The 55054-nt window shown below is 62.5% G+C and carries 35 protein-coding genes, 6 pseudogenes and 1 other annotated feature (1 of these 42 only partly in view); of the genes and pseudogenes, 16 read left to right on the forward strand and 25 right to left on the reverse strand.

Annotated features, from left to right (window positions below; translation table 11 throughout):
* Nucleotides 1-746, forward strand: partial view of a phytanoyl-CoA dioxygenase family protein gene (locus DK261_RS23705; protein WP_110176565.1) — the 3' portion only. Its footprint begins 121 nt before the window's first position; only the last 746 of its 867 coding nucleotides appear in the window; the start codon falls outside the window, past its left edge; its stop codon occupies nt 744-746.
* Between the two features lie 91 nt (nt 747-837).
* On the opposite strand, the gene DK261_RS23710 is transcribed toward DK261_RS23705, so the two are convergent.
* Both DK261_RS23710 and DK261_RS23715 read right to left on the reverse strand, forming a co-directional pair.
* Complete coding sequence (locus tag DK261_RS23710) at nt 838-1332, reverse strand: erythromycin esterase family protein (protein ID WP_110176567.1); 495 nt, start codon at nt 1330-1332, stop codon at nt 838-840.
* Nucleotides 1333-1471: 139 nt separating this feature from the next.
* A complete protein-coding gene (locus DK261_RS23715; protein ID WP_110176569.1) occupies nt 1472-1885 on the reverse strand; it encodes a CBS domain-containing protein in 414 nt (137 codons plus the stop codon).
* Nucleotides 1886-2260: 375 nt separating this feature from the next.
* On the opposite strand from DK261_RS23715, the gene DK261_RS23720 reads away from it, so the two are divergent.
* Nucleotides 2261-3010 (forward strand): SDR family NAD(P)-dependent oxidoreductase, encoded by a 750-nt coding sequence (locus DK261_RS23720; protein ID WP_110176571.1) that lies wholly within the window; start codon nt 2261-2263, stop codon nt 3008-3010.
* A gap of 44 nt (nt 3011-3054) precedes the next feature.
* On the opposite strand, the gene DK261_RS23725 is transcribed toward DK261_RS23720, so the two are convergent.
* Nucleotides 3055-3996 (reverse strand): AraC family transcriptional regulator, encoded by a 942-nt coding sequence (locus DK261_RS23725; RefSeq protein ID WP_016705225.1) that lies wholly within the window; start codon nt 3994-3996, stop codon nt 3055-3057.
* Between the two features lie 108 nt (nt 3997-4104).
* Nucleotides 4105-4998, reverse strand: coding sequence for a LysR family transcriptional regulator (locus DK261_RS23730; protein WP_110176573.1), 894 nt, complete (start codon nt 4996-4998; stop codon nt 4105-4107).
* Nucleotides 4999-5148: 150 nt separating this feature from the next.
* On the opposite strand from DK261_RS23730, the gene DK261_RS23735 reads away from it, so the two are divergent.
* Together DK261_RS23735 and DK261_RS23740 are read left to right on the forward strand one after the other, a co-directional pair.
* A complete protein-coding gene (locus DK261_RS23735; protein ID WP_110176576.1) occupies nt 5149-5922 on the forward strand; it encodes an SDR family NAD(P)-dependent oxidoreductase in 774 nt (257 codons plus the stop codon).
* 45 nt (nt 5923-5967) lie between these two features.
* Complete coding sequence (locus tag DK261_RS23740) at nt 5968-7275, forward strand: MFS transporter (protein ID WP_110176578.1); 1308 nt, start codon at nt 5968-5970, stop codon at nt 7273-7275.
* 53 nt (nt 7276-7328) lie between these two features.
* Here DK261_RS23740 and DK261_RS23745 read toward each other — a convergent pair whose 3' ends face one another.
* From DK261_RS23745 to DK261_RS23805, 13 genes are all read right to left on the reverse strand, one after another.
* Nucleotides 7329-8546 (reverse strand): MFS transporter, encoded by a 1218-nt coding sequence (locus DK261_RS23745; RefSeq protein WP_110176580.1) that lies wholly within the window; start codon nt 8544-8546, stop codon nt 7329-7331.
* A 176-nt stretch (nt 8547-8722) separates the two neighbouring features.
* Complete coding sequence (locus DK261_RS23750) at nt 8723-9436, reverse strand: SGNH/GDSL hydrolase family protein (protein ID WP_009049097.1); 714 nt, start codon at nt 9434-9436, stop codon at nt 8723-8725.
* A gap of 100 nt (nt 9437-9536) precedes the next feature.
* Nucleotides 9537-12029, reverse strand: coding sequence for a TonB-dependent siderophore receptor (locus DK261_RS23755; RefSeq protein ID WP_110176582.1), 2493 nt, complete (start codon nt 12027-12029; stop codon nt 9537-9539).
* Nucleotides 12030-12062: 33 nt separating this feature from the next.
* A complete protein-coding gene (locus tag DK261_RS23760) occupies nt 12063-12566 on the reverse strand; it encodes a RidA family protein (RefSeq protein WP_110176584.1) in 504 nt (167 codons plus the stop codon).
* 37 nt (nt 12567-12603) lie between these two features.
* Nucleotides 12604-14178, reverse strand: coding sequence for an FAD-dependent oxidoreductase (locus tag DK261_RS23765; RefSeq protein WP_110176586.1), 1575 nt, complete (start codon nt 14176-14178; stop codon nt 12604-12606).
* A 34-nt stretch (nt 14179-14212) separates the two neighbouring features.
* Nucleotides 14213-16360: a TonB-dependent receptor gene (locus DK261_RS23770; protein WP_110176588.1), complete on the reverse strand. Its 2148-nt coding sequence runs from the start codon at nt 16358-16360 to the stop codon at nt 14213-14215.
* A gap of 423 nt (nt 16361-16783) precedes the next feature.
* Complete coding sequence (locus DK261_RS23775) at nt 16784-17743, reverse strand: D-isomer specific 2-hydroxyacid dehydrogenase family protein (RefSeq protein ID WP_110176590.1); 960 nt, start codon at nt 17741-17743, stop codon at nt 16784-16786.
* Nucleotides 17740-18927, reverse strand: a complete 1188-nt coding sequence (locus DK261_RS23780; RefSeq protein WP_110176592.1) for an acyl-CoA dehydrogenase family protein — start codon at nt 18925-18927, stop codon at nt 17740-17742. The genes DK261_RS23775 and DK261_RS23780 overlap by 4 nt, the downstream gene beginning before the upstream one ends.
* Nucleotides 18928-18963: 36 nt before the next feature.
* Nucleotides 18964-19974 (reverse strand): ABC transporter substrate-binding protein, encoded by a 1011-nt coding sequence (locus tag DK261_RS23785; protein WP_110176595.1) that lies wholly within the window; start codon nt 19972-19974, stop codon nt 18964-18966.
* Nucleotides 19971-21323 carry an LLM class flavin-dependent oxidoreductase gene (locus DK261_RS23790; protein WP_110176597.1) on the reverse strand — a complete coding sequence of 451 codons (1353 nt, stop codon included), beginning with the start codon at nt 21321-21323 and terminating at the stop codon, nt 19971-19973. Before DK261_RS23790 ends, DK261_RS23785 begins: the two co-directional genes overlap by 4 nt.
* A 27-nt stretch (nt 21324-21350) precedes the next feature.
* On the reverse strand, nt 21351-22322 hold the full coding sequence (locus DK261_RS23795) for an ABC transporter substrate-binding protein (RefSeq protein WP_110176599.1): 972 nt from the start codon (nt 22320-22322) through the stop codon (nt 21351-21353).
* A 133-nt stretch (nt 22323-22455) separates the two neighbouring features.
* Nucleotides 22456-24039, reverse strand: a complete 1584-nt coding sequence (locus tag DK261_RS23800; protein ID WP_110176601.1) for a rhodanese-related sulfurtransferase — start codon at nt 24037-24039, stop codon at nt 22456-22458.
* The gene (locus tag DK261_RS23805) at nt 24036-24644 is read right to left on the reverse strand and encodes a cysteine dioxygenase (protein ID WP_041983742.1); all 609 of its coding nucleotides are present in this window, start codon (nt 24642-24644) and stop codon (nt 24036-24038) included. The genes DK261_RS23800 and DK261_RS23805 overlap by 4 nt, the downstream gene beginning before the upstream one ends.
* Nucleotides 24645-24871: 227 nt before the next feature.
* Here DK261_RS23805 and DK261_RS23810 point away from each other — a divergent pair, with 227 nt between their 5' ends.
* Both DK261_RS23810 and DK261_RS23815 read left to right on the forward strand, forming a co-directional pair.
* Nucleotides 24872-25777, forward strand: coding sequence for a LysR family transcriptional regulator (locus tag DK261_RS23810; RefSeq protein ID WP_009049085.1), 906 nt, complete (start codon nt 24872-24874; stop codon nt 25775-25777).
* A gap of 141 nt (nt 25778-25918) precedes the next feature.
* Nucleotides 25919-26713: a class II aldolase/adducin family protein gene (locus DK261_RS23815; RefSeq protein WP_009049084.1), complete on the forward strand. Its 795-nt coding sequence runs from the start codon at nt 25919-25921 to the stop codon at nt 26711-26713.
* 543 nt (nt 26714-27256) lie between these two features.
* On the opposite strand, the gene DK261_RS23820 is transcribed toward DK261_RS23815, so the two are convergent.
* Nucleotides 27257-28345, reverse strand: coding sequence for an LLM class flavin-dependent oxidoreductase (locus DK261_RS23820; RefSeq protein WP_038632532.1), 1089 nt, complete (start codon nt 28343-28345; stop codon nt 27257-27259).
* A 394-nt stretch (nt 28346-28739) separates the two neighbouring features.
* On the opposite strand from DK261_RS23820, the gene DK261_RS23825 reads away from it, so the two are divergent.
* The 3 genes from DK261_RS23825 (at nt 28740) to DK261_RS23835 (ending at nt 30953) form a co-directional block, all read left to right on the forward strand.
* Entirely contained in the window at nt 28740-29624 is an 885-nt protein-coding gene (locus DK261_RS23825) for an ABC transporter permease (RefSeq protein ID WP_009049082.1), read from the forward strand.
* A 1-nt stretch (nt 29625) separates the two neighbouring features.
* Nucleotides 29626-30423, forward strand: a complete 798-nt coding sequence (locus DK261_RS23830; RefSeq protein WP_110176603.1) for an ABC transporter ATP-binding protein — start codon at nt 29626-29628, stop codon at nt 30421-30423.
* A 317-nt stretch (nt 30424-30740) separates the two neighbouring features.
* A complete protein-coding gene (locus DK261_RS23835; RefSeq protein ID WP_016705245.1) occupies nt 30741-30953 on the forward strand; it encodes a hypothetical protein in 213 nt (70 codons plus the stop codon).
* 147 nt (nt 30954-31100) lie between these two features.
* On the opposite strand, the gene DK261_RS23840 is transcribed toward DK261_RS23835, so the two are convergent.
* The 4 genes from DK261_RS23840 to DK261_RS23855 all read right to left on the reverse strand — a co-directional run bounded on the left by DK261_RS23840 (nt 31101) and on the right by DK261_RS23855 (nt 39087).
* Complete coding sequence (locus DK261_RS23840) at nt 31101-32510, reverse strand: TolC family protein (RefSeq protein WP_110176605.1); 1410 nt, start codon at nt 32508-32510, stop codon at nt 31101-31103.
* Nucleotides 32510-34651 (reverse strand): peptidase domain-containing ABC transporter, encoded by a 2142-nt coding sequence (locus tag DK261_RS23845; RefSeq protein ID WP_110176607.1) that lies wholly within the window; start codon nt 34649-34651, stop codon nt 32510-32512. Before DK261_RS23845 ends, DK261_RS23840 begins: the two co-directional genes overlap by 1 nt.
* A gap of 12 nt (nt 34652-34663) precedes the next feature.
* The gene (locus DK261_RS23850) at nt 34664-35920 is read right to left on the reverse strand and encodes an HlyD family secretion protein (RefSeq protein ID WP_110176609.1); all 1257 of its coding nucleotides are present in this window, start codon (nt 35918-35920) and stop codon (nt 34664-34666) included.
* Nucleotides 35921-36468: 548 nt separating this feature from the next.
* Complete coding sequence (locus DK261_RS23855; protein ID WP_110176611.1) at nt 36469-39087, reverse strand: hypothetical protein; 2619 nt, start codon at nt 39085-39087, stop codon at nt 36469-36471.
* A 344-nt stretch (nt 39088-39431) separates the two neighbouring features.
* On the opposite strand from DK261_RS23855, the gene DK261_RS23860 reads away from it, so the two are divergent.
* The gene (locus DK261_RS23860; protein WP_009049076.1) at nt 39432-41939 is read left to right on the forward strand and encodes a hypothetical protein; all 2508 of its coding nucleotides are present in this window, start codon (nt 39432-39434) and stop codon (nt 41937-41939) included.
* A gap of 10 nt (nt 41940-41949) precedes the next feature.
* Entirely contained in the window at nt 41950-43908 is a 1959-nt protein-coding gene (locus DK261_RS23865) for a GMC family oxidoreductase (RefSeq protein ID WP_110176613.1), read from the forward strand.
* 48 nt (nt 43909-43956) lie between these two features.
* Here the strand turns inward: DK261_RS23865 and DK261_RS23870 are convergent.
* Nucleotides 43957-45030 (reverse strand): annotated as a pseudogene (locus DK261_RS23870) (phospholipase D-like domain-containing protein); the annotation flags it as partial.
* A gap of 45 nt (nt 45031-45075) precedes the next feature.
* On the opposite strand from DK261_RS23870, the pseudogene DK261_RS23875 reads away from it, so the two are divergent.
* A pseudogene (locus tag DK261_RS23875) lies at nt 45076-45318 on the forward strand (transposase); the annotation flags it as partial.
* A gap of 222 nt (nt 45319-45540) precedes the next feature.
* Nucleotides 45541-46618: pseudogene (locus DK261_RS33655) on the forward strand (IS3 family transposase).
* A 224-nt stretch (nt 46619-46842) separates the two neighbouring features.
* On the opposite strand, the gene DK261_RS23885 reads toward DK261_RS33655, so the two are convergent.
* On the reverse strand, nt 46843-47169 hold the full coding sequence (locus DK261_RS23885) for a hypothetical protein (RefSeq protein WP_041990282.1): 327 nt from the start codon (nt 47167-47169) through the stop codon (nt 46843-46845).
* Between the two features lie 412 nt (nt 47170-47581).
* Here DK261_RS23885 and DK261_RS23890 point away from each other — a divergent pair.
* The 3 genes and pseudogenes from DK261_RS23890 to DK261_RS23905 all read left to right on the forward strand — a co-directional run.
* Nucleotides 47582-48768: pseudogene (locus DK261_RS23890) on the forward strand (IS3 family transposase).
* Nucleotides 47860-47976, forward strand: a sequence feature (AL1L pseudoknot). It overlaps the preceding pseudogene by 117 nt.
* Nucleotides 48769-50010: 1242 nt before the next feature.
* Nucleotides 50011-53055, forward strand: a complete 3045-nt coding sequence (locus DK261_RS23895) for an autotransporter domain-containing protein (RefSeq protein WP_080768832.1) — start codon at nt 50011-50013, stop codon at nt 53053-53055.
* 1215 nt (nt 53056-54270) lie between these two features.
* Nucleotides 54271-54381, forward strand: a pseudogene (locus DK261_RS23905) (transposase); the annotation flags it as partial.
* 8 nt (nt 54382-54389) lie between these two features.
* On the opposite strand, the pseudogene istA reads toward DK261_RS23905, so the two are convergent.
* A pseudogene (istA, locus tag DK261_RS23910) lies at nt 54390-55054 on the reverse strand (IS21 family transposase); the annotation flags it as partial.

The raw sequence follows: 55054 nt of genomic DNA on the forward strand, positions 1-55054 counted from the left end.
TCCAACTGCGACGCGACGGCTTCGTGGTGCTCGAACGACTGTTCGATGACCAGCAGGTTAGCCGCATGCGCGAGGACCTGCTCGGCCGTTTTGCCCATACCGGGCGCAACTCGTTCGAGGGCGCGCGTACCCAGCGGTTGTATGCGGTGATTGCGAAAACCCGGGTCTGCGATGCGCTGGTGGAGCATCCGCTGATCCTCGGCCTGCTGGACCGGCTCCTCGCGCCCAACTACCTGCTGTCGCAGCTGCAGGCGATCAATATCCTGCCGGGCGAGTGTGCCCAGCACCTGCATTACGACGATGCCTTTTACCCCATGGCGCGCCCACGGCCGCCCTATGGCGCGGCGACGATCATGGCCCTCGACGACTTCACCGGCGACAACGGCGCCACCGTGGTGATTCCCGGCAGCCATCTCTGGGACGGGCGCCTGCCCACCGCCGCCGAACAGGCCGCCGTGCTGCCGGTGGTCATGCCCAAGGGCTCGGTGGTGTTGTTCCTCGGCACCCTCTGGCATGGCGGCGGCGCCAACACCACCGACGCGCCACGCCTGGCGCTGACGGCGCAGTACTGCGAACCCTGGGCGCGCCAGCAGGAGAACTTCATCCTGTCGACCCCGCGCCACGTCGCCCGGCAGTGCAGTGAACATATCCAGCGCATGCTGGGGTACTCGATCCACGCGCCGTTCATGGGCATGGTCAATGGCATGCACCCCAAGCGCATGCTCGAAGAGCCCCAGGAGCGCTGAGCACAAACCAGGCGGGCGGCGAGGGGGCGGCACTGATGGCGGGCGCGGCGCCCCCCTCCACGATCAGTGGACCTCGCCGCTGCTGACGAGCTCAGTTGCCGTCCGCGACCTTCCTTTCTATCTCGGCGATTTTCCTGGCGATGTCCTCGGCTTCCTGCTCGTTGCCTTTCGCAGGGTCTGGCGTGTCGTCATCGAGGTCATGGCGCTGCTCCTCCTCGTCGCGAGGATCCGCTGGCTCGGGGTGTTCTTCGCAGAAAGCCTCATGGCCGCGCTCGACGGAATGCCATACAGGGTCGTCCTGCCAGGGCGTCAGGCAGCCATAACGCCGGCGCGCTTCACGCGCCAGCTGCGGGGCGGTGCTATCGAGGTAGGCCAGTACTTCGCCGATGGAATTGCGCAAGCTATAGACATCGAGCCCGCGAAACTCGATGCGCTGGTCCGCGGGCAGGGTCCGGTTGTAGCGGTGCAGCCAACGGGTGAAGTCGCACACCTCGACGTTGCGCCACATCCAGCTCGGAAAGCGGCTGAATGCCTGGCTGCCACGACGGTGTGCACGATCAGGCTGGCGCAGGCTCATCCAGGCCATAAGAGGTTTGAACGCGGATTTTTCCGGTCTGTACCGCGCAGAGGACGAATGCGCGGGAAAACCCGGGGCCGACGGCTGCCAGCCCACCGGGTAAATACTGGCCGCGGCCGCTCGGCCACAGCCGTCTGGGGCCAGGATATCAATGGGCCTTGGCCACGCCCTGGAGCACGGTGCTGTTGGCATCGCGATCGTGGGCCTTGACGATATTGCCCAGGGACACCACGCCCACCAGGCGTTTCTGCCGATTGACCACCGGCAGGCGCCGCAGCTGGATATCGGCCATGTTGCGGGCCACTTCGTCGACCTCCTGGTCGTCGAAGCAATAACGGATGTCGTTGCTCATCACGCTGCTGATCGGCATATCGCAGCTTTGGCCCTTGGCCACGGCACGAATGACGATGTCACGGTCGGTGATCATGCCGACCAGCCGGTCCTCGTTGTTCACCAGGATGGCGCCGCTGTCGATGCTGGCCATCATGTTGGCGACTTCCCGCAGCGTCTGCTCGGGACGTGCGGTCTGTACGTTACGGGTCATGACTTCAGAGATCTTCATCAGGGTTCTCCTCGAAGGGCCGGGCCTTGCGGCCAGGCATGAAAGGCAAGGGCAGACGCCCTTGCGCGCAGGGTCCGGCAATGCTGTCGCTCGAATGTCGCTCGCAATGGCAGCAAGCATTAATTGGGAGTGTCGATTTTTTTAAAAAGTTGAAATTTGTTCGACGGCGCACGACGAGTGGCTAGCCGCTTATGAGCGGGCCATCGAAGAAGCGCTGGGGCAAAGGGTCGCCACACCTCTGGACGATGGCGAAGCTATTTTGGAGGACCAGCTATTACCCGTCCGGGGCGTGGCTCATAAGCTGGGTTCGTTGATCAGAGGCCGATTGTTCAAGGCCTGGTCAGCGTTTCTGAACCTGGAAGAGAAGCCTACGAAATGAAAAGACTGCACAAGAAAATCGCCCTGGTCACCGGCTCGTCCAAGGGCATCGGCGCGGCCATTGCCAAGCAACTGGCCAAGGACGGCGCCACGGTGATCGTCAACTACAGCCGCGGTCGCGAGGAGGCCGACCGGGTGGTCGAAGAGATCCTGCAGGCGGGCGGCCGCGCCCATGCCGTCCAGGCGGATGTTGGCAATGCCCTGGAAGTGAAGGCGCTGTTCAAGGCCATCGTCCATGAGCATGGCCATCTCGATATCCTGGTGAACAACGCCGGCGTCTACTCCACCGCGGCCCTGGCCGAGATCGAAGAACAGGAGTTCCACCGCCAGTTCAACCTCAATGTCCTGGGCCTGATCCAGTACACCCGCGAAGCGGTCGGCGTGTTCAACCCCGAGGGCGGCAGCATCGTCAATATCAGCTCCAGCGTCACCTCGTTCACCCCGGCCAACTCGACGGTCTACACCGCCTCCAAAGGCGCGGTGGACGCCATCACCCGGACCCTGGCCAACGAACTGGGGCCGAAGAACATTCGCGTCAACTCGGTCAACCCGGGGTTGGTGGTCACTGAGGGCGTGCATGCCAGCGGCTTCTTCGAAGACGCCTTCCGGCAGAAGATCGAAGCCATCACGCCCCTGGGACGTATCGGCAAACCCGAGGACATCGCCCCCGCGGTGGCGTTCCTCGCGTCCAGCGACGCTGGGTGGATCACCGGCGAGATCCTGGTGATCGGTGGCGGTCTGCACTAAACCTTGAAGGCAGCCTTGAAGGCGGCCTTGAAGGCGGCCTCGACCTAAGCCTCGACGGCGGCCGCCTGCTCGCGCTGGTACTGGCGTGGCGAGTGCGACATGACTCGCTTGAAGGCGGTGCTGAAGGCGCTCTCCGATTCATAGCCCAGGGAAAAGGCGATGGACGCCACCGAGTCGCCGGAGTTTCTCAGGCGATCGCCGGCCAGCAGCATGCGCCAGTGGGTCAGGTATTCCATTGGCGCGGCGCCGACTATCTGCTTGAAGCGCAGGGCAAAGGCCGAGCGCGACATGGCCGCCAGCCGCGCCAGTTCCTCGACTGTCCAGCGTCGCGCCGGGTTGGCGTGCAGGGCGCTCAGGGCGACGCTGAGGTTGCGGTCCGCCAGGCCGAAGAACCAGCCCATGCCCTCGCTGGCCAGGCTGTCAGGTTCCAGGGCCGCCAGGTGAGCCCGCAGCACCTCGACCAGCATGATGTGCGCCAGGTGCTCGTTCATCAGCGAGCGGCCGGGGCGCTGTTGTTGCAGCTCGGCGGTAAAGCGTTCCAGCGCCCAGCGCAGGATCGACGCCTGGGGCGAGTTGCCCTGCACATGCACCAGCGAGGGCAGGGCGCTGAGCAGGAACTGGGTGGGGACGCCGCTGAAATCGAAGCGCCCGCCGACCAGTTGCACATCGTCGCCGCCGTAATCGAGGGTGATTTCGTCCGGGGCCGGGGTTTGAAACAGCCCTTCGGAATCCATGGCCGGCAGCCCCAGGTCGCTGGACAAGGTAAAGGGCACACCGCGAGTCATCAGGAAGCAGTCGCCTTGCTGGAGGCGTTGCGGCGTCGGCTCGCCACTGACCTTCACCCAGCAACTGCCCTTGACCACGGCCGTGAACTTGATGCCGGCCCGGCTGGGAAAGTCGAAGGCCCAATCGCCGCCCAACTTCAAGGCCGCCGAATGGTAGTTACGGATTCTCAACAGCGAAAGGACACCGGAAAGCGGATCCATGAGGCACCTTTTTGGACGATTGGCAAAATTAAACCGACTTTAGCATGCCGATAGTCCTGGAATGGGGCTGCCAGGAGGAAATCCTCGATCCTGGGTTGTCGCTGATCGTCATTGCCCGTGGCCCTCAAGGAACACGTCGCTGATCACCCCGAACACGGTGCTCTTCAGGGCATTGTCCAGTTCCACCCAGGCCAGGCCGGTGGTCGCCTGGTAGTCCCCGAGTTCCAGGGGGCGGGCGACCACGTTGGCGGGTAACGCGCGCCCGGCGTGGGCGGGCAGCAAGCCAATGCCGAGCCCGGCGGACACCAGGGCGAGCATGGTGGTGAACTCGCCCAGTTCCGCGGCGACTTCCAGTTGCGCGCCCTGGCGGTTCAGCTCTTGCATCAGTTGATCGTGAAAGCCCGGGGCGTAGCGCCTGGCCAGGATCAACACCGGCAGTCGCGCCAGCGCCGCCGGTTGCAGGGTTGCGCTCGAGGCCAACGGATGATCGTCGGGGAGCGCAACCATGAAACTCTCCCGCAGCACCTCCCGGGTCTGGATGCCGGGAATGGTCGCCGGCAGGCGCATCAGGCCGAAATCCAGCTGGCCGTTTTTCAGCGCCGCGGCCTGGTCCGGTCCCGGCATGTCCTTGAGTTCCAGCTCGATGCGCGGGAAACGCTCATGCAGGGCGCGGATCAGCGCCGGCAGGAACTCCGGCAGTACCGAAGACACGAAGCCCAGGCGCACCCGGCCGATCTCCCCACGTCCCGAAGCCCTGGCCACGTCCATCGCATGGGCCGCCTGGTGCAGGGTCGCGCGGGCCTCGGGCAGGAAGATCGCTCCGACGTCGGTCAGCGCCACGGCGTGGCGGTTGCGCTCGAACAGGCGCACGCCCAATTCCTCCTCCAGCAGCTTGATCTGCATGCTCAAGGCCGGCTGGACGATAGCCAGCCGTTGCGCCGCGCGGCCGAAATGCAGTTCCTGGGCCAGGGTTACGAACGAGCGCAGGTGTTTGATTTCCATCGACCGACTCCAGGGTTGAAAACGCTTCGAGATGGTAATCACAAAGATTGATTACCAGATCAGCAATGACGATTGGACAGTGCCCGCCAGCTGCGCTGAAGTGCCCGCAAGGCCCATTCAAAAATCAGCGGCCGTCTCGCGGAGGAAAGCATGTCATTCAATCCCGGTAGTTTCCAGCTGGATGGGAGAAGGGCCCTGATCACCGGTTCAGGCAAGGGCATTGGCCTGGAGCTGGCTCGGGGCCTGGGCGCCGCCGGCGCCAAGGTGGTGATCAACGATCGTAATAGGGACAAGGCACAGGTCGTTGCCCGGCAGTTGCGCGACGAGGGCATCAGCGCGGAGATCGCGGTGTTCGACGTCACCGATCGCGCCGGGCTGTTCGAGGTCATCGACACCTTCGAGACGCGGGTCGGTGCTATCGACATCCTGGTGAACAACGCCGGCATCCAGCGCCGCGCACCGCTGGAGGATTTCGCCGCCGACGACTGGCATGCCCTGATGCGGGTCAACCTGGACGGGGTGTTCCATGTGTCCCAGGCCGTGGCGCGGCACATGATCGGCCGGCGCCGCGGCAAGATCATCAACATCTGCTCGGTGCAGAGCCAGCTGGCCCGGCCGAGCATCGCCCCCTACGCGGCGTCCAAGGGCGCGGTGAAGATGCTTACCCAAGGCATGTGCGCCGAATGGGCGCGCCATGGCATCCAGGCCAACGGCCTGGCCCCGGGCTATTTCGCGACCGAAATGAACCGGGCGCTGATCGACGATCAGGCGTTTTCCCAATGGCTGTGCAAACGCACGCCGGCGGGGCGCTGGGGGCGGGTCGAGGAGCTGTGCGGCAGCGCGGTGTTCCTCGCCTCGGCGGCCTCGGACTTCATCAATGGCCAGACAATCTTTGTCGACGGAGGACTGACCAGCGTCGTTTGAGCCCAGTACCCGGACCTGAAAAACAACAACAAACAGGAGACACCCATGAGCCATCTCGAAGAACCGGCACTGCCGCCGCATACCCGCGACCCGGCGAGACATCCGTCAACGACCGCCACGGCCTTCGCGCCCAAGCGCTGGCTGTACCTGATCCCGCTGATCTTCGTCACCTACAGCCTGGCGTATCTGGACCGGGCCAACTATGGCTTCGCCAGCGCGGCGGGCATCGAGCAGGACCTGGGCATCAGCAAGAGCACCTCATCACTGATCGGCGCCTTGTTCTTCCTTGGCTACTTTTTCTTCCAGGTGCCCGGCGCCATCTACGCGCAACGCTACAGCGTGCGCAAACTGGTGTTCTGCAGCCTGATCCTGTGGGGCTTGTGTGCGATGGCCACCGGCCTGGTGACCAATATCCCGATGCTGATGGTGATCAGGGTGTCGCTGGGCATAGTCGAGGCTGCGGTGATGCCGGCGATGCTGATCTTCATCAGCAACTGGTTCACCCGCCAGGAGCGCTCGCGGGCCAATACCTTCCTGGTGCTGGGCAATCCGATCACGGTGCTGTGGATGTCGGTGGTCTCGGGCTACCTGATTCATGCCTGGGGCTGGCGCGAGATGTTTGTCATCGAAGGCGCGCCGGCGGTGTTGTGGGCGTTTGTCTGGTGGCGCCTGGCACGGGACAAGCCCGAGCAGGTCGACTGGCTGAGCCGGCAGGAAAAAAACCGCTTGGCCGCCACCCTTGCCGAGGAACAGCAGGGCCTCAAGGCGGTGCGCAACTATCGCCAGGCCTTCACCAGCCCGGTGGTGATCCAGCTCTGTGCCGTGCATGCCTTATGGAGCATCGGCGTCTACGGTTTCATCATGTGGCTGCCGACCATCATCAAGCAGGCGGCTGCCACGGATATCGTCACGGTCGGCTGGCTGAGCGCGGTGCCTTATGTGGCTGCCGTCGCCGCCATGCTCGTGGTGTCCTGGGTATCGGACCGCTCCGGGCGGCGCCAATCGCTGGTCTGGCCACTGCTCGGGTTGGGCGCGCTGGCGTTCTTCTGCTCGTACTTGCTGGGGCCTTCGCACTTCTGGCTGTCGTTCGCCTTGCTGACCGTCGCCGGCGCCGCGCTCTACGCGCCCTATGGAGCGTTTTTCGCGCTGATCCCGGAAGTGCTTCCGGCCAATGTGTTCGGCGGGGCGATTGGCCTGATCAACGCCTGCGGCGCGCTGGGCGCCTTCATCGGTTCGTGGATCGTCGGCTACCTGATCGGTCTCACCGGCAATCCCGGGGCGGCCTATGTGTTCATGACCCTCGGCGTGCTGTCTTCGGCGCTGCTGATGGCGGTAGTGAAGGTCAGGCGTTGAAGGTTCGCGGTATGCGGGCGCGGGCCGCTGCCGGCCAGCGAGTCCGGGACGACTCAGCGAACCGCAAAACGAGTACGGCGAGCCAAGGCGAACAAGCCCAGGCCAACGACCAGGAACAGCCCCAGGGCGACGTTGCTGGCAGTGACGATGCCGTAGGCGTCCACCAACAGCCCCATGGGCACCGGGGTGGCGTTGAACAGGTAGACGGTGGCGTAGAAGTAGGCAATCAATTTGCCGTGGCTGTGCCGGGGCGCCAGCTGATTGACCAGGCGGGCATTGCCGACGAACAGCGCGCCATAGGCATAACCGCCGATCGCCAACCCCGGCAGGGCGAGGTACAGGGCCTGGCTGTAGCAGGCCAGGAGCAGGATCAGCAGCGTCAGGCATTGGCACAGCCAACCGCTGAGCAGCGCCTGGCGGGCGTCCAGGCGCTGGCAGTAGAGCTGGCTCAGGCCGGCGATCAGCAGGTAGGCGCAGATCACATAACCAAAGACCCCGCGGTCCTCCAGGCCAAACACCTGCTGCGCCACCTGCGGGCCGATCACGAACACACAGGCGGCGAACGACCAGCTGAAGAACACGCTCCAGGCGCAGAGGTGAAAGGGCAGGCCGATGCCATGCAAGGCTTGCCTGAGGCTGGCCGGGCGAGTGTTCTCCTGATTGGGCGCCGCCGCATCGCTGGCCGCCCGGGATGGCCAGAGGATCAGGGTCGCGACCGCCGACGCCAGGCCGAGCGCGGCGATCAGCCAGAAGGGCGATGCCAGGGGACGCAGCTCCAGCTGCAACGCCGCGCCGCTGACCAGCGGCCCCAGGGCCAGGCCCGAGACCATCGCCAGGGTCGCCACCAGGGCCGGCAACTTGTCGTTGTGCCCCGGGTTGAAACGCACCAGCGCCACATTCACCGCCGCGGTCATCACCCCCGAGCCGAGGCCGGCCAGCAATCGCGCCGCGCACAGTGGGCCCAGGGACGTGCCGTGGGCAAAAGCCGCGGCACCGACCAGCACCAGCAGGCTGGCGGGGACGAACAGGCGGCGCAGGTCGCTGACGTTGCCGGCGATCCGCGCCATGGCCACCAGGGCGATCAGCACGCCGATGCCATAGGCGCCGAAAATCAGCGTCAGGTCCAGCGCGCTCAGGTCGAACTGCTCTTTGTAGAAGGGGTAGAGCGGGGTCGGAGCACTGCTGTTCATCAGGGGCACCATCAAGGACAGCGCCAGGCAAAACAAAAAGCAGCTCGAACGCCGTCCACCGACAAGCGTGGATGCGGGCATAAGGTATCGGGTCCGTTGGGTATCGAGGGAGCGTCAGGGCGCCGGTTCAGGGCTGACAGGTAGCTGCGAACCGGCCAACCAATGATATCGAGCAGGCTGGCCGGCACCATGCGCGAAACCCCGGGGTTTATTGGCCGGCGTCCAGGGCTGGGGCTGGTGTGAGGACAGGGAGTGGCTTAACGACCGCAACGCTGGCGAATCACCTGCGCCGCTTCATCCGCGAGGATCCGGTAGAGCACCGGGGAGGGGTGGAAGCCGTCGCCGGCCATCAGGTTGGCGGCCGGCTGGAAGCGGGTCGCCAGCAATGTGCAGTGCTCCTGGCCGTCCAGCAGTTCGACCAGCAGGCTGTTGAAGCGCCGGGCCCTGAGGCCCAGGTACCAGCGCAGCGGCTGGGGCAGGGCGGGGAACAGGTGCATCGGCGGCACGGGCAGGAAGACGATGTGCCGGGCCTCGAAGCGCTCGCTCAAGAGCTCGATCAGGCGCGAGATCCGCGCCTGCCATTCGGCCGCGGCGATGGTGCTGGTGACGTCGTTGACGCCGATGGACACCAGCGCCACATCGAAGGGCTCGGCCGGACCGTCCTCCAGCAGCTGGAACAATTGCTGCGAATCCAGCCCGGACTGTGCCCGCAGTTGCCATGACAGCTGGAAGTCGTCGGCCAACCCGGCCACCAGCCGGCCGGCAATCGCCTCGTCCTGGGTGCCTGCGCCGACACCCGCCGCCGCGGAGTCGCCGAGGATCAACAGGCGCAGGGCCGGCCCGTTGGCATCGTTGTACCCGCCCTGGCGCGGGCCCTCGGCTTCCGGCAACTTGGGGGTGACCCAGCGGGTGTAAAGGCCCTGGGCGAGTAACAGCGGCCCCAGGGCCACTTTGGCGAACACGTCAGTCATGGGCAGCTACGCTCGCGGTAAAAAGGGCGACGCCTGGGGCAGGAACCCGGCGTCGCGTCGAAGCCCGGCGCCGGCGGCATTGCCTCTGCCGAGGGGCACCTCAGAAGGCATATTGCACCCGAGTGTAGTAGTAACCGCCGGTGAAGCCGAAGGGCGAGTAGCTGCCCCAGTTGTCGCCGAACGACGAGTTGCTGACGCCGATAGGGTCGGGGTACTTGTCGAACAGGTTCTGCGCGCCGACCGCCACGGTCAGTTGCTTGTCGAAGGCATAGGCCACGTCCAGGTCGGTGATCCACTTGGCCGAGTACTCGCGGTCCAGGTCCGGGTTGCTCGAGCTGTTGACCTCGGTGTAGGTGCCGTAGCGGGTCAGCCGCAGGTTGACGTCGAAGTCGCGGATCGCCCAATCGGCGGAGAAGATCATCTTGCTGCTGGGCGAGGTCTTGGTGAGCAGCGCCCGCGACTGCCGTCCCAGCAGCTGGAAGTTGCTGCCCAGGGCGCTCAGTTGCGCGGGGGTGTCGCTGACGCTGAGGATTTGCGTGTGGTTGTAGTTCAGCGCCGCGGTCCATTTCACCGAGCCGTAGCGGGCCAGGTTCTGCCGGTAATTGCCCACCACATCGACCCCGGAGGTGCGGGTGTTGGCGCCGTTGGTGAAGTACTGCGCGCCGGCGGTGGCGGGTACGCCGATGCTGTCGAGCAGGGCGGCCACCCCCGGGCCCTGGAAGCGTTCGCTGAGCACCAGGCGGTCGCGCAGGTTGATCACGTAGCCGTCCACGGTCAGGCTCAGGTCGTCGCTGGGGGTCAGGGCAAACCCCAGGCTGAAGTTGGTCGAGCGCTCCGGCTTCAGGGACTGCGCGCCCAGCGCCTGGGCGCCGGCCGAGTCCACCGGCAGGATCACGTAGTTGTAGGACTGGTAGACGCCATTGATGGTGTCGAAGCCGGTCGAGCGCGCGGTGAAGATCTGGTTGGCCAGGGACGGCGCACGAAAACCGTTGCTGATGGTGCCGCGCAGCGCAAACACCGGGTTGAACTCATAGCGGGTGCTGAGCTTGCCGCTGCGGGTGGCGCCCACGCCTTCGTTGTAGTGCTCGTAGCGCGCGGCGACGCCGACATACCACTGCTCCACGGGGTAGAAACCCAGGTCGATGTAGCTGGCGACGCTGTTGCGGCTGATCTTCTGCTCATCCTCGGGGCTGATGCCATTGGTCACCTGGGCGCCCGGGTCGGGGCGTTGCCCGGCGCGCGGGTGGCCGGCGGGAAACACATAGCCGCCATCGAGATAGGAGGCTTCGGAGCCGGCGCGGGTCTCGTAGCTTTCGCGCCGGTGCTCGAAGCCGAAGGCCACGTCCAGCGGCTTGGCCAGGCCGATCTCGTAGCTGTGCTTCAGGTCCAGGTTGCTGGTCAGCTGGTCGGCGATATAGATGCCGGAGGTGAACTTGTTCGGGGTGTTTTCCCCCAGGGACGGGTTCTGGTTGTCGTAGGTGCGCTGCTTGGCGTAGTTGCGCCCGTAGGTGCTGCTCAGGTCCCAGGCCCAGCCGCCGAAGTCCCCACCCTTGGCGCCGAACGCCGACTGGAAGTCGGTTTCGTTGATCAGCCAGTACGGGCTGTAGCCGTTGGGATAACCATTGGGGCCGGTGGTGATGGTGTTGCGGCCGTTGGGCAGGCGGAAGTTCTGGCCGTCGTTGTTCTCCCGGGTGGCCAGGGTCGAGAACGAATACAGGGTCACGGCGTCGTTCAGCGGCAGGTCGAGGTTGTAGCCGACATCGGCCAGCTGGCTGCGGGGCAGGCCGTAGCCCTTGTAGGTGTGGTGGCTGGCGCCGGCCTCGCGCGGGTCGGGCGAGCCGTCGGCCAGCGGGTAGTAATGGCTGCTGTAGCCGTTGCTGCCGGCCTTGTTGTCGCGCTCCTGGTAACGGGTGTCGAGGGAGACATTCAGCACCCCGGCCTCGCCGAGCTGGAAGCCGTAGTTGAGCGCCTCCTGGGCGGTGCCGCGCTTGCCGTCGTAGCCCTGGCCGAGGGTGGTGTCGGAACTGCCGCCGGTGGTCTGCTTGAGGATGATATTGATCACCCCGGATATCGCGTCCGAGCCGTACTGCGCCGCCGCGCCGTCGCGCAGCACCTCGATATGGTCGATGGACGCCACCGGGATCAGGTCGAGGTCGCTGGGCGCCGCGCCGCTGTTGATGCCGTTGATGTTCAAAGTGGCGCTGGTGTGCCGGCGCTTGCCGTTGACCAGCACCAGCACATGGGAGGCGGTAAGCCCGCGCAGGGTGGCCGAACGCACCACGCCGCTGGCGTCCCAGCCGGCGCGGTCGGGCAGGTTGAAGGACGGGATGAACTTGCTCAGCGCCTCCAGCAGGCTGGGTTTGCCCACCGCCCGCAGTTGCTCGCCGGTGACCACGTCGATCGGCGTCGGGCTGGTGGTCACGGTGCGTTCGGTGGCGCCACGGTTACCCGTGACCACCACCGTGTCGAGGGTCGGCGAGGCGTTTTCGGCGGCCCCCAGGTTGGATGAAGCCAGGCCGCAGGCAATCGACAGCGGCAGCAACAACGGGCGATAGACCGCTGCAGTACGTCGGGCAGTTGAGCGCTTGAGCATGAGAGGGGCTCCTGAATATCGGCTAGGTCCGGGTCACTTCTTGCGCGCGGCGACGGCTTCGATTTCCACCAGGCCGCCCGGCAGCGGCAGGGCGACCACCTGCACCGCGGTGCGCGCCGGCTTGTGCGGCTGCTCGGCGCTGCCGAAGAACGGCGAATAGCCTTGCTGCAACCCGGCGAAATCCAGCTTGCCGCCCTTGGCCGGGTCGCCTACCAGAAACACCCGCAGCTGGATCACGTCCCCCAGGTCGAGGCCCTGGCTGCGCAGCACGCCCTTGAGCTTGTTGAGGATCGAAGTGGTCTGGGTCGCGGTGTCGCCGTAGGCGGCAAAGGAATCCTTGGGCGCTTGTGGGTCATGCAGGTCGGCGAGCAGGCCGCTGACGAACAGCAGCTCGGTCTGCGCCGGCACCGCCACCGCCAGGGAAATCGGGAAGTTGGAGTTGGGCAGGGCGATGCGCTTGATTTCGTCGGCGTGGCTGAGGCTGGTGAAGGCGGTGGCGGTCATGAGCAGTCCTGCGAGCAGCGTGGTGGTTTTCATCGGTCGGTCCTTCTGTCTTGGGGAAAAATGGGGGGAATCAGGCAGCCACACCCGGTTGCTGGCGTTCGGCATGGCGGCCGATCAGGCTGACGATGCGCCGCGCCGAATCGGCGGCGCTGTTCTGCCAGATGCCGACGCCGCCATGGGCCAGGGCGTCGCTGGCCAGGTAGGTGCGGCCCTGGGGCTGGTTGAGGATGTGGTAGGCCTGCTCGCCGACCTCGTCGTTGACGATCCACGGGCCTTTGCTGAAGGGCACCCTGGACCAGTTGATGGCCACCGGTTTTTGCAGCTTGGCGCTGTGCCCGGGGTGCAGCAGTTCGACGGCCTGGCGCGAGGACGCGAACTGCTCGGCCAGGGATTTGCGGCTGAAGGCCTGGGCCGCTTCGCTGGTGTTGTAGGCGGCGACGAGGATGCCCTGGGCGCTGTTCAGCCGGTCGCTGGGGTACCACAGGCCTTTGACTTCATGGTCCAGGTAGGACAGCCCGCCAAAGATGTTGAAGTCGGTTTCCCAGAAGCGCGGCGACTGCCAGGCCACCTTGTTCGCCTGGTCGCTCTGGGCGCTGAGGATCGCCTGCTTGAACGGCGTGCTGAAGTTGTTCGGCAGCCTGGCCAGCAGCGGCAGGGGCACGGTGACGATGGCGTAGTCGGCGCTCAGGGTCTGGCTCTTGCCGGTCTGGCGGTCCTTGTAGGTGATGCGGCTGCCTTGCTCGGAGGTCTGGATGTCGCTGACTTCGGCGTGGAAGCGCACCGCGTCCTTGAGCTGGTCGTAGAACGCCAGGGGGATGCGGTCCATGCCGCCCACCGGCTGGAACATGGTCGAGGAAAACTCGGGGATTTCATCGAACACCAGTGCGCCCCACAGCTTGGGATTGAGCAGGGTCTGCAACTGCAGCGGCGCGCGGGTGATGCCGGTCTGGTCGCCGGCGCCGGGCAGGCGGGTGTAGCCCGAGCGCACCGAGCCCTGGTATTTGAAGTCGGCGTTGAGGTCGCCATAGACCTTGAGGAAGTTCAGCAGTGCCTGGCGGTCGTCGGCGCTGAGGTCCTGGTCCAGGGCCTTGCGGCTGACGCTGCGTGCCAGCAGTTCGGACAGTTGGCCACGGCTGTCGTTGACCGCCTGGCGCAACTGGAACGCCGGCTGCCGGGCGTCCGGCAAGGCCAGGGCATTGCGGCTGCTGTTGACCAGCACTTGCAGCTCGACACCCAGCTCGCGGCAGTAGCCGAGGAGGGTCTGGTGATGGCTGGGAATGCGCGCCGGGCCGGCGTTGAAGAATTGGCCCTCATCGAAGTCCACGGTCTGGCTGACGCCGTCGTCGAACTCCACCTTGCTGCCGCAGCGCAGGGTCCAGTTACGTCCGCCGACCCGCTCGCGGGCCTCGAGGATGGTCACGCTGAAACCGGCCTTGCGCAGTTCATAGGCGCTGACCAGCCCGGAAATGCCGGCGCCGACCACCACCACATGCTTGCCTTTGCCGCTGCTGCCCAGTTGCAGCGGGTCGAAAGCCGCCGCCACGGCCTTGGGCGCGAGCCCCAGGGCATCGAGGGCGCCGACGGCGGCGGAATAACCACCGACGGCGGCGATACGGGAAATCAGTTGCCTGCGGGTAAAAGCCATAAAGTACTCCTTGGCGTGTTTGCCGATGAGGGGGTCAGAGGTCGTAGCGCACGGACAGCAAGAGGGTTCGCGGGTCGTTGACGGCGTAGTAGCGGGCACCACTGGACGGCACGTAGCCGACCGACTGCGGGTAGGCGCGATCGAGCAGGTTTTTCACCGCCAGGGTGGTGGTCCAGTGGCCGTCGCCGGAGATGTAGCGGGTGTTGGCATTCCAGAAGGTCTGCCGGGGGATTTCCTGGATGTCGTCGTTCAGCGCGTTGGCGTAGGACCTGGTCTGGAACTGCGCATCGGTGCCGGCCAGCCAGGTGCCGGGCAGGCCGGCGGGGAGGGTGTAATTAAGGCCGACACTGGTGTTCCAGCGCGGCGAGAACACCAGTTGCTTGCCGTTGGCATCGACCCCGGCGCCGCTGGCATTCTCGAAGTCGTCGTACTGGCTTTGCAGGTAGCCGAGGTTGAAGGTCAGCTGCAAGTCGTTGGTCAGGGCGCTGAGGGTTTCCAGCTCGACCCCGTAGGTGTGGGCCTGGCCGACGTTGGTGCGCAGGCTGACGCCCAGCGCCGGGTCGTAGGCATTGGTCTGCAGGTCCTTGTAGTCGTTGTAGAACAGCGCCAGGTTGGCCCGCAGGCGACGGTCGAAGAAGTCGCCCTTGAAGCCGGTTTCCCAGGTGGTCACGTCTTCCGGGGAAAACGCCTGCTCGGCGGCGGCGCGGGTCGGCGCGCGGTTGTCGTAGCCACCGGCCTTGAAGCCCTTGGCCACGTAGGCGTACTGGTTCAGGTGCGGGGTCCAGGCGTATTCGAAGCCGAGTTTCGGGCTGGTGGACTGCCAGGACTTGCTCGAATCGGCGCTGAAGTTGGTACCGGTGATTTGCCGGTTGGTGGTAATCGCGTAATTGTCGTACTCGAAATTCTTGTGCTCGCGGGTAAAGCGCAGCCCGGCGATCAGCGACAGCTGCGGGGTGATCTTGTAGCTGCCCTGGCCATAGAGCGCGTAGCTCTCGGTGTGGGTGGTGCTGTACTGGCCCTGGCCGATCACCCGGTTGCGCGCCACCGAGTAGGTGAGGTTGTCGCGCTCGGCGTCGAACTGCTCGCGGTACAGGTACAGGCCGGTGCTGAAGCTGAAGTCGTCGTAGTCGCCGTTGAGCTGGAATTCCTGGGTGGCGTAGTCCTGCTTGTAGAGGATCAGGTTGTTCTGGATCAGCGCCGCCTGGCCCGAGTTGTCGTAGTCCACCGGCTGGTGGAAGGCCGAGTAGGCGGTCACCGACTTGAGGTTCAGGTGCTCGTCGATCGCGTAGATCGCCCGCAGCACCGAGCTGCCCTGGTCGAGGCGGTTTTTCGGATCGAGGCTGCTGTAGCTCTTGAACTTGTCGAAGCGGCCGTTGGCATCGAAGGGTGTGTAGCTGGTGGTGTCGCCGCGGTCGAAGGTGCCGGCCAGGGTCAGTTGCACATCCCAGGGCGAATCGTCCGGCTTGTAGCGCAGCTTGCCGCGGTACGACTGGATATCGACGTTGTTCACGTCCTTGCCGCGGGTGGGGTTGGAGACGGTGCCGTCGCGGCTCAGGCGGATCGCCGAAAAGCTGCCGAACAGGGTGTTGTCCACCAGCGGCCCGCTGATCAGCAGGCGGCCGTTGCGGGCGTCGTAGTTGCCGGCGCCGAGTTCGAGGAAACCGCGGGTTTCCTGGGTCGGGTCGCGGGTGATCACGCGGATCGCCCCGGCGCTGCTGTTGCGTCCGTACAGGGTGCCCTGGGGACCGCGCAGCACCTCGACGCGCTCGACGTCGTTGAAATCGAGCATCGAGGAAATCGCCCGCGGGATGTACAGGTCGTCGGCGTAGACCGCCACGGCCGCTTCCTGGATCGGATCGGTCTCGCCGATGCCACGGATACCGTAGGTCTGCGCGCTGTAGGAGATCGACTGGCGGCTGAGGCTGAGGTTCGGCACCTGCCCGGAGAGATCGCGGATGCTCTTGATCTGCTTGTCTTCCAGGGCTTTTTCATCGAACGCGGAGATCGCCAGCGGGGCCTTTTGCAGGTCCTCGGCATGGTGCTCGGCGGTGACGGTGACCACTGGCAGGGCGGCCTTGTCGGAGCCCTCCTCGGCGTGGGCCGACAACCCGGCCAGGTTCAGCGAGACGCCCGCGCTGAGCGATACGGCCAGCGTCAGGCGGTGTGCGGTGAAGTGCTGCATGGTGAACCCCAGGTGTGTAGGTTGGCGTTGTTTTTTTCGGGCAAGGCTGCGCCGGGGCCATGCTGGGAAAGCCATGGCGGCGGGGGGCTTGGGCCGGTTTTTCAGGTTCGGGTGGCGCAATTGACCGTGGAGTGGTGTCGGCCGGAAAACGCAATTCCATGGGCCTCCACCTGGTCGGGTGGTCGGTGCTGGATGTAACAGTATTTGTATAAATACGCGGTGTAAAAGTCTGAATAGTTATAAGTTAATTATAAAAATATGTAATTTAATGCGAGTAATAAATGCGTATTCCTGATGTTTATTTTTGGAATCCGGAAACCAAATCGCGGGCAAGTCGGATCGCCGCCCGCTCGCTCCTACAGATCACACATAACCTGTAGGAGCGAGGCTTGCCCGCGATAGCGGTGGCGTGCCTGGCGCTACTTAATAGCCGCGCTCAAGATTCGCCGGGTTCTCCAACGGCTGCCCGGCAAGAAAGCGCTCGAGATTGGCCAGGAAGCCATCGGCGATGTCATGCCCGCTGTTGGTGGAGATCGCCGAGGTATGGGGCGACAGCCGCACCCGGGGGTGGTGGTACAGCGGGTGGCCGTCGGGCAGGGGTTCGGGGTCGGTGACATCCAGCGAGGCCAGGCCGATGCGCCCGCTGTCCAGCGCGTCGAGCAGCGCCGCATCCTCCAGCAGGCCGCCGCGGGCGATATTGATCAGGTGCAGGCCGGGCTTGGCGCTGGCCAGCACCTGGCGATTGACGATATGCCGGGTCGCCTCGGTCAAGGGCGCGGCCAGCACCAGATGGTCGCTGCGGCTGAACAGCTCATGGATATCCCGCGCCGCCTCTACGCCCTCGACCTCGAGCGGCGCCTGGCTCTGGCGCAGGGCGAGCACATTCAGGCCCAGGGCCCGGGCCTTGCCCGCCAGGCTGCGGCCGATCGCGCCAAAGCCGAGAATCCCCAGGGTGCTGCCCTTGAGCGGGGTCAGCGCGGTGAAATGCCACTGCGCGTCATGCACCCAGATTTCGGGCAGGTGCTTGGCCGCGGCGAAGATCGCGGCCAGGGCGAACTCGGCGATGTTCTCCGCCGCGTTGCCACGCAAGGTGCTGACCGGCGGGCCGTTGAACAGCCACCGGGGGTAGAAGTCGATGCCCGACGACACCACCTGGATCCAACGCAGCGCATAGGGCCAGCCCGGAGGCGGGGTGTCCGGCGCCAGGTAGCCGCGGACATTGATCGGCCGCGCCAGCAGGATGCTGACCTCGGCCGGCAGGTCGCTGGGCACGCCGGCGGGCACGTCGAGCACCCTGGCCCCGGGGTGGGTCTGCTCAAGGCGCTGGCGGATCACCGCGTTGAAGTCGGCATCCAGTTGGCTGGCGATAACGAGTGGGGTCATGACTTGTCCTTGTTCTGACGCTGGGCGAATACCGCCTTGCCGACGCCTTGCAGCACGGCATCGTTTTGCGGGGTGTGGACACGACCGCACAGCACATCGCGGTAATGCCGTTGCAGCGGGCTGTGGCGCGACAGGCCGGGGTTGCCGGAAGCCTCGATGGCCAGCTCGACCGCGCGAATCGCATTGCCGGTCACCAGGTATTTCAGTTGCGCGGCGTTGCTCGCCGGCGTATGGCCCTCGGCGGCGGCATCCAGCAGGCTGCGGTTGGCGAACAGCAGGGTGTCGATATGGCCGACGGTTTCCTGGAAGCGCGGCAGGGTCGCCAGGGCGGCGCCGAGGTTGGACGGCTTGCGCGTCTCCAGCCAGTCCACCAGCCAGTCCCGCGCGGCCTGGGCGATGCCGTCGTAGACCGCCGACAAGAGCACCGCCATCCACAGGAAACCCTCGCTATCCAGCTCCGGCTGCGGCGCGCTCCAGGGGCTGACGCTGACGGCGTGGTCCAGCGGCACCAGCACGTTGTCGAACAGCACTTCATGGCTGCAGGTGGCGCGCATGCCCAGGTGGTCCCAGTCCTCGACGATGCTGATGCCAGGAGTGTCCTTGTGCACCAGCCAGGCGCCGACCAGCGGGTCTTCGTCGGTGCTGCGGGCCCAGACGCTGAACCAGCTCAGGCCATGGCTGCCGGTGGAGTAGATCTTGCGCCCGCTGAGGCGCCAGCCGGCGGCGGTACGCCGGGCGATGGTCGCCGGCAGGCCGCCGCGGGCCGGGGTGCCGAGGTCGGGCTCGACCCGCAGGGCGTTGATCAGCGCACCGTCGCGCACCGCGTCGCCGGCCACCCGCAGGCGCAGGGCTTCGGGCCAGCTCTGGCTGTCTTGCAGGCGCGAGTGCTGCAGGTACTGCATGACCAGGATCAGCGCGGTGGAGGGTTCGCCCTTGGCCACCGCGCTGATGACCTTGCGCGCCTGGGCCAGGCTGGCGCCGCCACCGCCCAGGTGCTTGGGCACCGTCAGGGCCAGCAGGCCGTGCTGGTGCAGCAGGGCGAAGTTGTCCCGGGGAAAGGCGCCGCTCTCGTCATACAGGTGGGCCGTGGCGCCCAGTTGCTGGCCGATGCGTTGCAGCAAGGCGTCGAAGTCGGCGACCTCGACCGGGTGCAGCACGGGCGGCAGGGGAGAAGAAAGACTCATGGTGACTTCACTCGATCAAGGTGGCTGGGAGCCGGTTCATAGCGGCAGCAAGGCAAAACTTCGGTCCCACAGGGGGCTGACGTCGAGCCGTTCGCTGAGCACGCCGGCATCGAAGAACAGGTCGGCGACGGCCTGCTGCGAGGCGATGGCCTGGTCGTTGACGGCGATGATCCGCGACGGCTGGCTGCGGTTGTTGTACATGTCGAGAAACACCGCCTTGTCGACGCCCAGCAACTGCGCCGACTTGCTCGCCCAGGGCTCGGGGTTGTCATTGATCCACTCCAGGGTGCGCGCCTGGCGCTGGATATAGTCCTGGATCGCCTGCTTGCGCAGCGGCTCTTCCAGGGCCGCGGGCCGTGCGGCGATCAGGTAGTTGCCGGACAGGTAGCCCAGGGCGGTCTTCAGCACCCGGGCGCCACTGCGGAATTTCGCCAGCTGGATAAACACGCCATAGATCACCCAGGCATCCAGCTGGCCGCTCTGGAAGGCGCTGAAGCCGTCCTGGGGCGTGAGCGCCACCGCGGTGATGTCGTTCAGGGTCAGGCCCTGTTCCTTCAAGGCCTTGATCAGGAAATAGTGCGAGGTGGTGGAGCGCACATAGCCGACGCGCTTGCCGCGCAACTGCGCGACCGACTCGACCTTGGAGTCCTTGGGAATCAGGAACACCTGATTATTCACGTCGCCTTGCAGCACCGCGATCAGGCGTGGCTGGCGATGGCTCTGGATCGAGAAGATCGGCGGGATCTCGCTCATCCCGCCGACGTCCAGGCTGCCCGAGGCCAGCGCCTCGACGATCAGGTTGCCGCCGGCGAACTCCGAGTATTCGACCTTATAGGGGGTATCGGCGGTGCCGGCGTCCTCGACAAAATAGGAGTCCTGCCCACGGTAGGTGGCGACCCCCAGGGTCAGGTCGGCCAGGCTGTTGTTCTGGGCGAACGCGCGGGGCGCAAAACCCAGAGACGACAGCCCCAGCGATGACAAGCCCAGGGCGCCAACGGCCAGCGAGCTGGCGGCGAGGAAGCCGCGACGGTTGAGGTATTCGCTCATGCCACGGCCTCGCTCTGGGTTGCGCTGGCCTGGGATGGCTTGGCGTAGCGGTTGGCCGGCACCGGCAGGCCGAGGTTGTCGCGCAGGGTCTGGCCGCTGTACTCATCGCGGAACAGGCCGCGCTGTTGCAGCACCGGCACCACCCGTTCGGTGAAGTACTGCAGGCCGTCCGGCAGCAGCGAGTTGATGATGAAACCGTCGGCCGCGCCTTCCTTGAACCACGTCTGAATGGCGTCGGCGACCTGCTCGGGGGTGCCGACAAAATCACGCCGTGGCCGCGAGAAGCGCAGGGCCACTTCGCGCAAGCTCAGACCCTCGTCGCGGGCCAACTGCTTGATCCGCTCCGAGCCGCCTTTCTGACTGTTGGCGCCCAGGTCGCCAAGTTCGGGGAAGGGCGCGTCCAGCGGGTACTGGCTGAAATCATGGTCGTTGAACGGCCGGCCAAGGGCGACGATCGCATCTTCGATGCTCACCAGCGCCACCGCCTGCTGGTAGCGCTCTTCGACCTCCGCGGCATCGCGGCCCACGATCGGGCGGATGCCGGGCAGGATCGACAGCAACTGTGGATCGCGGCCAAAGCCGCTGGCGCGGCGTTTCAGGTCCTGGTAGTAGGCGCGCGCTTCGTTGAAGTCTTCGGGGCTGACGAAAATCGCATCGGCATTCTCGGCGGCGAAATTGCGTCCGTCCTCGGAGGTGCCGGCCTGGAAAATCACCGGCTGGCCTTGCCGGGAGCGGGCGATGTTCAGCGGGCCCTTCACCGAGAAGAATTCACCCTTGTGCTCCAGCGCATGCAGCTTGCCGGGGGTGAAGAATTCGCCGCTCTGCTTGTCGTAGGCAAAGGCGTCGTCTTCCCAGGAATCCCACAGGCCCTGGACCACCGCCACATGTTCCTTGGCGATGCGGTAGCGCACGGCGTGGGGCGGGTGCTCGGCCTTGCCGAAGTTGTCGGCGGTGCGGCTGAGCCAGGAGGTGACCACGTTCCAGCCGGCGCGACCGCCGCTGATATGGTCCAGCGAGGCGAGCTGGCGGGCGACCTGGAACGGCTCGGTGTAGCTGACGGTGACGGTGGCCACCAGGCCGATATGCCGGGTGCTGGCGGCCAGGGCCGAGAGGATGGTCAACGGCTCGAAGCGGTTGAGGTAGTGCGGGCTGGATTTTTCATGGATGTGCAGGCTGTCGGCGATGAACACGAAGTCGAACTTGGCCGCCTCGGCCAGTTGCGCCTGCTGTTTATAGAAGTCGAAGTTCACGCTGGCGTTGGCCTGGGCCCGCGGGTGGCGCCATTCGCCCCAGCCGTGACCGACGCCATGGACCATCGCGCCGAGTTTCAATTGACGTTGCTTGCTCATGGTGATGCTCCTGAATCCGTAGTCTGGTTAGCGGGATGCCTGGTTGAGTTGCACGCGCGGGGCGTTGAAGCTCTTGTCGAAGCCCTGGGAGACGTCGATGGGCCGGCTGAGGATGCCTTCCTCGCGGTAGATGTCCGCGGTGGTTTGCAGGCCGCCGATGACCTGGTCGTCGATCGCCACCGGCTGCATGTGCGTGGCCTGGGCCACCGCCAGGTGCACGGCCAGCGGCAGGCCGGTGACCTGGGCCTGGGCGGCGGCGAATTCCTGGGGATGGGCGTTGGTCCAGCGGTAGGCGCGATCGACCCGGGCGACGAAGTCTTCGAGCTGCTGGCGTTTGTCGGTGATCGCCTGGCGGGTGGCGGCCAGGTACAGGTGGTTGCTCAGCAGGTTGTCGCCGCTGACCAGCACCTTGGCCTGGCTCTGGGTGGTGGCGATGGTGGTGTAAGGGTCCCAGGTCGACCAGGCGTCGGCGCTGCCGTTGTCCAGGAGGATGCGCGACTCGCTGGGCAGCAGGTAGATGAACTGCACGTCCCGGGTGCTCAGGCCGACGCTGCGCAGGGCCTTGATCGCCAGGAAGTGGCCGATGGAACCGCGGGTGGTGACGATGCGCTTGCCCTTGAGGTCGCGGGCATCGTTCAGCGGCGAGTCCCTGGGCGCCAGAATGGCCGTGGTGTAGCGCCCCTCGGCGTGGACGATGCTGACCACCTTGAGCGGCGCGCCGGCGCCGAGGGCGAACACATAAGGCGCATCGCCCAGGCCGCCGATGTCCACGGCGCCGGCATTCAGCGCCTCGCCCAGGGGCGCGGCGGCGGGGAATTCGGAGAACTGGATTTCATAGGGCACGTCCTTCAGCTCGCCGGAGACCTCCAGCAGGACCTTGATCGTCGACTTCTGATTGGCCACCCGCAGCGGTTGCAGGTCGGCGGCCTGCGCCGTGGCGGCAAGAGCAAAAGCGACAGCCAGCAACAGCGGGGTGAGGAAGGGCAGGGTAACGCGCATGACGACAGGCTCCAGGCGGGTGTCGGTGGTTAGGGTCACCTCCGCCTGGAGAAAGGGGTCGGTCCGGGTGTTGCATCAGGTGGCTCATGGGCCGGTGCAGGCGCATAAGCCGGGCTGTTTCAGATCACGCGGTTCAGATCACATAAAAACCGTGGGTGCCGTCGCGGGCCAGCTGCTCCACCAGTCCGAACTCCCAGTCCAGGTAGGCTTGCATGGCTTCGCGGGGGTTATCGGTGCCCTCGTAGGGCCGGCGATAACGGTCGATGCGCGGTGAGGCCAGGCGGGTTTCGCCCGTTTCCAGCGGTAGCTGCGCATCGATCCAGTTGGCGGTGCCCTTGTGCAGCAGGAACACCGGCTTGCCGGTCAGGGCCTCGACCTCGGCGACCGCCAGCCGCGCCAGCTGGCTACTGCCGCAGGTCAGCACATAACGCTCGGTCGGCGGCAGCTTGGCCAGGACTTGCGGCAACTGCGCGCGCAAGGCCCACCAGGCGCCCGGGATATGCCGCTTGACGTAGTTGGCGCTGCTGGTGAAATCCAGCACCAGGCTGTCGCCTTCGGCCAGCCACTGGGCCAGGGTCTCGGGGCTGATTTCCTCGGCCTGCGGCGCTGCGGGCACCGGTGCCTGCCACGGGCCTTGTTCGCTGAAATGCGCGGGCTGCAGGTCATCCAGCACGTAGACCTGCCAGCCCAGCTGCGCCAGCCAGGAGGCGGACATATTGGCGCGCACGCCATCGTCGTCCACCAGCACCAGGCGCGCGCCGCGCACACTGGCGAAGTGATCGGTTTCCTGCACCAGTTGCCCGCCGGGGGTGGAGCGGGCCGCGGGCAGGTGGCCGGCCTCGAATTCTTCCGGGGTGCGCACGTCGAACAGGTAGGTGCTGCGCTGCGTTTCCTGCTGCCAGCGTTGCAGGTCGTCGAGGCTGGCGCGGCCCACTCGTGCCTTGTCGGCCACCCGCCGGGCGTCATCGGCGGCGACAGCGCGATGGGCTTCGCTGGTAGGTGCGAAGCGCCGCGACTGGCCGTGCTCCAGCGCCTGCCCGGCCAGGGTCCAGCCGATGGTGCCGTTGCGCAGGGCAGCCACCGGGTTGGCGATGCCGGCGTTGATCAAGGATTGGGTGCCGATGATGCTGCGGGTGCGTCCGGCGCAGTTGACGATGATCCGGGTCGCCGGGTCCGGCGCCAGCTCGCGGGCGCGCAGCACCAGCTCCGCCCCCGGCACGCTGATGCCACGGGGAATGCTCATGGTCTGGTATTCGTCGAAGCGCCGGGCGTCGAGCACCACCAGGTCCGCCTGGCTGTCGAGCAGGGCCTGGACTTCTTCCGCCGCCAGGGACGGCGTATGCCGTTGGCTTTCCACCAGTTCGCCGAAGGCCTTGCTCGGCACATTGACGTCGATGAACAACTCGCCGCCGGCGTCGCGCCAGCCGTCCAGGCCGCCTTCGAGCAGGCTCACATTGCTGTAGCCCAGCGCTTGCAGGCGCTGCACCGCGCGTTCCGCCAGGCCTTCGCCATGGTCATAGACGGTGACCTGGGTATCGCGCCGGGGAATGCGCGCATACACCTCCAGCTCCAGTTTCGACAGCGGGATATTGGCGGCGAACAGCGGATGCCCCTGGGCGAAGGGCGCCTCTTCGCGCACATCGACGAGGGCGAGCTCTTCACGGTTCAGCAGCGCCTGGCGGATCTGTGGGTAAGAGCGGGTAGGTGCTGTGCTCATAGGGCTTGGCTCTCTTTGGACAGGTCCCAGATATTGGGCAGGAAGGCGTTGGAATAACCGGAGATGAACAGTTTCTCGCTGCCGTCGGCTTGGTACACCGCGCGGCGCACGGCACCGATATTGGCGCCGTAGACATGGATGCTGATCGACACCTGATCGTCGAAGGCATTGCTGACCTGATGGATGTCACCGATCTTCGGCGACACGGCCTCGACCTGGCCGGGCAGCAGCTGGATCCGCTGGCCCTCGGCCCGCAGGCTGCCGTCGCTGTGGCGGGCGAAACCTTGTGAGTACTCCGAGCCGCGCAACATGCCGATCAGCCCCCAGACCCGGTGGTCGTGGATCGGCGTGCGTTGCCCCGGCCCCCAGACAAAACTGACGATGCTGAAGCGCTGCCGGGAATCGGCGTGCAGCAGGTACTGTTGATAGCGCTCCGGATCGGGGCGGGCGAAGTCCTCGGGCAGCCAGTCGTCATGGCTGACCAGTTGGGCCAGCAGCTTGCCGCCGCGGTGCAGCAGGTCGCCTTCGCGGGGGTGGCTGTCGATCAGCTCCGCCAGGGCGCCTATGAATGCTCTGAGTCTCTCCGGGTGTCGGGCCTGGGTCATGGCGACTCCGTGGTCTAAGTTCGATATCAGGGTTCGTTATCAGGATTTAAGCATAATGATTTTTCTTAATATGCTATTTTTTTATGATTAGGTTATAGCTGAAAGGAATTTAGAACCCATGTGAATAGCGTTAGACGTTATCGATAGATGCGCCAGGCTATCCAGCTACGCGCATTCAAACTATGCTTTTCGAACATCTTAATGACTGTTCTCTATGTGCGGGCCAAATGAAAATTGATGATATCGACGCCTTTGTCGAAGTGATTCGTTGCCAGTCCATCAGCCATGCCGCCGAGACCTTGCAACTGACGCAACCGGCGATCACCCGGCGGGTGCAGAACTTCGAGCAGGCCTTGGGCGTGGAGCTGTTCGACCGCAACACCAAGCCGCTCAAGCCCACGCTGATCGGTACCCGGGTGTACGAACAGTGCCGGCTGATCCTGCGGGAAATGGATGCCCTGCGCGAACTGGTGGCCACCGACGCGCCGCCCACCGGGCTGTTGCGCCTGGGCGTGCCGCAGACCATCGGCGATGTGGTGCTGCTCGATGCCCTCAAGCACCTGCGCGTCGAATACCCCGAACTGCGCGCCCAGGTGGCCACGGGCTGGGGCAGCCAGCTGGTGGGCAAGATCGAGCGCGGCGAGCTGGACGCGGCGGCCGCGCTGTTCCCGGCCGGCAAGATCTTCCCGGACAACATCATTGGCGAGTCGATCGGCAAGATGGAGCTGGTGGTGGTCTGCGCCAAGGCGCAGTTGCCCAAGCGCCCGTGCAAGCTCGCCGACATTTACCAGAACGGCTGGATTCTCAATCCGGACGGCTGCGGTTTCCGCGCCGGGCTGCAACGCACCCTGTCGGACCAGGGCCTGGCCCTGCGGGTCAACCTGGAAACCTTTGGCACCGAGTTGCAGTTGGGCCTGGTCGCCGATGGCCTGGGTCTCGGCCTGGTGCCGCGGCCGTTGCTGGAGCGCAGCGCCCATCGCGAGCAACTGGCGGTGATGCCGCTCAAGGACTTCAAGCCGGTGATGGACCTGTGGCTGATCTACCCGCATTTTCTCGGCAACCTGCAAGGGCCGGTGGATGCCTTTGGCAAGCTGGTCGCCGGCTCGCTGCAGAAGATCAAGAGTGCCGCGTGAGCGGTTGAAAGAGGGCAAGGGCAGGGCGGTTTAAAATAAAAAATAATGATAATTAGCTTAGATTAAAATGTGCTTTTTATTATTTTTTGCCTTCCCCTAGGCTTGCTGGAGTTCCTTAAAGGCCATCCAGGAAGTTTTGCCATGAGCAGCGTCAGCCCGTTATCCAGCGTCTCGAAAAATGTTCGCCAGCGTGTCAGCCCCGAAGAGTGGGAGGTGCGCGTGAAGCTCGCCGCGGCCTACCGGCTGGCGGCCTTGTACAAGTGGACCGATCACATCTACACGCACTTTTCCGCGCGGGTGCCGGGGCCCGACGAGCATTTCCTGATCAACGCCTTCGGCTTGCTGTTCGACGAAATCAGCGCTTCCAACCTGGTCAAGGTCGACATTGACGGCACTATCGTCGACGACCCCACGGGCCTCGGGATCAACTACGCCGGTTATGTGATCCACAGCGCAATCCATGGCGCCCGTCCTGACCTGCAGGCGGTCCTGCACACCCACACTCGCGACGGCATCGCGGTGTCCGCCCAGCGCGACGGCCTGTTGCCGATCTCCCAGCACGCCATCGGTTTTTCCGGGCGCGTGGCCTATCACGGTTACGAAGGCATCGCCCTCGACCTCGACGAGCGCGAACGGCTGGTGGCGGACCTGGGAGACAAGAGCGTGCTGATCCTGCGCAACCACGGGCTGCTCACCGCAGGCATCAGCGTCGAGCATGCGTTCCAGCAACTGCATTACCTGGAGCGCGCCTGCAACATCCAGATCGCCGCCCAGGCCAGCGGCAATGCCGAGCTGATCTACCCGCCGGCCGAGGTGGTGGCCAAGGTCGAGAAGCAGGCCGAAGCCTTCAAGAGTGGCGACGGACCGGGCGTCGCCCGGCACTGGAATGCGCTGATCCGCCAGTTGGAGCGTAGTGATACGGCTTATAAGGAGTGATGGTACGGACACAGAAACACGCTTACGCACTGTGGCCGCCGGCGTAGCCTGCGATTGGCTTGGGCGGCATTCCGACCCGGCAGCCGTGAATCCGCAACACGCGGTCTGCCTGACAAACCGCAGTCTCCGGTTTTGCGTCTGCTGCGCAGCCGATCGCAGCCTTCGGCAGCGGCTACAAGGCGTCCATCCAGCAGGCGTGATGCTCTGTAGCCGCTGCCGAGCGAAGCGAAGCTGCGAACGACCGCGCAGCGGTCGCCAAACCAGGCGCCGCCGCAGGTCAGTGATACCGAGTCGTCAGGTTGGCGGGGCTGCGCCCCGATTGCAGGCTGCGCCAGCGGCTACAAGGTATCCATCCAGCAATGAGCAATGCTCTGTAGCCGCTGCCGAGCGAAGCGAGGCTGCGAACGACCGCGCAGCGGTCGCCAGGCCAGGCGCCGCCGCAGGTCAGTGATAGCGCGTCGTCAGGTTGGCGGGGCTGCGCCCCGATCGCAGCCTGCGGCAGCGGCTACAGGGCGATCAGGGCTCCATGCGTCGGGGTCCAGCTCAGGCGACTTTTTCCGCGGCCAGCCGCTCGCGCTCGGCCACCCGCTTGCGGGTCAGCGGGATCAGGCGCTGGCCATAGTCGATGGCGTCCTCGAGCGGGTCGAAGCCGCGGATCAGGAAGGTGGTGATGCCCAGGTCGTAATAGTCGAGCAGGGCTTCGGCCACTTGCTCCGGGGTGCCGACCAGGGACGTCGAGTTACCCTGGGCGCCGAGCAGCCCGGCGATGCCGGTCCACAGGCGCTTGTCCAGGCGCGAGCCCTGGGCCGCTGCCGCCAGCAGGCGACGCGAACCTTCATTCGGTGGTTCGCGGCGGACAAAACCGTTCTGCTCGGCGAGGGCCGTAGCCTGCTGCAGGATGCGTTCGGCACGGGCCCAGGCCTGCTCCTCGCTGTCCGCCAGGATCGGCCGCAACGACAGGCTGAACCTGATGCTGCGACCATGCCTGGCGGCCTCGGCACGCACCTGGCTCACCACTTCGCGCACCTGCTCGTAGGTTTCGCCCCACAACGCATAGACGTCCGCATGTTTGCCAGCCACGGCGATGGCCGCCGCCGAGGAGCCGCCGAAATACAGCGGGATGTGCGGCTGTTGCGGTGACTGCACCGCTGAATACGCACCCTCGACCTGGTAATACTGGCCTTGATAGTCGAAGGGCTGGCCGCTGGTCCATTCCTGGCGCAGCACGTCCAGGTATTCGTCGGTGCGGGCGTAGCGCTGGTCCTTGTCGATATAGCTGCCGTCGGCGCGCAGTTCGCGGTCGTCGCCGCCGGTGATGATGTGCACCGCGGTGCGCCCGCCATTGAACACATCCAGGGTGGTGAACTGGCGCGCGGCCAGGGTCGGCGCGGCGAAACCCGGGCGATGGGCGATCAGGAACTTGAGCTTTTTCGTCACGCTGGCGGCGTGCGCGGCGATCAGGGTGCTATCCGGGCTGTTGGAGTGGAACGCCACCAGGGCGCGGTCAAAGCCGCCATCTTCATGGGCGCGGGCGACTTTCTCCACATAGTCGGGTTGCAGCACGGGGCCGCTGCGCGGGTGAATTTCCGAGGCGTGGTGGCCGCCGATAAAACCGATGAATTCGATACTCATGGTGGATTCCCTGTTTTCTTCCAATAGTTTTTCAATAGGCGTGATTCAGCCTCCACCGGACAAGGGGTCGGTCCGTGGTGTCGAAAGTAGGCGCAGCGCGGCGGGGTGTGAAATGCCGTTTTGTTCTAAGTTAATTATTAAATTAACTGATTATTTGAATAGACCTGTATCAGTAATGTGCATTTTATAGCGCTGCATCCGCACACCCGGCAAAGGGCGTTGGCCGAGCCGTCTTACTATGCAAATAATTTATCTGGTTAATTTTCTATCTGATTTTTAATCATATTAGGTTATTCCCAAAAAGAATTTCACTGCGATTTTTTATGCGAATAGCATGAATTCGAAGCTGAAACATGGCGCCTCCGGCCATGGGCTTGATGAGGAAGGAAGCCTGATGAGCGACAAGACTTTCGAGACACCGGGCGCCAGCAGCTCGTTTTCCGTCGACAAGGCCGTTCGCCGGGGTGGTGCGGGGCAGGGCGGGGCGCAGTGGATCCCGCTGTGGCTGCGCACTTGGCGCACCCCCGAGGCGCTGCTGCGGCTGATCAGCCCGATCGTGCTGCTGTTGTTGTGGGAGCTGGCGTCGCGCTGGGGGCTGATTCCCCAGCGAGTGATCGCCGCGCCGTCGCAGATCGGCGGCACGCTCTGGGCCATGATCGCCTCCGGCGAACTGGGCAAGCACCTGCTGGTGTCGCTGCAACGGGCGCTGGTGGGCTTGAGCATCGGCGTCAGTATCGGCGTGGTCGCGGCGCTGATCAGCGGCCTGTCGAAACGCGGCGAGGTGGTGCTGGATTCGCCGATGCAGATGCTGCGCACCATCCCTTCGCTGGCCCTGGTGCCGCTGTTCATTCTCTGGTTCGGCATCGGCGAGTTCACCAAGATCGCCCTGATCGTCACCGGCACCACGTTCCCGGTATACCTGAACCTGTTCGCCGGTATCCGCAACATCGACCCCAAGCTGATCGAGGCCGCCAACACCCTGGGCCTGAGCCGGCGCGAGCTGATCTGGCACGTGATCCTGCCGGGCGCCTTGCCCTCGTTTTTCGTCGGCCTGCGTTATTCCCTGGGGATTTCCTGGCTGGCCCTGGTATTCGTCGAGCAGATCAACACCACCGCCGGCATCGGTTACCTGGCCAGTGACGCGCGGGACTTCATGCGCACTGACGTGATCGTCATCTGCCTGCTGATCTACAGCGTCCTCGGCCTGCTGATCGACGGCCTGATCCGCACCCTGGAACGTTTCGCCCTGGCCTGGCGCCCAACTTTCGTGAGGAATTGATATGTCGAGCATCGATCGTGTAAACGCGCCCAAGACCGCCCACCCGGTACAACTGCGCAATGTGGTGCGCCAGTTCGGCGAGCAGCGGGTCATCGACGGCCTGGACCTGGACATCGCCCCGGGGGAATTCGTCGCGCTGCTGGGCGCCAGCGGTTCGGGCAAGACCACCTTGCTGCGCAGCCTGGCCGGGCTCGACAGCATCGACAGCGGCCAGCTGCGGGTGCCCAAGGCGCGCGCCGCGGTGTTCCAGGAGCCGCGCCTGATGCCCTGGAAGCGCGCCTGGAAGAACGTGATCCTCGGCCTGCGCATTCCCAATGCCCGCGCCCGCGCGGTGCAGGCCCTGACCGAAGTCGGCCTGGCCCACCGCCTGGAAGCCTACCCGGCGACGCTCTCCGGCGGCGAAGCCCAGCGCGTGGCCCTGGCCCGCGGCCTGGTGCGCGAGCCCAAGCTGCTGTTGCTCGACGAACCCTTCGCCGCGCTGGATGCGCTGACGCGGATCCGCATGCACCGGCTGATCATCGACCTCTGGCGCAAACACACGCCGGCGGTGCTGCTGGTGACCCACGATGTCGACGAAGCCATCCTCCTGGCCGATCGGGTCATCGTGCTGGCCAACGGCAAGATCGCCGAGCAACTGAGCATCGACCTGCCACGCGCGCGGGACACCGGCCAGGACGGTTTCCAGGAGATCCGCGCGCGCCTGCTGAGCCTGCTGGGGGTGGAAGCGGCGGAGCCGGCGCTGCCAGCGGCCGGCACTGCGCGTCAGCCTTCGAGTGTCCGGCGGTTCGCCCATGGCTGAGTGTTCGCTTGCGGAAGATCTCCAACCTGATGTTGCCGGGTGTCTCGCCACCGCGGGCTCTTTGCACATGGCCGCTGCGACTTCATTGGCGTAGACACCTCAGGACGCGTACTGCAGAACTGTGGAGTGGGTGCGCCAGCGACAGGCTGAACCGACTCGTCAATAGCACTTTCAGAAGTATCCGATATTGTTGTTTGTTTTAATTATTCCGCATCTTTTTGCATGAAAGATGAAATGGCTCTTTCCAGCTATCCGGGAAAATCGAGTACCGGATTATCGGGAAAGCTGATAGATGAATCTTTGGAAAGGAATGAAACATGCGCAATCTGAACGATATGGAAATAGACGTCGTATCGGGCGCCGGCTTGACCATCGGCGGAAAAAAAGTGACTACCGACACCAACCTGAACGACCTGGCTGACCTGATCAAGAACAATGGTGGCACGGGTAATATCGGCGTTGGCGCTCCTGGCAAGGGCGGCATCGGTATCAATATAAAGAATGGCTGGACCGGCTGGCCGTTCAACTGAACGACTACCAGTTGCCCGATGTTTTATAAATAATAAAAACAATGAACATTGCACTAACGCCAGAAACTGTTTCTGGCGTTTTTACTCGCCGGCACTGACTGAGTGCCGGACCTCCCATTACCCGCCGATGAGCCTCCCGGCTTCACCTTATCGCAGCGTCCAGAAGCCCAGTCGACCCAGGCTGGCGGCCAGGCGCAGGCGCAAGACCTGCCAGGCGCCGAGGGCCTGTATGTGCTGCTCCTGCGCGCTGGAGTAGGCAGTCAGGGCATTGAGCATCTCGATCATGCTGCCAACCCCGGAACGGTACCGCCCCTGGACAACCTCCAGGGTTTGACGCGACTGCTCGACCAGTTCGCGAGTGCGCACCAGGCTGCGGGTCTCGACGCCGAGCAACTGATAGTTGCTCCAGGCCTCCAGCGAAATCTGCTGCTCGACTTCGGCCAATTCGGCTTCGCTGGCTTCCCGGCGGGCGAGGGCATTGCGGATCTGGTAAGTACGCTCGAAGCCTTCGAACAGAGGGATGTTCAGCTGCAAGCCGATGCTGCGTTCGCGTTCGCGGATGTCGCCGTTGAACACCCACGGCTGCTCGGTGTAGCGACGCCCCAGGTTAGCGCTCAACGTCAGGCTGGGGCGGCCGGCGGCGCGGCTTTCCTGCAGAGACGCGTCAGCCGCTTTCAGCCGCGCCTGGGCGGCGTGCAGGGCAGGGTGGCTGCTGCGGGCCTCGGCCAGCAGTTGGTCGATGGCCTTGACGAAACCGGTATCGGGTTGTGCATCCAGTTCGCTGGAGAGATGCAGCGGGATGTCCGGCGGCAGGCCCATGCGCAGGGCGATAAGGCCGACAGCCTGGCGTAGGGACCCCTCATCCCTGACCTGTTTCAGCCTCGCCTGGGACAAGGCGGTCTGCGCCTGCAGGCGGTCGGAAAGGGCAGCGGCGCCCGCCTGGTATTTCGCATCGGCCGCCTTGAGGTTCTGCGCCGCCAGCTCTGCCACCTGGCTCGAGGCGACAAGGCTGCGCTGAGCGCAGAGGGCGTCGTAATAAGCCTGGGCGGCGAGGGCGAAGGTGTTCTGGAGGACCGCGTCCTGGCTGGCGGTGGCCGCCAGCAGCAGTTGCTGGGCATTGTGCAGGGCGGCGCTGCGACGACCGAAGTCGAACAGCACCCAGCTCAGTTCGAGGCCAGTAGCGTGGCTGCGACTATGGCCGGACTGCTGGGGCATGTCGCGACTGTCCAGGTCGCTGTAGCCATGGCTGCCCTCAAGACGCCCTTGCAGGCGCGGCAGGAAGGCGGCCCGGCCAATCCCTACCTGCGCTGCGCTAGCCTTGGCATTGGCCCAGGCGAGGCGCGTCCGGGGATCGTGACAGAGGATGCGCTCAATGGCGTCCTCCAGGCTCAGTTCACTGCGCGGTGCAGCGGTGTGGCAAGGCAGGCCACTGCCGCCAAGGTCGTACACGGCCCGGCTGGAGACTTCATCGGCGGTAGCGAACACATCGGGCTCGTAGGCCGCGGCGCAGGAGGCTGCACCCAGCAAGCCGAGCAGCAAACACCGAACCGCGCGCATCAGCTTCGCTCCCGTGTGGCCGGGCGCGCGCGGGTTTCGTCGCTTTCCACCTTGCCCTGCCCGAGCACCACCACCCGGTCTGCCGAGCCGATGGTTTCCGGGCGATGGGCGATCATGATCCGGGTAATGCGCAGGCCACGGATGGCGGCGTTGACGCGTTGCTCGCAGTGAACGTCGAGGTGGCTGGTGGCTTCGTCGAGGAACAGGATTTTCGGTTTCTTGTACAAGGCCCGAGCCAGCATGACCCGCTGCTTCTGCCCGCCGGAGAGCACGGTGCCCATATCGCCGACCAGGGTGTTGTAGCCCATCGGCATGGCTTGTATGTCGTCGTGGATCGCGGCCATTTGCGCGCATTCGATCAGCCAGGGCATGTCCACCCTGGAATCGAAGAAGCTGATGTTCTCCGACAACGAGCCGGCGAACAGCACATCGTCCTGCATCACCGTCCCGACCAGCTCGCGCAGGCCGTCCAGCCCCAACTGCGAGAGTTCCAGGCCGGCCACGCGGACCTGGCCCTGGCTCGGCGGAAGAATGCCGAGCAGGACGTTGAACAGGGTGCTCTTGCCGCAGCCGGAGGGGCCGACGATGGCCACCGACTCACCGGCGGCAATGTCCAGGTCGAGCCCGTCGAGCACCCAGGGTTCCTGCTCGGAGTAGCGGTAGCGCAGGCCGCGAACCTGCAGGCTGGCCGGACGCTCGCGCAGATCCTCCGGCACGCCGCCGACAAATGTTTCTTCGGGAGGCTGGAGGACGATGTCGGCCAGCCGTTCGCCCTGTAGCTGCAACATGCGCAGCTCGAAGAACTTGTCGATCAGGCTGGCCACCCGGCTGTCGAACTGTAATTTGTAGGCATTGAAGGCCATAAATACGCCGACGCTGAACTGGCCATCCATCACCAGGGTCGCGCCGAGCCAGATCACCAGCAGGTTCTCGACGCCGAACAGCAGGCCATTCATCTGCTGGTAGAGCAGTTGCAGCTTCTGGGTGCGCAGCCCCGCGTTGATCTGCTCCACCAGCAGGCCGAGCCAGACCGAGCGGCGCTCCTCCCGGCGCTGGAACAACTTGAGCGGGCGGACCCCGCGTACGGTTTCCAGAAAGTGGCTCTCTTGGCGGGCCGCATGCACGATCTGCTCTTGCGTGGCGTTGCGCAGCGGGCGGTACCAGGCCCAACGCCCAAGGGCGTAAAGGCTCATGGCAGCAATGGAAACCGCCGCCAGCACCGGGCTGTAGAGCAGCATCATGGCCAGGGTGGCGATGGTCATCAGGCCGTCAAGGATCGCTGAGAGAAAGGCGGCGGTAAGGGTCTGCTGAATGTTGTCCACTGAACCGAAGCGCGAGACCACGTCCCCCAGGTGACGTTTTTCGAAGTACTGGATCGGCAAGCGCAACAGGTGGCTGAACACGTTGGCCTGCCACTGCACGCTAAGCAGGGTACTCATGTGCATCATCACCCAGGCGCGCACCCCGCTGACGGCCTGCTGCATCAGCAGCAACAGGCCGAAACCCAGCGCCAGGGTACTGAGCAGGTCGCGGTCCTCGCTGACAATGACGTTGTCCAGGGTCCATTGCAGGAAGAACGGGCTGACCAGGGCAAACAGCTCCAGCGCGCCGGACAGCAACAGCACCTGGGTCAACGAGCGATACAGCCCGGTGACCCGGCCCATCATGTCCAGCAGACGGATGCGCGGCATGGCGGCCTGTACCTCGAAACCGCGGTCCGGCCACAGCTCCATGGCGACGCCGGTGAAACTGCGCGAGGTTTCTTCCAGGCTCAAGCGACACAACCCGCGGGCCGGGTCGTGGAGCGTGACGCCGCGGGCGTCGACCGCCTTCAGCACCACAAAGTGGTTGAAGTTCCAGTGCAGCACGCAGGGCAGCTTCAGCTTGCCGAGATCGTCCAGGGCCAGTTTCACCGGGCGAGTCCCCAGTTGCAGTTGGTGTGCGGTCTGGATCACCTGCTTCAGGGAAGCGCCCTTGAGCGACACACTGAAGCGTCGCCGCAAGTCCATCAGGTCCGTGTGGTAACCGTGGTAGCCGGCGATCATCGCCAGGCAGGCCAGGCCACATTCGGTAGCTTCGGTCTGCAATACCAGCGGCAAGCGCCGACCTATACGCAGCGCGAGCGCGTCGAGAAATGCCATTGAAGGTTGTTCCTAGAGTTTGCCGGTCAGGCTGTACAGCGGTTCGAGCACCCACTCATAGAGGCGGCGGGTGTCCTGGAGGACATCGGCGTCGAGCAACATGCCGCTTTGCAAGGGGCGTGGTTGGCCGTAAGCCGTCACCATCTGCTTATCCAGGCTGATCTGCAGGCGATACAGCTGCTCGCCGTCCTTGGCCAGCCCTGGCACGGCGCCGGCCATGCTGGCGAGCTCGGCGAAGGGCACGCTGGTGCGTGAAATGGAACGCACCCGGCCCTGGTACTGACCGAACTTCTGATAGGGATAGGCCTGGTAACGGATCAACACCGGGTCGCCCGGCTTGATGAAACCGATGGACTTGCTCGGGGCATACAGCTCTGCCTGCAAGGGGGCGTCGGCGGGAACGATGCTCAGCAATGGCCGCGAGCTGTCCACGGTCTGCCCGATGTCGGCGAGTACGGCAGTGGCGATGCCGGTTTCCGGAGCGGTGACCAGCAGCGTGCGCTTGGCCTCGCTCTCCGCCAGGTTTTGCTCGAGGGCAGAGAGCTGGCGCTGGATGTCCGCCTGCTGGTTGGCCTGGCGCGCGCCCAGGCCCGCCAACTCGTTGCGGCGCTCGGTCAGTTGCTGCTGCAGGGCCGCACGTTCGCGCTCCAGCCCCTGCAGGGCCTGGCGCTGTCCCAACAGTTCGGCCTGGCGCTGCTGGAGTTGGTCGACGGAAATGTAGCCCTTATCCATCAGGCCCTGATAACGCTGCGTGGCGTCGCTGGACAGCGCCACCAACCGCTGCTGGCTGTCCGCCTGCCGGGCGAGTATCGCCAGCTCGCGCTGCAGGCTGGCGACCTTGTTGCTCAGGCTGTCACGTTCATCGAGTTGTAAGAGCAGGACTTTCTCCAGTTCACCGCGCAGCGAATCGCGGCGATGTTCGAGCTGGCGGCTGATACCGGCCTGCACAGGTTCGGCGTCAGAACCGTAGCGTTCGCTGGAGATCGTCAGCAGAGGCTCGCCACGCTTGACCCTCTGGCCTTCGTGGACGAATGTCTCGAACACGATGCCAGCCTGGGGCACGTACACCTTGACCAGGCCACCGACCGGGACCAGCTGGCCGCTGATGGTGCTGCGCTTGGTATAGCTGGCGAAGAAAAAGAAGGCCGCCACCGACACCGCCAGGGCCGTAGCCAGACACGTGAGAACGGTGAAAGAGATCGGGCGGACCAGAACTGTATCGCCCAGCCCGTTGGTTTGCCGGGCGTCGAGCGCCTCCCTGCGGAACAACGGTATATCTGCCATCGAACTAAGAGCCTGTGAATGATAATTCGAGAGCCAATGACTGTTTCATGAGCGCTGTAGTTGATGATTGGCTAATTATGGCTCGCCACATTAGTTGCCTGAACCGGCTTGTCGTTACTTAACTTTTATCGCTTTAACTGCGTGCAGCAGAGCCATTTTCAATGCCGGATTTTGTGGTCGGACACCATAATCTCAAAAAGCAAAAATACAACTGAGAACTTTCTTATTATCATCTGCTTTTTTCTGATTCGCCCCGCCAATGGCGCCCGAACCATAGGCTTGTCATGGACAGCGCCGGTCGGTCATTCATATGCATCTGTAAATTTTTTAGACCAGCCGCTTAAATTAGAACAACAACACGGAAGTTCCCTGGTGACCCGCCGTCTTCATCGTCGGAGTCGGGGAAGGGGTGTACTTGCGCGTGGGTATGCAGGTCGAGCAGCTCCCTCTTGCCAGTCATCGAAACGCTCGTCATCACGCAAACCGGCGATGGGATACAGAAGAGTCATGGGGGCCTCCTGGAGGCGGTCGTTCTACAGGTAGTTCCACAACGCCTGGGAAACCGGCGTCGGCTGGCCGCTGCCGAACAGCGCCTGGCCGATCTGCAGGCCCAGTTGCCGGTAGCTTTCGAACTGCGCTTCGTCGAAGAACTGGTTGGCGGTGCTTTCGTTGGGGAAGGTCGGGTGGGCGTTGGCGTAATTGAGTACGTCCACCGGCACTCCGGCGATCAGGCGTGGCTTGAGCAGCAGGATCCGCGCGGTGCGCTGGCCCTGGCGATTGACCACGTTGAACAGCATCGCGCAGCGCAGGCTGTCGCCAGGGCCAGGATGGGTGAAGTTGGCGGTATGGCCGAAGTAGGGCGCCAGTAGCGAAACCTCATGCACGCCCAGGTCCTCCTCGATCTCCAGGGCCTGATCGATCCGCGCCAGGCGGATCAGGTTGGCCAGGTCGTCGAACTGGTAGCTTGGGTCGGCGCCGCAGTCGCACATGACGATCAGCTCGATCTTGCGCCCTTCGCGGATCAGCTCGTAGGTGGCGGTGTTTTCGAAATGGCCGCCGTCGGACAGGTATTGGTAGTCGCGGCGCACGCCATGAAAGTGCGCGCTCAGTTCATAGAACAGGTAGGTCTGGGTCGGGAACACCCGGGCCCAGCCTTTGTCCCGCCAGCTGCGTTGAGTGTCGGCTTGTTCGTCGCCTTCGAGGAAATTGCCCGGCCACCAGGTGCCCAGGCGCAGGTTAGTCAGGCCGAACGACAGCGAGGTACCCAGCGAGGTGGCCCGGCCCAGGCCGGTGGAGATCGCCGCGCCGGAGGTCGCCACCCAATGGGCCAGGCCCAGGGTCTGGTAGATCTCGCTGAACCATTTGCTGCGGGTCGAGCGCTTGCGCGGTTCGCCGTCGAGGATATAGCTGACGCTGTCGGGCGCCTTCGCGCCATTGGGGGCCAGGCACAACGGCTTGCCCTTGCGGTCGCGCTGCACCAGTTGCTCGGCCGGGTCGACGGTGAGGTTCAGGGTGACGTTGATCAGGTGCACCGGCGCGCAGGTGGTGACGCCGTAGTACTGCTCGATCGGCACGTCGTCGCCGGGCAGGGCTTCGGCGACGCTCAGGCGCTGCTTGCGGATCTTGGGCGTCCTGCCGGCAAAACGCAGGCCGTTGGAGGCGCCCAGGTACGCTCGGGTCAGCCGGCTGCGATAGAAGGATTGCAACGAGGACTGGTTGAGAAAACCGATGAAGCGTCCCTCCGCCAGGCTCAGGACCAGGGCTACCGCCACCAGGCCCATGAGGCGCGTCAGGCTGTCGCTATCGAGCCCCTGGTAGCGCACGAACTGCACCAGCAGGCCCCAGAGCAGGGCTACCAGCATGAAGATCGCGATGCCGGCGACACCGGCGATCACACTCAGCGGCAGGCGGCTCAGCCAGCCGGGCAAGGCCTTGTCGTCGAGCAGACTGGAGAGGCTGCGGATCGCGCCGATCAGCAACGGCAGCAGGACCGCCGACGACATCAGTTGCGCGCGCTGCTCGCTGATGTAGATCCACTGGGCCAGCCATGGCACCAGGACGTAGAAGCCCAGCAGCAGGGTGAAGATCAGGGCCTGGGCCAGGTAGCGGGTGACCAGCACCCGGTAGGTGCGCACGCAATTGTTGCGCGCCAGGGCGTCGTCCTTGTCGCGCTTGAAACGCAGGCGCAGGGCCACGAGGATACAGGCCAGCACGCCGAACCAGTTGACCACCCCGCAGACGATCAGGATCGCCCGCAGTTCGGCGTCCAGCCCCCAGGGCGCGCAGGCCAGGCCGATGAACAGGGCACCGATCGCGCTGCACAGCAGGGTCGCCCAGTTCCACAGGTGCACCGCCTCGTCCTGGCTCTTGCGGAAATACACCATCCAGAACGCCAGCATCAGCGGCACTATCCAGAACAGGGTGGCCGCCACCGGCACCCACCAGAGCGAACCGCACAGGACGTTGACCAGGTCCATGGGCAGCAGCGCGACCAGCGGCGAACACAGCGGGCCGCTGGAAATGAACACCTGCGCCAGGGTGGCCAGGGCCAGCGTGCACAACAGCGGCATGCCGATCACGACATGCAGCGCCAGCAGGTTGCGCAGCGACAGGCCCAGGACATAGAACAGGTCGCCCGAACCGCCCGGGGTCAGGTAGCGGCCGTTCTCCCGCAGCCAGGCCAGCGGCGCTTCGCCCACCGGGGCCTTGGCGTAGTCGATATGGGTGTGGATGCGTCCCGGTGGCTCGAAGTCGAGCACTTCATAGGCATCTTCCGCGGCCTGTACTTCGGGACTGGCTACCACCTGGGCGTTTTCCCGCCCACGCAGGCGCCCGGGCAGGAACAGGCTGCCGAAAAACGAACCCAGGTAGCCGCCACCGCTGACAGTGGAGAGGTAGTCGAACTGCGCCAGCAGGCGCTTGCCGATGCCCGGTTCTTCGCCCACGGCATCCGGCGCCCTGGCCCGGGCCATGGCTTGCAATACCCCAAGACAGAAGGTGGCGCTGCGAATGCCGCCGCCGGACAGGGCGACGGCCCAGTGGCCGGCGCTTTTGCGCGCCAGGCCCAGCAGATCCCGACGTTGGTCGATACGGGCATGTTCGGCGTGAAACTGGGCATCCTGAGCCGAAGAAGCGGGCTTTTTCCTGTCCATGTGCAGCCCTCGCAAAAGGGAGGGGGATCCATCCCTCACGAGTAAGTTAAAGCAGGAAAACAGCAGGTTGCCAGCAGCGTTTGTGACAGCCGGAGCGGTGAGAGTGGAGCCCGATAGCCAATCGAAATTACCCCTGGTTTTTCATCGCCAAATGGAAGAATTGACCCGCTCGCCATGGCCTAGTATGGCGGCTGTAGGGCGTTGTAAGGCGACTGGCGTACCGAGGTTAACCGGCCCGGTGCGCAGGCAGTCGGTTGTTCGGCCATCAGAAAAAGAACCGGTCGCGACACAGGTGTCCCCCAAGGACAGAGGGACCGGTCTGCAGCACGTGCAAGGAGCAGCGCATGACACCCGTGAAGCTGATGTTGAGCATTTTCCTTCCTTTGGTGCTGTTACAGGGTTGTAGCAGCGAGACGAAAAACCCCTGCGGCGACAAACCCGGCGAGCGACTCGACGAAGCCAAGTGCGTCGGCCGCGATGCCGGCAGCCTCAGAGGCGCCGACGAGGACTACTTCGCCGACATGGACTACGGCGTGTCCAAGCAACCGCAACTGCTGGTCGAGCGACTGTCGCCCTTCATCCCCGGCATTACCGAACAGCAGGCGCTCCAGGCCTTCGCCCGCGGGCGCAACAACTGGGTGGTCTGGACCGCCGGCAACGATGCGCTGTGGGACAAGCTCTCGCGCGACAGCGTCGGCAACCTCGACCTGCTCAAGACCATCTCCAACCACCCGAGCCTGAAATACAACCGCGATAAACGCTGGCAAGTGCTGGGGGTGGTCAACGAACCCTGCTACGTCAAGGGCGAGGGGCCGCGCGACGACCGCTACGGCCTGTGGCTGGACAAGCGCGACCCGTCCTGCGCCGCCGACCCCTTCGAGAACGAAACCAAGTACCCCGGCGTGAAGATCGGCGCCCGCGGCAAGAACCTGCCGGTGGGTTCCTATTACGGCTACGGCACCGGGATCGTCGGCCTGCGGCTGTTCCCCAACCCGGACTTCGACGAGCACGCGCAGAAGAAGTGGGACGCCAAGCGTTATTACGAAGACCCCACCTATTACAACGACAGCAAGCTGGTGAAACCTTACCGGGTCGGCATGTCCTGCGGCTTCTGCCATGTCGGGCCGAACCCGACCAACCCGCCGGCCGACCCTGAACATCCGGCCTGGTCCAACCTCAACTCCAACCCCGGCGCGCAGTACTTCTGGGTCGACCGGATCTTCATGTGGAATCAGGACCCGAGCAGCTTCCCGTACCAGCTGTTCCACACCTCGAAACCGGGGGCGCTGGACACCTCGTTCGTCTCCACCGACTACATCAACAACCCGCGGACCATGAACGCGGTCTACAACCTCAAGGCGCGCATCGAGCTGGCCTCGAACCTGGGCAAGGAAAAACTCGCCGGTGGCGGGCTGAACAACCGCCAGTTCAACGAGGTACCCGGCGTGCCGCCGGACAGCCCGCTGGCGCAGTTCTACAAAAAACCTGACACCGTATTCACCCCGCGGGTGCTCAAGGACGGCGCCGACTCGGTGGGCGCGCTCGGCGCCTTGAACCGGGTGTTCATCAATATCGGCCTGTACAGCGAGGAGTGGACCACTCACTTCCGGCCGTTGATCGGTGGCAAGCCGATCACCCCGTTCCGCATCGACGTGGCACGCAAGAACTCCTCCTACTGGAACGCCAACGAGGCACAGACCCCGGACCTGGCGTTGTTCTTCCTGGCCTCGGCGACCCCGGACTACCTGAAGAACGCCCCCGGTGGCGCGGCGCACCTGAGCGAACCGGCGGCGGTGCTCGAGCGCGGCAAGGAAGTGTTCGCCGACACCTGCGCCCGTTGCCACTCCAGCAAATTGCCGGAAAAGGCCTGGACCTTCTTTCCCGACCATGGCTGCGTGAACGACGGTTACCTCAAGTGCTGGAACAACTACTGGACCTGGAGCAAGACGCCGGAGTTCAAGACGGCGATGCGGGCCATCGTCAAGGATGAGAAGTTCCTCACCGACAACTTCCTCTCCACCGAGCTGCGGGTGCCGGTCACCCTGACCGAAACCAACGCCTGCAGCCCGCTGGCGACCAACGCCCTGGGCGGCAATATCTGGGACAACTTCTCGTCGGAGTCGTACAAGCAATTGCCGGCGGTAGGCTCGGTGCTGGTGCAGAACCCGTACACCGGCGAACCCTGGGAATACGCGATGCCGGCGGGCGGACGTGGTTATACGCGGCCAGCTTCGCTGGTCAGTGTGTGGTCCACCGCGCCGCTGCTGCTGAACAACCGCCTGGGTCAGTTCCACTGGAAGGGTGGGGTGGAGGACCGCATGGCGTCCTTCGACAGCGCGATCGAGATGCTGCTGTGGCCGGAAAACCGCACCGGCGACTTCCAGGTCATGACCCGCTCCGGCAAGACCCACATGGGCACCGTCGACGTCACCAGTGAAACCAGCTACCTGCGAGTCAGCAGTGGCTATCTGCCGACCTTCCTGCAAAACCTCGAAGGTCTGCTCAGCCGCTTGCTGCCGTGGCTGTTCGGCGAGGACGGCATCCAGCTCGGGCCGATCCCGCAAGGCACGCCGGTGAGCCTGCTGTCCAACATCGACCTGGAGAAACGCGACCAGGTGCTGGAGCTGCTGCTGAAGATCAAGCACGACCTCAAGCAACTGCCGCCTGGTGCCAGCGACGAGGAAGCCCGCAAGGTCTTCGCCGGCCTGGTCAAGCCGCTGCTGCAGGTGAGCAAGTGCCCGGACTTCGTGGTGGACAAGGGGCATTACTTCGGCACCAGTTTCCTCAAGGAGGAAGCGCCCCTGAGTGATGCAGACAAACGGGCCTTGATCGCCCTGCTGAAAACTTTCTAGGTGGCCAGCGATGAACAACGAAACGGATTACGAGTACATCGTGGTGGGCTCCGGGGCAGGGGGCGGCACCGTCGCCGCCCGCCTGGCCGAACAGGGCCGCAAGGTGCTGGTGCTGGAGTCGGGCAGCGACCCGGCGGCAGCGGACACCACCGCCCCGCGGCTGCCGGAGGAGTACCAGGTGCCGGCGTTCCACCCGCGCTCCACCGAGAACGATGCGATGCGCTGGGACTTCTTCGTCCGCCACTACAGCAACGATGCCCGCCAGTTGCAGGACCCCAAGTTCACCCGGACCTTCCAGGGCGAGGACGTCAACGGGGTGCTGTACCCACGGGCCAGTTGCCTGGGCGGCTGCACCGCGCACAACGCGATGATCACCGTCTACCCGCACAACCAGGACTGGGACCATATCGCACAGATCACCGGCGATCCGTCGTGGAAAGCCAGTGCCATGCGCGAGCACTTCCAGAGCCTGGAGAACTGCCATCACCGGCCGTTCCAGCGGTTTCTCTCCTGGTTCGGCATCAACCCGTCGCGGCATGGTTTCAAGGGCTGGCTGCACGTGGAGAAGGCGATTCCGGAGGCGGCGTTCGACGACCAGTCGCTGGTGCGTGCGATCGTCGACGCCGCCGAGCAGGCGTTCAAGACCCTGGGCGAAACCCTCAAGCGCATCGGCTGGCAGTTGCAGGGCGTGGGCGACCCCAACGACTGGCGGCTGGTCCGCGAGGAAGCCATCGGCCTGCGCTATCCGCCGCTGGCCACCCGGCAGCATCATCGCAACGGCACCCGCGAACGCCTGCTGGATGTGCAAAAGCGCCACCCGGACAACCTGCACATCGAGCTGGATGCGCTGGTGACCCGGGTGTTGCTCGATGATCAGCAGCGCGCCTATGGCGTGGAGTACATCAAGGGCGCGCGGTTGTATCGGGCCTGCACCTTGCCGCGCAATGCCTCCGGTGAACTGCGCCAGGTGCACGCCAGCCGCGAAGTGATACTCGCCGGCGGCGCCTTCAACACCCCGCAACTGCTGATGCTCTCAGGGATAGGCCCGCGCGAAACCCTGGAGGCCATGGATATCCCGGTGCGGGTCGAGTTGCCGGGCGTGGGACGTAACCTGCAGGACCGCTACGAGGTCGGGGTGGTCAACCGGATGAACTTCGAGAATTGGGAGGTGCTCAAGGGCGCGCGCTACGCCAAGGGCGACCCGCAGTACGAGGAATGGGCCAAGGGCAAGGTCGGGGTCTACAGCACCAACGGCGCGGTGCTGGCGATCATCAAGAAATCCCTGAAGCAACGGCCGCTGCCGGACCTGTTCTGCTTCTCCCTGCTGGCGCTGTTTCGCGGTTATTTCCCCGGCTACTCGAAGTTGATCGTCGAGCACCTGAACTACCTGACCTGGGCCATCCTCAAGGCCCATACCATCAACAACGCCGGCTACGTCACCCTGCGCTCCAAAGACCCGGCCGACACCCCGCTGATCAACTTCCATTACTTCGAGGAGGGCAACGACACCCAGGGCGAAGACCTGCAATCGGTGGTGGAGGGCATCAAGTTCGTGCGCAACCTGGCCCAGCCGTTGAAAGACGCCGGGCTGATCGCCAGCGAAGAACTGCCCGGCGATGCGGTACAGACCGACGAGCAGCTCAAGACTTTCGTCATGAACCAGGCCTGGGGCCACCACGCCTCCTGCACCTGCCCGATCGGCGCCGACGACGACCCGATGGCGGTACTCGACAGCGCCTTCCGCGTGCGCGGCGTGAGCAACCTGCGGGTGGTGGACGCCTCGATCTTCCCGAAAATCCCCGGCTTCTTCATCGTCACCTCGATCTACGTCGCGGCGGAGAAGGCGGCGCAGGTGATCCTGCAGGATGCGGCCGCAGTACGGGCGCAGGCGGTGCGAGGGGCAGGGCAGGCTACGGCCAGTGCGGACAGAGCGACCACGGTGGAGGCGATGGTTGCGTCAAAACGCTGAACCATGGGCAAAGGCCGAGCCGTCGAGAGGCTCGGCCTTCTTTTGCCTTCACGGCGTGCCCGGATGCGGATCCGGATACTCAGCCATCAGCTCGAGCGGCTTGGCATAAGGCCCGTCCCACAATTGCGCGTGCAGCTCGCCGATGCGCTTGGCCATCGCGCTGTCGTGCATCACCACTTCCAGGTTGCGCGAATTGTCCAGGTAGCCGCCGAGCCAGTTGCTGGTGCCGACCCAGGCCACCTGCCCATCGATGCCCATGGTTTTGCTGTGAATCACCCGTGCATAGGGAATGAACCCTTGGGACGCCTGGGGCAGGGTGACGATCCTGATCTGGACATTAGGCAGCACCGCCAGGCTTTTCAGGTAGGGCAGTTCCAGCTTGTCGGTGTTCCAGTTGGACACCAGCAACTTGATCGACACGCCTCGCGCCGCGGCGGCCCGCACGGCATTGTCGATCACCGCGTAGTAGGGCCGGGTCCGCTCAGGCCCATAGGACAGTGGCGCATAGTCCAGCAGCTGCACCCGGACTTCGTTCTTCGCTTCGGCCAGCAGGCGTGGCAACTCCAGTTGCGAGTCGCCCACGCCGGGCGGGTTGTAGCGTTGCGGACTGGCCACCAGGTAATTGCCGCGGCGTAGGGGCTCCTGGCCAGGGGCGGGCAGGGGCACCGGCTGGTTTGCCGCCACAGCGGCCTGGGCCTGCCAATCCTGCTCGAAGATCGCCTGCACCTGGGCCACGGTGGCTTCATCGCTGATGCGCAACCCGGTTTCGTGGATGTGTTCCAGCGAGCGCCAGTCGAAGTTCTGGCTGCCGATGAACGCCTGTTTGCCGTCAACCACCATGTACTTGGCGTGGATGATCCCGCCGCTCACCCGGGCATAGGGCAGGACCCGGAAGGTCAGGTTGGGAATCGCCCGCAAGCGCTCCAGGGTGGCGGGGTCTGACAGCTTCAGGCCCTTTTCCTCGAGTAGGAAGCGGATCTTCACCCCGCGCTTGCCGGCCGCCTCAAGGTGTTCGATCACCTTGCCCAGCACTGATCCGGGATGGTCCGCTGCATAAAACTGGCCGATATCGATCTGGCTTTTCGCGCCATCGAACAGCTCGATCTGAATCGCCCCGGGTTTCGTAGACACCTCTTTGCCTTAAACTGAGGCCAATCAGGAGGTGCCATGAGCAACCCGCGTTACCCCGAAGAATTCAAAATCCAAGCGGTCAATCAAGTGACCGAAAAGAAGCTACCTGTCGCTGATGTAGCGGCCCGTCTTGGCGTGTCGACGCATAGCTTATATGCCTGGATAAAGCGCTACAGCAAACCTCAAGAAGAACGACAGCAAGACGATGATCAGCACGCTGAACTGCGTCGTCTGCGAGCAGAACTCAAGCGCGTCACTGAAGAGCGAGACATCTTAAAAAACCGCCTCCCCGGCGTTCCGCGGCCCATTGGACTAGAAACACTACGTTCTACACTGATCCCACTGGACAGTGGTCGCTGGCTTTTTGGAGGCTAAGTCCCCGTCAAAAAACTTGACCCAGGGGAAGCTGCGGACCCGTTAGTGGTGGCATATTCCGTGACCCCGTTTAGGAAGGTGATTTGATCCGAGTCCCCGTCCAGTTCAACTTGACTGGAGGTGCTCATGAAAAAGCACGATCTAAAGCAGCGTGGGTTACCGGTTATTCATGATCACGCAGCCGGCATTGATATTGGCTCACGCTTTCATGTGGTGGCCGTTCCTGCAGAACTTGCCAAAGAGTCTGTTCAAACTTTCCAGGCTTTCACTTCCGACTTGGAGCGCCTGGCCAACTGGCTGGTCAATCTCGATATAACGACGGTCGCGATGGAATCGACAGGCGTTTACTGGATTCCGGTTTACGAAATATTGGAAGCACATGGCCTTCAGGTCGTGCTGGCCAATGCCCGAGAGGCCCGCGCCGTACCAGGGCGCAAAACCGACGTGAATGACGCGCAGTGGATACAACGATTGCATGCCTGTGGGTTGCTACGGGCCCCTGATCGCGAAATCTCGGCTTTGCGCAGCTATCTGCGGCTGCGGGAGCGTCATCTCGACGAAGATGGCGAGCAAATCGGACGGTTCAAGGTGCGTAGCCTGATGCGGGAACTGGCGTTAGTCAGCAAACAACCTGGATCACATGCCTACAAACAGGCGACGGTTGAGCGGCCGGATATTCTGAATATCTTGAATCGAGAGTTTGAAGTGCCGGCACCCAATCAGGTCTGGTGTGGCGATATCACCTACATCTGGGCTCAAGGGAAATGGCATTACCTGGCTGTCGTGCTGGATCTCTGCGCGCGTCGAGTTGTGGGCTGGGCGCTGTCGAGCAAACCGGACGCGGACTTGGTGATCAAGGCGTTGGAAATGGCTTACGAACTGCGTGGCAGGCCTCAAGGACTGCTGTTTCACTCGGATCAGGGCTCGCAATATGGCAGTCGCCAGTTTCGCCAACGGCTCTGGCGTTACCGCATGCGCCAAAGCATGAGCCGTCGTGGAAACTGTTGGGATAATGCGCCGATGGAGCGCGTGTTTCGCAGTTTGAAAACTGAATGGATACCGACCGTGGGCTACATGACGGCTCAAGAAGCGCACCGAGACATCAGTCATTACCTGATACTGGATTCGACCGCACCAGTTCAACGATGGGATGGCCCCGGCTCAGGCCGAGAAAAAACTTAACGTCGTGTCCGGGATTAGTTGACCACTACACACAGACCTTTAAGAGATTTCGTACAGAATCTAGCATAGCGCCCGATGGAGGTATCCAGAATCATTAGACCAGTTCAGCATGGACAAGCAGCCCACTGCTCTGGCGTCTAGACCGAACTCGAGCTGGCAAACAGGATATGCCTGATACAACTAGTAACCGGGCCACAACTGGGAAATATTTATCTAAATGCCACTGTTGTCGCCCGGCTACTGGATTTATTTCAGTTTGACCACATCACCAGAAATGGTGGTTTTGTAACCGGTCAGCACCCATGCCCAGAACCAGTTTTCCTGGACTTGAGTGTTGATCATGGCATCGCCGCCCTTGGCCTCGATTGCTGCAGTCTGGGCACGAACGAAACGGTCGTTCTGCTGAATCGGAATAAAACCAAACAATAGAACGCCGGTGGCGCTCGCCTCACTATGACCGACCACAGTGTATTTGCTGGCATCCAGTTGCTGAGTCTTCATCGCGGTACCGGTACAACCACTTACAGCCAAGACCAACAACATTGAGACAATAACTTTACTTGCATTGTTCAAAGGAGAACACCTATTGATAAGTAAGATAGATAATCATTTTCAGAGCAGCTGGCGTAGGCGTCGTACTGAAATTAGCTAGTCGCCTAGAACCTGCAGAGACGACGTTTGAGCAAATTAGAAGCCGACACTGCCGGGCTAAACCTAACCTCATCTAGCACAGCATTGCTCAAAGCCTTAACAAATATGCAACACCTAGAAAATTAAGGCTGTAGGAAACTTCCCAAACTTACCGAAAATCGGTTCTGCCGCTTTCAATTGCGGCCCCAACGCCTCCCAACATAGACTTGGCATGCCCGTAACACGATTAGTCCGTGGTCGCCGGATCGAACCTGATATAGCTACCTAAGTATCAGGATTCTCACTGAATCGCCCCGGGTTTCGTGGAGGCCTCAACTCTTGAGAAGATGAGGCCATGAGAAAGACTGCGACCTACTCCCCTGAAGTCCGTGAACGTGCCGTGCGCATGGTTCTGGAGCACCTGAACGACTACCCGTCCGAGTCGGCAGCCATTGAGGCCACTGCCCCGAAGATCGGCTGTGCAGCGCAAACGTTGCATGCCTGGATTCGCCGTCATCAAACCGATGGCGGTCAGCGTCCGGGGCCGACCACCGAAGAGCGCGAGCGCATCGAGGCTCTGGAGCGTGAGAACCGCGAGTTGCGCAAAGCCAACGAGATCCAGTGTCTGGCCAGTGCGTATTTTGCCCAGGCGGAACTCGACCGCTGTACCAAGTCCTGAGGGCCTTTGTCGACCAGTACCGTGACCGTCTCGGGGTCGAGGCGATCTGCCGTGTTTTGCAGATCGCCCCGTCCGGTTACCGCAGACATGCGGCCCAACTACGTAACCCTGACTGGCGTTGTTGCCGTGCTCAGCGTGATGAGGTGTTGAGTCTGGAGATCCAGCGTGTATGGGATACCAACATGCAGTGCTATGGCGCGGTGAAGGTCTGGAAGCAGCTACAGCGAGAGGGCATTGGGATCGCCAGATGCACGGTGGAGCGGCTAATGCGGCGGGCGGGATTGCAGGGCATAAGGCGCGGACAGGTTGTGCGGACGACGGTGGCCAGCGACAAATCGCTGTGTCCACTGGATCGTGTTCAACGCCAGTTCCATGCCGACCGTCCGAACCAGCTCTGGGTCTCGGACTTTACCTATGTCTCGACCTGGCATGGGTGGCTGTACGTGGCGTTCGTGATTGACGTCTTTGCGCGGCGCATCGTCGGCTGGCGAGTCAGTACCAGCATGAAGACCGACTTCGTACTGGATGCCCTGGAGCAAGCCCTGTATGCCCGCCAGCACACCGTGCCGATGGACTGATTCATCACAGCGACCGTGGCAGCCAGTACGTCTCTATTCGCTACACCGAGCGGCCGGCAGAGGCCGGCATTGAGCCCTCGGTTGGCAGCAAGGGTGATAGCTACGACGACTTTGAAATGGGTGCACTGGTACAACCACCAACGCCTGCTGAGCTCAATCGGATATATCCCGCCCGCGGAGGCTGAGGCAAACTTCCACCAGCAACAAGCAGGTCAGGCCATGGCGGCCCGACTTAAACGAAACGGCCTCCACAAAAGCCGGGGTGATTCACAACAGACTGCTTAGCAAGGACGGTCGATCAACGGCTGCCCCCTATGCCAATTGCAGCGATTCCCCGTGAGGTTTCCTAAAGATGGATCCGCCACACAAACATAGGACTCAACTCACCATTGTCCAAAATGGCTCAAGGAGTTTGAGAACTCTACGGGTGGCTATGCACTAGGCTGCCTTAGGGCTTTGAAGCAGGCCTCACCAACTTTGCCGAGAGAACCCAGCACAACCTGGCAGGCTACCGGTAGGGAGCTCAAGCAACGACTGATCGCCTTGAGCGCAAACTGCCCTCCCTCTAATCCTGTAGAGAATCATGACGCCAACAACTGCAGCGAGGGCTTAAATCTGAATGTAAACGATTGGCCCTGACTCAGGCTGAATATGCTAACGCAAACCGTGTTTATGATACGGCGAACATAGGGAGCTCCCCGCCCCAACCCCGGGAGAGAGCTTGCTCCCCCTGCACGCACATATCAAAAGTCGCGCCTACAAACTCGCATGAATAGCCTATCTAAGCAGCGCAGAAAGCTTGCCAGCCCTAACCCACGGCCATCCTACCGAGTTGGATAAATCGTTGTCCACCGACTAACTCGGGCGCGTACGCACTCGCTCGCTCAATAAATTTAAACCAGACAGGTCGAAAAGTGCTCTTCGGTGTAGCCCCCCTTCTGGAAGCAGAGATATTCAGGCCGCATCTCAACCTAAATACTATCTTTGGGAAAATTCCTACAGACAAATTATAATCACTATAAATATTATTACCTTGGAAAACCAACCTAATCACTCGAAAAGAATATAAAATGATTATGAACTACTTAATGGAGAAATGAGAAGCCTGGAGCAAATAATACTGCTTATAGAAATAGAGAAGCGCTTTAGTATATTTGGCAAAAAATGGACAACAGGGATTGGCACCCCATTAATGAAGCTGCTGCGCCCATGAGGGGTATTGTCGCCCTCTTCCTTTTTGGCATTCCCGACTGGGGCCGCCAACCTGTCTGCCGCCGTCACTGAGATCACCTCGATTGAAGGCATAACGGAATATCGCCTCAACAATGACCTGAAAGTATTGCTGGTGCCGGATCATCCAAAACGTGCCACAACTGATCTGCCGTTGAGTGCAGGCAAAAGGCAGTCAGCGAGGCATACGCTCCACCGCACTAGCGACATGAGCACAGCTTCTTGCAGGACATAGCTCTGCGAGTGCCGGTTGAACACCGGCGTGAATTTAGGACAAGCAAAAAACCAGGAGTCACCATGAACATCAAGCTTCCATATTTCATACTTCGTTTAATGGGTCACAACAAAGTTCGCACCTCACTCATATGCATGTGCTCTTTTAATGTTCTTGCAGCAGATACAAACACAGAAAACCTAGATAATTCATTGAAATTGATTAATGCGCCTACCGCACACTCTTCGGGAATTGATGGTAGAGATATCAATATTGGTATGCTCGATGGAGGGTATCTGAACAAGCATGATGTATTTTCTGCAAGCAAAATCACTCCACTCAATGGTGCTGAAAACATACAGACAGAGATGGAGCCGATAGACGACGAACCTAGTGGTCCAGTGGTCGAGAAGTATTCAACTCATGGCGCTGCAGTCAGTTCCATATTGGTTGGTTCCAAAAATGCTGCTTCCAACTATGATGGTGGGATCGCCCCCGCGGCACATCTATATCAGGCTTTAATAGATCCTTTAAGAACAACACCCTCCCCCGATGATCAGGATGATCCCGATGTCAAAAGTGATGATGCAAGTATTTTCAACATAAAAACACAAACATTCATTAGTCTAAATATTCAAAGCTTGACTAAAACTGTTCCAAATCTTCGGGTGATCAACAACAGCTGGAATGAAGACCCAGTGGGAGGTGATAAAGCAGACGTCAACTTTACCTTTCAAAGAGCCATGCGTCTGAGCGAAGACAAGTCCCCATTGATTGAAAGTTTACGTGAGGCGGTCGCCAAGGATGTACTGCTTGTATTTGCAGCAGGTAACGAGAAGAGCTCACAACCAGGGCTGATGGCTGCGTTGCCCCATTACACGCCCGAGCTGGAGAACCACTTTATCTCGGCTATTGCCCTGAACAGGAATAACACTTTCGATGAGAGTTATTCGAACCAGTGTGGTGTCAGTAAGTATTGGTGCCTCGCTGCGCCAGGTACTGTGATGAAGGCTGGAGCAGCTAACAATGTCCAGGACGGGCCGATTATCTATGGCCTATCAATCGACAAAGGAACCTCCTTTGCCGCACCATTGATCAGTGGCTCTGCAGCGTTACTCAAGCAACGTTTTCCTTATATGAACATGGCTCAGATCCGTGACCTCATGCTGACGACTGCCTCACCGGCTGAAGAACAGGTCGGCGTTGATGACTTGTACGGTTGGGGGCGACTTGATCTTGGTGCGGCGCTCAGGGGGCCTGGACAATTGTTGGGGCGTTTTGACGCCAATCTGGCCCAAGACATCAACGATATCTGGTCGAACAATATTTCTGACGTCGCTTTAATTCAACGCCAGAACGACGAGGTTGCCGAACAGGTGCAATGGCAACAAACGCTGCTTGCCAAGGGTTGGAAAAATGGCCTCCCCGAGAACGCCAGTGACGAAGACAAAGTCACTTACCAAGTGGGCACAGCCCGTGAACAGGCCGCACAACAACGGCAATACGAAGGGAGCCTAGTCAAGCTGGGAGCAGGCAACCTGACTCTAACGGGGAACAATACCTATCGTGGGCCAACGCTAGTCAAAGCCGGCCTATTGACTGTCGATGGCTCGCTCACTTCGGGGGTTACGATCAGCGATCAAGGCACCTTGGGCGGGTCGGGGCGTGTGGGTTCACTGACAGCCATCCGTGGAGGGACCGTTGCCCCTGGAAACTCCATTGGCACACTGCAGGTGTCGGGCGATGTGGCTTTCGAAAGCGGGTCGATCTATGCAGTAGAGTTGTCAGCTACCAACAGCGATCGGATTGTTGCAGATGGCAAAGCCAGTCTGGCTGGCGGTACCGTGACACTGGTAATGGAACACTCTCCAACACTACTCAACCAGCAACAAATAATGAGCCTGAATGGTCGGCAGTATAATATCCTGTCTGCGGCAGGCGGTATCACTGGGCGTTTCGAGTCAGTATTGCCTGATTACCTGTTCCTCGGTGGGACTCTTAACTATGCACCCCATAACATCCAACTGAATGTCGGGCGCAACGGCACCTCCTTCGCCAGCGTTGCGGCAACCCCCAATCAGCGTGCGGTGGCGGGTGCAATAGACCAGCTAGGTACCAGTAACCCGGTGCATGAAAGTATTCTGCAGACGCAATCTGTGGCTTCAGCCCGTCAGGCTTTCCAGCAGCTGTCAGGTGAAATCTATCCAGCAGTGGGAACTCTGCTGCTCCGGGACAGCCGCTATGTTCGAGACGCGGTAGGTGAACGCTTGCGCAACGAAATAAGCGATGTTGGCGCTGGCAGCAACGTCTGGCTCAAGACACTCGGTGCCTGGGGCAAGTCGGACGGCAATAGTGATAATGCCAGTAGTACTCATTCCGTCCGCGGCCTGCTGGCAGGCGTCGATGCTCAACTGACCGACGACACTCAGGTTGGTGTGTTGACGGGGCATAATCGTTCATCGCTGAACTTGAACGGCGGCACTCATTCCTCAGCGTCGATCAATAGCTATCATCTTGGTGTCTATGCAAAACGTGACCTGGGAGCTCTGCAATTGAGTGCCGGAGCGGCCCATAGTTGGAACCGAGGTGACGTTAAACGGAATCTGCAGTATGACGCAGTCTCTGCCAGACAAAAGGCCAAGATGACAGGTAATACCACTCAACTGTTCAGCGAAGCAGCCTATCGCCTGGATCTACAAGAGGTGGTACTGGAGCCCTTCGCCAATCTGTCGTATGTGAACATAAGCCTGGATAGATTGACCGAAACAGGTTCAGCGGCTGCGTTAAAGAGTCGCCGTCATAGCCGCGATGCAGTCGCCAGTACCTTGGGGGCACGGGTGAAAAAGACGGTGAACCTCACGGAACATCAGAAAATCGACCTCTCCGCAACGCTGGGCGGGCAACGAAACCTGAGCGGGATCCCATCTGAAGATAATCTCGAGCTTGCCACTGGTGGTCCCTCCTTTTCAGTACGGAGCATGCCGATAGCGCGTAATATAGCGATGGTTGGCGCTCAAGCCAGTATAGCCTTGACCAAGGATGTCAACATGAGCCTAAGTTACAATGGCCAATTGTCGAGTAATGAGAAAACCCATGGCGCAGGGCTCAATTTGAACTGGGTATTCTGAGGTCCCTATTCACTACCCGCCTCGTAGCGAGGGATTTCTTATTTTTTAGAAGTTCAGACTTGGCAGTTACCAGATTTCCGCTGTAACTGTCAGGTCAAGTTCAACTAATCACTCTGGCCTGCCAGATTTTCTTTTCGTCCTCAAGCGTGCTGCCGCACTCGATTGAGGGAATTACCTCATCCAACATAGCGGTCTTCGGCGAACGCAATTGCATGAGCTGGTCAAATCCACCCTCAAGAGGCAAACCATCTGGACCGCTTTTGCCGGCCAAAGGAACTGGCAGCGGAACTTATCATTCTGCACCTTCAACCTGCATTGATTTGGGGAAACGAAGACCGTTCTGAGGCTTTCAGCAGAAGGGGGGGGAGCATTGTAGTCCATGCCCCACCAACGCTTCAGTATCACCGACAATTCTAAAATAGTCAGTACAGCATCACGTCAAAAAACCTGAACACCAAACCTGACATTTCATGATAGTTTTTACCAAGCTACGATTTCCTTATCTGGCTCAAGCCTGTACCGAACACCCCCCCTTTCCTCTGCCAACATTCATTTTGCTTCATTTAATACTGTTCGGAAAACTCCTACAGACCTTACAAAATCGTTAGTTTAGCATGTCACGCCCGGGGCGTTTCATATCATTTCTAAACGGTGCGGCCTTAATGGCAAAACTGCTTCCTTCAAATCTCAAGAATAGTCGCCTTATACCGAACATCTCAAAAGCTTTCTGCCCCCTAAGAAGATCACCCAGAAAACTTGTCAAAAGTAGTTTCGACAGAACTCACAGCCAAGGTAACCACAAAAACCATGCTTCAAAAATTTAAACGTTTTTTCTGTGGACTTAGAGGGCATAACTATATGCCCAACACCAAAAAATTTAGCGGCGAAATTGTAAAAACCATAAGAACTTGTACTTGCTGTGGCACTCAAAAAGTCAGATTTTGGTATCAATAATCTTTCGGTCGTCCACACCCCTCAATTCATCTCTACATAGCATCAATAAATCCAGCAGGTCGTGGCAATTAATATCGTAGATTGAGCGCCCACCAAGGAATAGCAAAATATCTTTATTGAAGGCTCTTGATATTTACGAGAGTGCCCCTCCGTCTCCCGTGAACGAGCCCCATGGAAGACAGGACACCGCTCCCCCCCTACGATAATGGATCGTTAAACGGTTATGTTTATGACTAACAACAACGATAGAGTGGGGAGCTTTTGGGCCAGGAGCGGCGCTACCGCTGGAGCCCAGAGCAAAAACCAGCCATGGTTGGTGAGCGTCTTGAGCTAGGACAAAGCGTTTCGGTGGTGGCTCGGCGCAACGGCATCCATGCGCTCAAACAGGTGCTGGAAACTCTTACCGTACGTTCAACGTAACCATCAAAGACGGTCGGTATCGGCATCAATTCAGCGCGTTCCAACTCCAGGACGTTCGCCACTGTCAGAGGGTTGTACTGCGGATGCAGCAGCTCACCCCAGAGCGCACGGCAGCGTTGGCCGAGCCAGGCATTCAGTTCCTCGAAGGTATGGAACATGCAGTCTTGAGCATCGAGCCAGATGCGCCGCCGGCTCTCTTGGGCGTTCTTTTCAACGATGCCTTTTTCCCAACAGGTAGTGGGCACACATCACGGCAAACCGGGCATTGACCGTGCGGCCCTTACCCTTATTGACCTTATCGACAGCGGTCTTCATGTTGTCGTAGATGCCGCGACGCGGCCCCCCACCTAACGCGCCAAGCGAGCGGGTATGGGCATCGAACAACGTCTTGCAGCCTTGGTTGGGATACGCAACCAACCAAAATGCGCGACTGGCGCACAGCTCCATATGGGAGAGCTGGATACGTCGGAATAGGCCGCCGATCAGCAGACCTTCTTCGCTCCAGTAGAAAGGCCTCGCCGAGTGCAAATGTCAGCGGTACAAAGGCCTGCAAAGACTTGCCTTGCTCGCCGCGCCACGAGTGTATGAAGGCGGTGAGCTGACTGTAGCCGCCGTCGTACCTCTC

This window comes from Pseudomonas sp. RW409, assembly GCF_003184125.1.
Lineage (GTDB): Bacteria > Pseudomonadota > Gammaproteobacteria > Pseudomonadales > Pseudomonadaceae > Aquipseudomonas > Aquipseudomonas chlororaphis_I.

Bases quoted from the DNA above. Each gene is read 5' to 3' on its own strand.
- DK261_RS23740 (WP_110176578.1), top strand. From the start codon at position 5,968: ATGAGCCATCTCGAAGAACCGGCACTGCCGCCGCATACCCGCGACCCG.
- DK261_RS23805 (WP_041983742.1), bottom strand. From the start codon at position 24,644: ATGACCCAGGCCCGACACCCGGAGAGACTCAGAGCATTCATAGGCGCC.
- DK261_RS23830 (WP_110176603.1), top strand. From the start codon at position 29,626: ATGTCGAGCATCGATCGTGTAAACGCGCCCAAGACCGCCCACCCGGTA.
- DK261_RS23895 (WP_080768832.1), top strand. From the start codon at position 50,011: ATGAACATCAAGCTTCCATATTTCATACTTCGTTTAATGGGTCACAAC.
- DK261_RS23785 (WP_110176595.1), bottom strand. From the start codon at position 19,974: ATGAGCGAATACCTCAACCGTCGCGGCTTCCTCGCCGCCAGCTCGCTG.
- DK261_RS23795 (WP_110176599.1), bottom strand. From the start codon at position 22,322: ATGCGCGTTACCCTGCCCTTCCTCACCCCGCTGTTGCTGGCTGTCGCT.
- DK261_RS23845 (WP_110176607.1), bottom strand. From the start codon at position 34,651: ATGGCATTTCTCGACGCGCTCGCGCTGCGTATAGGTCGGCGCTTGCCG.
- DK261_RS23770 (WP_110176588.1), bottom strand. From the start codon at position 16,360: ATGCAGCACTTCACCGCACACCGCCTGACGCTGGCCGTATCGCTCAGC.
- DK261_RS23730 (WP_110176573.1), bottom strand. From the start codon at position 4,998: ATGGAAATCAAACACCTGCGCTCGTTCGTAACCCTGGCCCAGGAACTG.
- DK261_RS23810 (WP_009049085.1), top strand. From the start codon at position 24,872: ATGAAAATTGATGATATCGACGCCTTTGTCGAAGTGATTCGTTGCCAG.
- DK261_RS23815 (WP_009049084.1), top strand. From the start codon at position 25,919: ATGAGCAGCGTCAGCCCGTTATCCAGCGTCTCGAAAAATGTTCGCCAG.
- DK261_RS23855 (WP_110176611.1), bottom strand. From the start codon at position 39,087: ATGGACAGGAAAAAGCCCGCTTCTTCGGCTCAGGATGCCCAGTTTCAC.
- DK261_RS23745 (WP_110176580.1), bottom strand. From the start codon at position 8,546: ATGCCCGCATCCACGCTTGTCGGTGGACGGCGTTCGAGCTGCTTTTTG.
- DK261_RS23725 (WP_016705225.1), bottom strand. From the start codon at position 3,996: ATGGATCCGCTTTCCGGTGTCCTTTCGCTGTTGAGAATCCGTAACTAC.
- DK261_RS23835 (WP_016705245.1), top strand. From the start codon at position 30,741: ATGCGCAATCTGAACGATATGGAAATAGACGTCGTATCGGGCGCCGGC.
- DK261_RS23780 (WP_110176592.1), bottom strand. From the start codon at position 18,927: ATGAGTCTTTCTTCTCCCCTGCCGCCCGTGCTGCACCCGGTCGAGGTC.
- DK261_RS23755 (WP_110176582.1), bottom strand. From the start codon at position 12,029: ATGCTCAAGCGCTCAACTGCCCGACGTACTGCAGCGGTCTATCGCCCG.
- DK261_RS23820 (WP_038632532.1), bottom strand. From the start codon at position 28,345: ATGAGTATCGAATTCATCGGTTTTATCGGCGGCCACCACGCCTCGGAA.
- DK261_RS23800 (WP_110176601.1), bottom strand. From the start codon at position 24,039: ATGAGCACAGCACCTACCCGCTCTTACCCACAGATCCGCCAGGCGCTG.
- DK261_RS23765 (WP_110176586.1), bottom strand. From the start codon at position 14,178: ATGGCTTTTACCCGCAGGCAACTGATTTCCCGTATCGCCGCCGTCGGT.
- DK261_RS23840 (WP_110176605.1), bottom strand. From the start codon at position 32,510: ATGCGCGCGGTTCGGTGTTTGCTGCTCGGCTTGCTGGGTGCAGCCTCC.
- DK261_RS23710 (WP_110176567.1), bottom strand. From the start codon at position 1,332: ATGGCCTGGATGAGCCTGCGCCAGCCTGATCGTGCACACCGTCGTGGC.
- DK261_RS23775 (WP_110176590.1), bottom strand. From the start codon at position 17,743: ATGACCCCACTCGTTATCGCCAGCCAACTGGATGCCGACTTCAACGCG.
- DK261_RS23760 (WP_110176584.1), bottom strand. From the start codon at position 12,566: ATGAAAACCACCACGCTGCTCGCAGGACTGCTCATGACCGCCACCGCC.
- DK261_RS23750 (WP_009049097.1), bottom strand. From the start codon at position 9,436: ATGACTGACGTGTTCGCCAAAGTGGCCCTGGGGCCGCTGTTACTCGCC.
- DK261_RS23825 (WP_009049082.1), top strand. From the start codon at position 28,740: ATGAGCGACAAGACTTTCGAGACACCGGGCGCCAGCAGCTCGTTTTCC.
- DK261_RS23715 (WP_110176569.1), bottom strand. From the start codon at position 1,885: ATGAAGATCTCTGAAGTCATGACCCGTAACGTACAGACCGCACGTCCC.
- DK261_RS23860 (WP_009049076.1), top strand. From the start codon at position 39,432: ATGACACCCGTGAAGCTGATGTTGAGCATTTTCCTTCCTTTGGTGCTG.
- DK261_RS23865 (WP_110176613.1), top strand. From the start codon at position 41,950: ATGAACAACGAAACGGATTACGAGTACATCGTGGTGGGCTCCGGGGCA.
- DK261_RS23720 (WP_110176571.1), top strand. From the start codon at position 2,261: ATGAAAAGACTGCACAAGAAAATCGCCCTGGTCACCGGCTCGTCCAAG.
- DK261_RS23735 (WP_110176576.1), top strand. From the start codon at position 5,149: ATGTCATTCAATCCCGGTAGTTTCCAGCTGGATGGGAGAAGGGCCCTG.
- DK261_RS23790 (WP_110176597.1), bottom strand. From the start codon at position 21,323: ATGAGCAAGCAACGTCAATTGAAACTCGGCGCGATGGTCCATGGCGTC.